General features: G+C 72.3%; 35 protein-coding genes (1 of these 35 running past the window's edge). 23 read left to right on the plus strand and 12 right to left on the minus strand.

Annotated features, from left to right (window positions below):
• The first annotated feature begins 249 nt into the window (after positions 1 to 249).
• The 8 genes from ACFVYR_RS00470 (at position 250) to ACFVYR_RS00505 (ending at position 8785) form a co-directional block, all read left to right on the plus strand.
• Positions 250 to 684 (plus strand): universal stress protein, encoded by a 435-nt coding sequence (locus tag ACFVYR_RS00470; protein ID WP_384247009.1) that lies wholly within the window; start codon positions 250 to 252, stop codon positions 682 to 684.
• Positions 685 to 927: 243 nt separating this feature from the next.
• Positions 928 to 3321: a phosphoketolase gene (locus ACFVYR_RS00475; protein WP_384247011.1), complete on the plus strand. Its 2394-nt coding sequence runs from the start codon at positions 928 to 930 to the stop codon at positions 3319 to 3321.
• Positions 3322 to 3420: 99 nt separating this feature from the next.
• Positions 3421 to 4122 (plus strand): HAD family hydrolase, encoded by a 702-nt coding sequence (locus tag ACFVYR_RS00480; RefSeq protein ID WP_384247014.1) that lies wholly within the window; start codon positions 3421 to 3423, stop codon positions 4120 to 4122.
• A gap of 2 nt (positions 4123 to 4124) precedes the next feature.
• Positions 4125 to 6545: a glycoside hydrolase family 65 protein gene (locus ACFVYR_RS00485; RefSeq protein ID WP_384247015.1), complete on the plus strand. Its 2421-nt coding sequence runs from the start codon at positions 4125 to 4127 to the stop codon at positions 6543 to 6545.
• A gap of 43 nt (positions 6546 to 6588) precedes the next feature.
• Positions 6589 to 7197, plus strand: a complete 609-nt coding sequence (locus ACFVYR_RS00490) for a hypothetical protein (protein WP_384247017.1) — start codon at positions 6589 to 6591, stop codon at positions 7195 to 7197.
• Positions 7198 to 7472: 275 nt separating this feature from the next.
• Entirely contained in the window at positions 7473 to 7955 is a 483-nt protein-coding gene (locus ACFVYR_RS00495) for a DUF5994 family protein (RefSeq protein ID WP_384247020.1), read from the plus strand.
• Positions 7952 to 8179: a hypothetical protein gene (locus tag ACFVYR_RS00500; RefSeq protein WP_384247022.1), complete on the plus strand. Its 228-nt coding sequence runs from the start codon at positions 7952 to 7954 to the stop codon at positions 8177 to 8179. Before ACFVYR_RS00495 ends, ACFVYR_RS00500 begins: the two co-directional genes overlap by 4 nt.
• A gap of 222 nt (positions 8180 to 8401) precedes the next feature.
• Positions 8402 to 8785, plus strand: coding sequence for a nuclear transport factor 2 family protein (locus tag ACFVYR_RS00505; protein ID WP_384247024.1), 384 nt, complete (start codon positions 8402 to 8404; stop codon positions 8783 to 8785).
• A gap of 313 nt (positions 8786 to 9098) precedes the next feature.
• Here ACFVYR_RS00505 and ACFVYR_RS00510 read toward each other — a convergent pair whose 3' ends face one another.
• The 4 genes from ACFVYR_RS00510 to ACFVYR_RS00525 form a co-directional block, all read right to left on the minus strand.
• Entirely contained in the window at positions 9099 to 9626 is a 528-nt protein-coding gene (locus ACFVYR_RS00510) for an SMI1/KNR4 family protein (RefSeq protein ID WP_384247026.1), read from the minus strand.
• A 292-nt stretch (positions 9627 to 9918) separates the two neighbouring features.
• Positions 9919 to 10812, minus strand: a complete 894-nt coding sequence (locus ACFVYR_RS00515) for an NAD(P)/FAD-dependent oxidoreductase (RefSeq protein ID WP_384247028.1) — start codon at positions 10810 to 10812, stop codon at positions 9919 to 9921.
• A gap of 104 nt (positions 10813 to 10916) precedes the next feature.
• Positions 10917 to 11567 (minus strand): fasciclin domain-containing protein, encoded by a 651-nt coding sequence (locus ACFVYR_RS00520; RefSeq protein ID WP_384247030.1) that lies wholly within the window; start codon positions 11565 to 11567, stop codon positions 10917 to 10919.
• A 100-nt stretch (positions 11568 to 11667) separates the two neighbouring features.
• Positions 11668 to 13374 (minus strand): sulfite oxidase, encoded by a 1707-nt coding sequence (locus tag ACFVYR_RS00525; protein ID WP_384247032.1) that lies wholly within the window; start codon positions 13372 to 13374, stop codon positions 11668 to 11670.
• A 151-nt stretch (positions 13375 to 13525) separates the two neighbouring features.
• Here ACFVYR_RS00525 and ACFVYR_RS00530 point away from each other — a divergent pair, with 151 nt between their 5' ends.
• Entirely contained in the window at positions 13526 to 14110 is a 585-nt protein-coding gene (locus tag ACFVYR_RS00530; protein ID WP_384247035.1) for a sigma-70 family RNA polymerase sigma factor, read from the plus strand.
• Positions 14107 to 14898 carry an anti-sigma factor domain-containing protein gene (locus tag ACFVYR_RS00535; protein ID WP_384247037.1) on the plus strand — a complete coding sequence of 264 codons (792 nt, stop codon included), beginning with the start codon at positions 14107 to 14109 and terminating at the stop codon, positions 14896 to 14898. The genes ACFVYR_RS00530 and ACFVYR_RS00535 overlap by 4 nt, the downstream gene beginning before the upstream one ends.
• 39 nt (positions 14899 to 14937) lie before the next feature.
• Here ACFVYR_RS00535 and ACFVYR_RS00540 read toward each other — a convergent pair whose 3' ends face one another.
• Positions 14938 to 16116 carry a cytochrome P450 gene (locus ACFVYR_RS00540; protein ID WP_384247040.1) on the minus strand — a complete coding sequence of 393 codons (1179 nt, stop codon included), beginning with the start codon at positions 16114 to 16116 and terminating at the stop codon, positions 14938 to 14940.
• 135 nt (positions 16117 to 16251) lie between these two features.
• Complete coding sequence (locus ACFVYR_RS00545; RefSeq protein WP_384247042.1) at positions 16252 to 17805, minus strand: amidohydrolase family protein; 1554 nt, start codon at positions 17803 to 17805, stop codon at positions 16252 to 16254.
• 391 nt (positions 17806 to 18196) lie between these two features.
• Between ACFVYR_RS00545 and ACFVYR_RS00550 the strand changes: the two genes are divergently transcribed.
• Genes ACFVYR_RS00550 through ACFVYR_RS00565 form a run of 4 tightly spaced genes read left to right on the plus strand, consistent with a single transcriptional unit; the run spans position 18197 to position 20863 of the window.
• A complete protein-coding gene (locus ACFVYR_RS00550; protein WP_384247045.1) occupies positions 18197 to 18622 on the plus strand; it encodes an STAS domain-containing protein in 426 nt (141 codons plus the stop codon).
• 32 nt (positions 18623 to 18654) lie between these two features.
• Positions 18655 to 19347, plus strand: coding sequence for a response regulator (locus ACFVYR_RS00555; protein WP_384247048.1), 693 nt, complete (start codon positions 18655 to 18657; stop codon positions 19345 to 19347).
• 23 nt (positions 19348 to 19370) lie between these two features.
• Entirely contained in the window at positions 19371 to 20453 is a 1083-nt protein-coding gene (locus ACFVYR_RS00560; RefSeq protein WP_384247049.1) for a PAS domain-containing protein, read from the plus strand.
• Entirely contained in the window at positions 20450 to 20863 is a 414-nt protein-coding gene (locus tag ACFVYR_RS00565) for a response regulator transcription factor (RefSeq protein WP_384247051.1), read from the plus strand. Before ACFVYR_RS00560 ends, ACFVYR_RS00565 begins: the two co-directional genes overlap by 4 nt.
• Before the next feature lie 13 nt (positions 20864 to 20876).
• On the opposite strand, the gene ACFVYR_RS00570 is transcribed toward ACFVYR_RS00565, so the two are convergent.
• The 3 genes from ACFVYR_RS00570 to ACFVYR_RS00580 are packed head-to-tail and all read right to left on the minus strand — an operon-like array spanning position 20877 to position 35139.
• Positions 20877 to 27368 carry an SDR family NAD(P)-dependent oxidoreductase gene (locus tag ACFVYR_RS00570; protein ID WP_384247054.1) on the minus strand — a complete coding sequence of 2164 codons (6492 nt, stop codon included), beginning with the start codon at positions 27366 to 27368 and terminating at the stop codon, positions 20877 to 20879.
• On the minus strand, positions 27365 to 31723 hold the full coding sequence (locus ACFVYR_RS00575) for a type I polyketide synthase (protein ID WP_384247056.1): 4359 nt from the start codon (positions 31721 to 31723) through the stop codon (positions 27365 to 27367). Before ACFVYR_RS00575 ends, ACFVYR_RS00570 begins: the two co-directional genes overlap by 4 nt.
• An 8-nt stretch (positions 31724 to 31731) precedes the next feature.
• Positions 31732 to 35139, minus strand: a complete 3408-nt coding sequence (locus ACFVYR_RS00580) for an amino acid adenylation domain-containing protein (protein WP_384247058.1) — start codon at positions 35137 to 35139, stop codon at positions 31732 to 31734.
• A 346-nt stretch (positions 35140 to 35485) separates the two neighbouring features.
• Between ACFVYR_RS00580 and ACFVYR_RS00585 the strand changes: the two genes are divergently transcribed.
• Complete coding sequence (locus ACFVYR_RS00585; RefSeq protein ID WP_384247061.1) at positions 35486 to 36262, plus strand: thioesterase II family protein; 777 nt, start codon at positions 35486 to 35488, stop codon at positions 36260 to 36262.
• Between the two features lie 42 nt (positions 36263 to 36304).
• Here ACFVYR_RS00585 and ACFVYR_RS00590 read toward each other — a convergent pair whose 3' ends face one another.
• Together ACFVYR_RS00590 and ACFVYR_RS00595 are read right to left on the minus strand one after the other, a co-directional pair.
• Complete coding sequence (locus ACFVYR_RS00590) at positions 36305 to 36979, minus strand: LuxR C-terminal-related transcriptional regulator (protein ID WP_384247063.1); 675 nt, start codon at positions 36977 to 36979, stop codon at positions 36305 to 36307.
• Positions 36980 to 37498: 519 nt separating this feature from the next.
• Complete coding sequence (locus tag ACFVYR_RS00595) at positions 37499 to 39058, minus strand: methyltransferase (protein ID WP_384247065.1); 1560 nt, start codon at positions 39056 to 39058, stop codon at positions 37499 to 37501.
• A 328-nt stretch (positions 39059 to 39386) separates the two neighbouring features.
• On the opposite strand from ACFVYR_RS00595, the gene ACFVYR_RS00600 reads away from it, so the two are divergent.
• Complete coding sequence (locus tag ACFVYR_RS00600) at positions 39387 to 40181, plus strand: YqcI/YcgG family protein (protein ID WP_384247067.1); 795 nt, start codon at positions 39387 to 39389, stop codon at positions 40179 to 40181.
• Here the strand turns inward: ACFVYR_RS00600 and ACFVYR_RS00605 are convergent.
• Positions 40121 to 41356, minus strand: coding sequence for a cytochrome P450 (locus ACFVYR_RS00605; protein WP_384247069.1), 1236 nt, complete (start codon positions 41354 to 41356; stop codon positions 40121 to 40123). The genes ACFVYR_RS00600 and ACFVYR_RS00605 overlap by 61 nt on opposite strands.
• A 227-nt stretch (positions 41357 to 41583) precedes the next feature.
• Between ACFVYR_RS00605 and ACFVYR_RS00610 the strand changes: the two genes are divergently transcribed.
• The 7 genes from ACFVYR_RS00610 to ACFVYR_RS00640 form a co-directional block, all read left to right on the plus strand.
• Entirely contained in the window at positions 41584 to 42987 is a 1404-nt protein-coding gene (locus ACFVYR_RS00610; protein ID WP_384247072.1) for a hypothetical protein, read from the plus strand.
• A gap of 73 nt (positions 42988 to 43060) precedes the next feature.
• Entirely contained in the window at positions 43061 to 43291 is a 231-nt protein-coding gene (locus ACFVYR_RS00615) for an MbtH family protein (protein ID WP_384247074.1), read from the plus strand.
• The gene (locus ACFVYR_RS00620) at positions 43288 to 46419 is read left to right on the plus strand and encodes a type I polyketide synthase (RefSeq protein ID WP_384247077.1); all 3132 of its coding nucleotides are present in this window, start codon (positions 43288 to 43290) and stop codon (positions 46417 to 46419) included. Before ACFVYR_RS00615 ends, ACFVYR_RS00620 begins: the two co-directional genes overlap by 4 nt.
• A 73-nt stretch (positions 46420 to 46492) precedes the next feature.
• Positions 46493 to 49552 (plus strand): thioester reductase domain-containing protein, encoded by a 3060-nt coding sequence (locus ACFVYR_RS00625; protein WP_384247079.1) that lies wholly within the window; start codon positions 46493 to 46495, stop codon positions 49550 to 49552.
• On the plus strand, positions 49549 to 55344 hold the full coding sequence (locus ACFVYR_RS00630; RefSeq protein WP_384247082.1) for an amino acid adenylation domain-containing protein: 5796 nt from the start codon (positions 49549 to 49551) through the stop codon (positions 55342 to 55344). Before ACFVYR_RS00625 ends, ACFVYR_RS00630 begins: the two co-directional genes overlap by 4 nt.
• Positions 55341 to 56843, plus strand: a complete 1503-nt coding sequence (locus ACFVYR_RS00635; RefSeq protein ID WP_384247084.1) for an amino acid adenylation domain-containing protein — start codon at positions 55341 to 55343, stop codon at positions 56841 to 56843. The genes ACFVYR_RS00630 and ACFVYR_RS00635 overlap by 4 nt, the downstream gene beginning before the upstream one ends.
• Before the next feature lie 242 nt (positions 56844 to 57085).
• Positions 57086 to 57671: the 5' portion of an MFS transporter gene (locus ACFVYR_RS00640; RefSeq protein ID WP_384247087.1), read on the plus strand. Its footprint extends 989 nt past the window's final position; 586 of the gene's 1575 nt are visible here — the first part of the coding sequence; it begins with the start codon at positions 57086 to 57088; its stop codon lies beyond the right edge, outside the window.

Below are 57671 nucleotides of genomic sequence, written 5' to 3' on the forward strand. Positions count from 1 at the left end.
CTGTCCGCGCCTCCTTTCGGGCCGTCCATTGCGCTGTGGCTGCCACACGGGCCTGAGCTGCGGGAGGTATCGGCATTCCTTGCCTCATGTGGACGGTGCCCAGCGAGTCGGCTCTGGACCGCTGCGAACAAGTACTCAAGGGCAGAAACGCCCACATCAGCACGGAGAAGGCCGGTGGCCTGATTCTCCGTCCGCCGGCCCTTCAGTCGTCGCGGCAAGGCTCGTCATCACTCTGGAAGGCAGGTCGGAATGGGTACTCAAGACAGTGGACGGCGAAGGATCGTGGTTGGGGTTGACGGCTCGCCTCCCTCCCAAGCGGCGTTGCGGTGGGCGGTGCGTCAGGCGCGGATGACGTCCAGCGTCGTTGAGGCTCTGATCGCCTGGGACTACCCGACGACTGCCGGGTGGCCGGCGCTGCCGCTCCCCGATGACTTCGAGAGTACCTTCGGCAAAACCTTGTCGGAGGCGGTGGCGCGGGCCACGAAGGATGAGCCAGGTGTCGAGATCCGTCAGGCCGTGATCGACGGAAATGCGGCCAAGGCTCTGATTGCGGCAGCGCAGGGAGCTGACCTGCTCGTGGTGGGCAACCGCGGCCACGGGGCCTTCACGCAGGCGTTGCTCGGTTCGGTGAGCCAGCACTGCGTGCATCTGGCCACCTGCCCCGTGGTCGTCGTCCGAGTCTGATCCAGGCCAGCCACGTCCCGCCGGGCGTTCCCACACGCCGCAGAACTCAGCGTGTATCCACGCGAAGCAGGGCCGAAGGGGGATTCGCCCTCTGAGCCACGATTTGAGCGTCTGTCCAAGGGGTGCCGTTCCAACCGGTAGCCGCTTTGTCCGGGTCCTCTTCCCGGCCATGGCGCCCCATGTAGTCCCTCGCCTCGCTCCACAGCCCTTCGCCCCATCCGACGACGTTCACGAGGTTCTTTCATGTCTCACGCCGAGCAGGAACACCGAACCAGCACCATGTCGTTGTCCGATGACGAACTGTGCGCGCTGGACGCTCACTGGCGGGCCGCCAACTACCTGGCTGTCGGCCAGATCTACCTGTTGGCCAATCCTCTGCTCACGCAGCCACTGCGGCCCGAACACATCAAGCCGCGCCAGCTCGGGCACTGGGGGACCTCTCCGGGGCTCAACCTGGTCCACACCCACCTCAACCGCCTGATCAAGAAGCGCGGTCAGGAAGCCTTGTGTATCTGGGGGCCGGGCCACGGCGGGCCCGCGGTCCTCGCCAACTCCTGGCTCGAGGGCAGCTACAGCCAGACCTATCCCGACGTGAGCCGGGACGCGACGGGCATGGAGCGGCTGTTCCGTCAGTTCTCCTTCCCCGGCGGAGTGCCGAGCCACGTGGCCCCGGAAACCCCGGGCTCCATCCATGAGGGCGGCGAACTCGGCTACGCACTGTCCCACGCCTATGGCGCCGCGCTCGACAACCCCGACCTCCTGGTCGCCTGTGTGATCGGCGACGGTGAAGCCGAGACCGGCCCGCTCGCCGCCTCCTGGCACTCCAACAAATTCCTCGATCCCGCCCACGACGGTGCGGTCCTTCCGATTCTGCACCTCAATGGCTACAAGATCGCCAATCCCACGGTCCTGTCCCGGATTCCGGAGGCGGAACTCGACGATCTGCTGCGGGGGTACGGTCACGCCCCTCTTCACGTCACGGGGCACGATCCGGTCCAGGTGCACCGGGACATGGCCCGGGCGATGGACACCGCCCTGGACCGCATCACCGAGATCTGGAGTGCGGCGCGTCAGGAGGGCGCGACCGGGCGGCCCGCGTGGCCCGTGATCGTGTTGCGCACACCCAAGGGCTGGACCGGGCCGGCGGAAGTCGACGGGCTGCCGGTGGAAGGCACCTGGCGCTCCCACCAGGTCCCGCTGACCGGGGTCCGCGACAGCGCGGAACATCTGGGACAACTGGAGGAGTGGATGCGCTCCTACCGGCCCGAAGAACTCTTCGACCAGCGGGGACGCCCCCGCGAGCAGGTTCTCGCCTGTGTTCCCGAGGGCGCGCGGCGTCTCGGCGCGACCCCGCACGCCAACGGTGGTCTGCTGTTGCGCGACCTTCCCGCAGTGCCCCTGGAGAGGTTCGCCGTCGCCGTCGACAAGCCCGGCGCGACCCTGCACGAGCCCACTCGGATCCTCGGTGACCTTCTCGAATCCGTCATGGCGGCCACGAGCGAGCGGCGGGACTTCCGCGTCGTCGGCCCTGACGAGACCGCCTCCAACCGCCTCCAGGCCGTGTACGCCGCCAGCGGCAAGGCCTGGCAGGCCGAAACGCTGGACAGCGACGAGGACCTCGACCGGCACGGCCGCGTCATGGAGATCCTGTCCGAACACACCTGCCAAGGCTGGCTGGAAGGCTATCTGCTCACCGGCCGGCACGGCTTGTTCTCCTGCTACGAGGCGTTCGTCCACATCGTCGACTCCATGGTCAACCAGCACATCAAGTGGCTGCGCACCTCCCGCCGCCTGCCCTGGCGCGCGCCCATCGCCTCCCTGAACTACCTCCTCACCTCGCACGTGTGGCGCCAGGACAGCAACGGCTTCTCCCACCAGGACCCCGGCTTCATCGACCACGTCCTCAACAAGTCGCCGGAGGTCGTACGGGTCTACTTGCCCCCGGACGCCAACACCCTCCTCGCGGTGGCCGACCACGTGTTGCACTCCCGTGACTACGTCAACGTCGTCGTGGCCGGGAAGCAGCCCTCCTTCGACTGGTTGACCTTGAGCCAGGCGCGTGCCCACTGCGCCCGCGGGGCGGGGATCTGGACCTGGGCCGGCACGGAGGACAACTCACGGGAGCCGGACGTGGTGCTCGCCGCGGCGGGCGACGTTCCCACCCAGGAGGTACTGGCCGCCGCGCAACTGCTCCGCCACCACCTTCCGGACCTGGCCGTGCGAGTCGTCAACGTCGTCGACCTCGCCCGCCTGCTGCCCGCCGAGGAGCACCCGCACGGCATGCCCGCCGCCCAGTACGACGCCCTGTTCACCCAGGACAAGCCGGTCATCTTCGCCTACCACGGCTACCCCTGGCTGATCCACCGCCTCACCTACCGCAGCGCCGGCCACGCCAACCTGCACGTCCGCGGTTACAAGGAAATCGGCACCACCACGACCCCCTTCGACATGGTGGTCCGCAACGACCTCGACCGCTACCGGCTGGTGATGGACGTCATCGACCGCGTGCCGGGCCTGGCCGTCCGCGCCGCCGGCGTGCGGCAGCAGATGGAGGACGTCCGGCTGCTGCACCACGCCTGGATCCGCGAACACGGCACCGACCTCCCCGAGGTCACCGACTGGACCTGGAGCGCCTGACGTGCCCCGGCCCACCCAGGGGCACACCACCATGACCACAAGCTCCGGCGGCTCCCGATGAGCGGCGGGCCGACCCGGTCGGCCATACCGTGCTCACTGATGAGCATGGAGGCCGTGGTACTCGACACCGACGGCGTCATCACCGACTCGGCGCGGGTGCACGCCACGGCGTGGAAGACGGCCTTCGACGTCTACCTGAACGAGCGACAGGCCGGTCAGCGCCCCTTCGACGCCCATGACGACTACCTGCGGTACGTCGACGGCAAGTCACGTCACGACGGCGCCCTTGCCTTCCTCGACTCCCGCGGGCTCGACCCCGCCGAGGACGACGTACTGGCCGTCACCGCCGACAAAGAGGCGCTGTTCACCAACCAGCTGCGCGAGCACGGCATCGACGCCTACCCCGGCACGATCCGGCTGCTGCACGTCCTGCGATCAGCCGGAATCCCCCGGGCCGCCGCGTCCGCGTCCCGGCACGCTCCAGAACTCCTCGATCACGCGGGTGTGCGGGACCTCTTCGACACCCTGGTCGACGGTGCCGAGGCCGCCCGCCTGAACCTGCCCGGCAAGCCCGACCCCGCCCTGTTTCTGGAGGCCGCCCGCCGCCTCGGTGTCCCCGCCGCCCGCACCGCCGTCGTCGAGGACGCCCTCGCGGGCGTCGAGGCCGGGCGGCGCGGCGGCTTCGGCCTGGTCATCGGCGTGGACCGGGCCCGCACCCCGGCCACCCGCGCCGCGCTCCTGGACCACGGCGCGGACATCGTGGTCGACGACCTCGCCGACCTGCTCGTATCGGAGGACTGAGCATGCTCGACGAGACCGGCTCGACCGGATTTCCCGACCTCACCGACTGGATCTGGGAGTACGAGGGCTACGACCCCGCCCAGGAACGGCTCCGTGAGTCGCTGTGCACCCTGGGCAACGGATATCTCGCCACGCGCGGCGCCGCCCCTGAATGCGCCGCCGACTCCGTCCACTACCCGGGCACGTACGCGGCCGGCTGCTACAACCGGCTGACGTCCGAGGTCGCCGGGCGGCAGACCGAGAACGAAGAGATGGTCAATCTGCCCAACTGGCTGCCACTGCGCTTCCGCACCAGCCCGGGCGAGTGGCTGTCCCCGGACACCCACAAACTGCTCGACCACCGCCAGAGCCTCGATCTGCGCTCCGGCACGCTCACCCGCACCCTGCGCTACGAAGACGGCACCGGCCGCCGCCTCGCCGTACGCCAGCTACGCCTCGTACACATGGCCGATCCTCATCTGGGGCTCCTGCGCACCGAGTTCACCGCGGAAGGCTGGTCCGGGCCGTTCGACGTGGAGGCGGCGCTCGACGGGACCGTCACCAACTCCGGCGTCGAACGCTACCGACTGCTGGCCGCCCACCACCTCACCCACACCCACACCGGAACCTCAGGCGACAACGACACCATGTGGCTGCGCTGCCGCACCGCCACCTCCGACATCCGGATCGGGCTTGCCGCCCGCACCACGGCCGACGTCCCGGCGGACACGGCCGTCGAACACGACACCGGGCGAGCGGTGCAACGACTGAGGTTCTCGCTCACCGACGGTCAGACCGTGACCGTCGACAAGACCGTCGCACTGCACACCTCCCGCGACCCCGCGATCAGCGACCCGCTGCACGCCGCTGTCGACCGGGTGCACCGAGCGCCCGACGCCACCGCCCTGCTGACCTCCCACCGAACGGCCTGGCGGCAGCTGTGGCGCAACGCCGAACTGGACGTCCCCCAAAGCGCGGGGCCGGTACTGCGGCTGCACCTCTTCCACGTACTGCAGACCCTCTCCCCGCACACAGCCGACCTGGACGTGGGCGTACCGGCCCGGGGACTGCACGGCGAGGCCTACCGGGGCCATGTCTTCTGGGACGAACTGTTCGTCCTGCCCTACCTCAACCTGCACTTCCCCGAGGTTTCCCGCGCCCTGCTCACCTACCGCCACCGCCGCCTGGAGCAGGCCTGCCTCGCCGCTCGCGATGCCGGCCACAACGGCGCCATGTACCCGTGGCAGAGCGGCAGCGACGGCCGCGAGGAGACCCAGCACCTGCACCTCAATCCGCGTTCGGGCCGCTGGCTGCCCGACCACTCCGGCCTCCAGCACCACGTCGGCTCGGCCATCGCCTACAACGTGTGGCAGTACTGCGAGGCCAGCGGCGACACCGGGTTCCTGCACACCAAAGGCGCCGAGATGCTGGCACAGATCGCCCGGTTCTGGGCCGGGCTCGCCACATACGACCAGACAGTCGGCCGCTATCGGATCCGCGGGGTGGTCGGCCCCGACGAATACCACGAGGCCTACCCGGGAGCCGCACACCCGGGCCTCGACGACAACGCGTATACGAACGTCACCGCGGCCTGGGTCCTGTCCCGCACCCTCGACCTGCTCCGCGGCCTGCCCGAACCACGTCGGCGCGACCTCTACGAGCGCATCGCCCTCTCCCCCGGTGAACTCGACGCCTGGGAGGAGATCTCGAAGAAGCTGCACGTGCCGTTCCATGACGGAGTGATCAGCCAGTTCGAGGGGTACGGCGAGCTGGCCGAGCTCGACTGGGCGGCATACCGGGCCCGTTATGGTGACATCCGCCGCCTGGACCGGATCCTTGAGGCCGAGAACGACAGCGTCAATCACTACCAGGCGTCCAAACAGGCTGACGTCCTGATGCTCGGCTACCTTTTCGCCCCGACCGAACTCCGCGGCCTGTTCACGCAGTTGGGGTACATGCTCGACGACGCCACATGGCAGCGCACCGTCGACTACTACCTGGCCCGGACCAGCCACGGATCCACCCTCAGCAGCCTCGTCCACGGCTGGATTCTGGCCCGCGCCCGCCGCTCCGACGCCTGGACCTACGTGCAGGAGGCGCTGGCCGGGGACATCGCCGATGTACAGGGCGGTACCACGGGCGAGGGCATCCACCTCGGCGCCATGGCGGGCACGCTGGACCTGATCCAGCGAGGCCTGACCGGCCTCGATACCCGCGACGGGACGCTGCACCTCGACCCCGCACCGCTGCCCGAACTGTCCGAATACAGCTTCGCGATCCGCTACCGGGGGCACTGGGGCGTCCGGTTGCGACTCGGCGCCGGACAACTGCGGGTCACCGTCCCGAAGTCGGACCGAGACCCGATCGACATCGCGCTCCCCCATCGCACTGTGTCAGTCGAGCCCGGGGACTCCTGCACCCTCCTCCTCGCCGACCAGCCATGAGCATGTGCATCTCTCCGCATGACCAATCGAAGGAAGTCACACCATGCGCACCATGCGCGCAACCACTGCAAGGACCTTCCTGATCGCCACGATCGCCGTAGCCGGCCTTACCCTGACGCCCGCTCTCGCCTCCGCCCAGCCGGGTACGGGCAGCGCCCGGGCTCACAGCGTCACCGGGGCTCCCGGCAGTAACGGGGCCAACGGCGTTGGGGTCCTCGGTGGTATCGGTGGGCTCGGCGGCACCGGTGGCACCGCGGGCGCCAATGGCAATGGAGGCAACGGAGGGACCGGAGGCAATGCCAGCGGCGTCGCGAGCGTCGGCGGCCTGGGCGGCACGGGCGGGGCGGGCGGAGCCAACGGCAACGGCGGCAACGGCGGCTCCGGCGGCGAGGCCCAGCTCGGCGGTACCGGCGGCAAGGGCGGCGTGGGCGGCGTCGGCAATGCCGGGGCCGGAATCAACGGCGGCAAGGGCGGCAACGGCGGTGCCGCCATCCTCAGCGGCGGCCACACAGGCGGCACGGGCGGCGCAGGCGGCGCGGCCAGCCCGGTGTGCCCGGGTAAGCCCGGCGGCAACGGAACCGCTGCCACGATGTTCGCGAACGGCACCACCGGCGCGACAGGCGCCGCAGGCAAGACCACTCTGCCCTGTTGAACATCCCGGTGAGCCCGGTGAGCGGGTCGCAGCGGGAAGAGGAGAACCCTCAGAACTTGCCGATCACCTGGGAGTTGCCGGGGGCGGAACTCGTTGATGCCATATGCGCATCCTGGACGAGACTGGCGGCGCCGGAGCGGCCATCGGGCTCCAGCGCAGGAGTACGGTGGCTGCACCAGGGGCACTTCGTACTCCTGCATCCACGCGGGTCTCGTCCTCGGTGAACAACGGCAACGGGGACGACCACCGTGTCGCTCCGAAGACGGGTTCGCATCATGACTGCGACCACCACCCTCAGCCGCACCACCCGCACCACCCGCACCACCCGCCCTGTGCCTCCCGCCGCCCGGGTGGCCCTGCGGTCCCCGACGGGCCGCGGGCTGCTCGACGGCGCCTGGTGGCCCCGTTCTCGCGACCTGACCGCTGAACTTCCCGCTCTGGCGGACGTACTCGACCCACTGTGGGGCCGCATCACCCGCATCGCCGTCAACCCCATGCTCTGGCCCGTCGTCCCGCGCAAGGTGACCCTCCACGGCCACGTACTCAGGATCGGTTGGTTCACCCCCGAACTGGATCCGCACAAAGTGCTGTTGCTGTCCTATGGGACCGGCCGTTGGGACCTCTTGGTGATCCCGCCCGAAACGGATCCCGCGAGCGCCACCCGGCTCATGGCCGCCGCCGGCGACCCGGGCGGACCTCCGCTGACCGCCACCGCTCTCGTCGCCGCCGACATCGGTCCCACGGCCGTGGGGCGGTGACCATCGTCGACACCGCACTCACCGCAATCGCCTTCCTGTTCCTGATCGCCACCCACGCATACGCGATCCACCGCCTCAACGCACAGCACGCCGAAAGGATCGCCTTGCGCACCTACAGCCGCACGGTCTCCCCGGCGGATCGGCACGACCATCGCAACGGGGGCCGCGGCCGGTTCCCCGCGCGCCGCCGCCGCGACCGCACCTCGCACAAGCGACCCCGCTGACCCAGGCCTCGCCAAAGACGACCGTTTGACGGGAACGGGGTCGGTCAGTCGTGGGTCGCCCTGGCCTCGGCGGCTTCTTCAGGCAGCGGTTCCTCCCGGCCGGGTACCACCACGGGCCGGCCTCTCATTACCCCGGACGTAATCGACCACCGCGCGACCGAGCGGCAGGCTTGAGTCATCGCCCCGCAAGAAGAGACTCACCTCACAGGAGGCTGACCCGCCATGACCGCACACGACACCATCGCGTACGAGACCGCCGTCGCCCGCTACTTCGAGGCCTGGAACGCGGAGGGCACCGAGAACGTCATCAAGGCCGTGGCCGCCGCCTGGACGGAGGACGGCAGCTACACGGACCCGCTGGCCGACGTCTCCGGACACGAGGGTGTCGCCGCCGTGATCAACGGAGCCCACGAGCAGTTCCCCGGCTTCGAGTTCCGCAGGACCGGCACGGTCGACGGGCACCACGACATCGCGCGCTTCACCTGGGAACTCGTGTCGCCCGTGGACGGGTCCGCGCCCGTAGCCGGGTTCGACGTGATCGCCCTGGCCGACGACGGCCGGATCCGTACCGTGCACGGGTTCCTGGACCGCGTGCCTACGGCCTGAACGAAGTTCGCCCTACGAACCGACACGGTTCGTAGGGCGAACCCGGAACGAGGCCGATGTCACCGTGGTACCGCGGGCACGGCAGCTCTGCGATGGGCCCTGGGCTCCTCTGCAACATCTCTGCGATGGTCGATATGAAGCGGGGCAGGCCATCGGATTCTACGGGCGGCCGCCCCTCCCGGTGCTGCAAGTCGCGTGGCCCGACGCCGAGGGCCGATTGAGGCCGGGAAGCGGCGAGCTGGCACGTCTCCGCCGTTGTGGTCCGCGTCTCACGTGCTCCGGTCGGATTCGCCTCTGGCCTCAGTGATCGAGTTCAGCGACAGAGTTCCATGATGGAGTCGTCGAAGTCTGGGAATTCTTGTGTGGCCTGCTGGAGCACGGCAGATGCCCGCGCGCGGTGGTCCGGAGCGCATTCTTCCGCGATCGTCGTCAGTTCACGATTGCAGTGTGGAACCCAGTTGGGCTCGTACGAGGTGACTGCCTCACAGGGGCCGAAGCCGTCGGCCAACAGCCACAGGAAAGCGCCCAGGTTGCGCGCGACGACGCCGGTCTCTCCTTCGGAGCCGAAGAAGACGACAGGCTGCTCGACCAGTTCCCGGCCTGGGCGGACCAGCCAGAGGGCGGCGTAGCCGCCGGTGCCATCCTGGCCGAACACACGGAAGTCGTCGCCATTCAGTTCGCCGTTGCCGGTCCACGCTCGGAGCCAGTCGGTTGTCTCATCGGCGGGCAGGAAGGCCGCGAAGGGTTCGAAGTCGACACCGTCACCGTCGGCGTAGTCGTACTGGACCGCCATGGCGGCGGCGAGCGCGGCAGGAAATTGGCGGTCTTGGTTCGGTGTCACGCGAACAGGGTGGCATGGCCGGAATCTTGAGGAGCCACCAGGTCGTGACATAAGGCCCGCCCTCCAGTGGCTGGAAGGAGCGACGACAACCCATCCGCGAACCCGTAAGTTCCGCCCCACGCGGCGATACCGGCGACTCCGGCGATATGCCTCTCTGTCCGAACCCCACACGGTCCGCCCTCGGCGAGCCGCAGCGGCCGATGTCACGTGTTCGTGCGTCGTATCCCCAGCCGCGGAGTGAGCGTGAGGCACAGGCCCGCGACGGCCCGGTCGGGTGTCGTGGGCCAGGGGGTCATGGCGCTGGTGCCGTGGCCGCCGAGGCCCACCGGTGTCGGTGGCCGGGCAACGGTTCGCGGAGCTTGTCGAACAGGTGGGTCGAGCCGTCGTCACGGGCGTCGCGGAGATCCTCGATGCCGCTGACGATGTGCAGGAACGACTCGTGCAGGCGCAGGCCCCGCTGATCGCGGTGGCTGAGTGTCTGGGCGCGCCGGAAGTGGGCGTCGCGGCCCTCGTGGATGTCGTAGAACGCGCCGACCAGGATGAGCAGTCGTTCGTACGCGTGCCGGTAGGCGCCCTGGTAGAAGGTGCGCGCCTCGTCCTCACCCACTTCCACCCGCTGGATTGCGGCGAGGGTCGCGGCGGCGAGCATGCCGCTGTACATCGCCAGGTGGACCCCTGTGGAGAGCAGCGGGTCCAGGAAGCAGGCCGCGTCTCCGGCCAAGAGGTATCCCGGCCCGGAGAACCGGTCGGCAACGTAGGAGTAGTCGCTCTCCACCTTCAGCGGCGGGGCGAACTCGGCGTCCGCCAGCATGCGTTGCAGCGCCGGGCAGCGGCGTATCCGGTCCGCGTACAGCGCTTCGACGCTCCCGAGTGCGGCCCGGCCGGTGCCGAAGGAGACCTTGTCGGTCACCAGGCCCACGCTCAGTGTTCCGTCGTGCAGCGGGATCGCCCAGAACCAGCCGTCCTCCGGCAGGGACAGTACACAAATGGCGCCTTCGGGAGCCTCCTCGACCGGCGTCGCGCCCCGCCAGTACCCCCAGGTGGCGACGTTACGGAAGGCGTCGTGGAACCGTCTGTCGCGCAGCTGGCGGGCGGCGAGCACCCCTGCCCGGCCGGAAGCGTCCACCACATGCTGGAAGCGGGTCTCTCCTCGCGCTCCGTCCGCGGCCTCCCAGAGGGCTGACACCGTCCGTCCCGCGTCCATCGTGCCCCGGCCCTTCCGCCCCGGGCGACGCATACGGGACGGGACGGGGCGGGACAGGACGGGACGGCCGGGTCGCTGAGCGTCGGTCAGCTCTTGGGCATGAGGACGCTGTCGATGATGTAGACGTTGGCGTTGGCGGTCCTGACGTTGCCGCAGACGACGTTCGCGCTGTCGTTGACCTTGTAGGACTCGCCCGAGCCGGACGTGGTCAGCTCCGACTTCTCCAGTGTCTGCTGGGAGCCGTTCTCCAGGTCCTCGGGCGCCAGCTTCTTGCCGACCACGTGGTAGGTGAGGATCTTCGTGAGTTGCGCCTTGTCGTTGAGGACCTTGTCGAGGTCCGCCTTGGGGATCTTGTCGAACGCGTCGTTGGTCGGCGCGAAGACGGTGATGTCCTGGGCGTTGTTCAGGGTGTCGACGAGGCCGGCCTTCTTCACGGCCGTCACGAGGGTGGACAGGGCCGGGTTGTTGGAGGCGGCGGTGGCGACGGGGTCGTCGGCCATGCCGGCGAAGCTGCCCTTGCCGCCCTTGGGCACGGTCGAACAGGCGGGGCCGAACGGCTCGCTCATGCTTGCCGTGTCCTTCGACGGGTCGGCCTTGTCCGATCCCTTGGAGGCGCTGTTCGACCCGCTGTCGGACGCCTTGTCCTTGGAGTCGTTGTCGGAGCAGGCGGTCAGCCCGAGCGGCAGCAGGGCCGCGGTGGCGATGACGACGGCTGCGCGGCGGATACGAGTCTGCATGGCGATCCCTCGGCGATCAGATGTCGTGAAGGCCCTCTGCCCTCATCACCCGGAATCCGGAACCGACCGGCCCGCGGATTGGTCCACCACCGCGCGGAGGTCAGTCGACGGTGACGGCGACCGAGTGGTGGCCGGACGCGCCGTCGGGGATGGTCCGGGTGCGCTCGTCCGTCTGGGTCGTGCCGGTGCGGTCCGTGGCACGGACGGTCAGTGTGTGGCTGCCCTTGGCCGCCTGCCAGGCGTACGACCACTGGCGCCAGGTGTCACGGGTGTCCTCGGCGGCCAGCTCGGCCCGCTGCCAGGCCCCGTCGTCGACGCGCACCTCGACCTTGTCGATGCCCCGGTGCTGGGCCCAGGCGACGCCCGCGACCATGACGGTGCCCGCCTGTGGGCGCCCGAAGGGTTTGGGGGTGTCGATGCGCGACTGGGTCTTGACGGGCGCGCGCGGGGCCCAGGCGCGCTTGACCCAGTAGGAGTCGTAGGCGTCGAACGTGGTGAGTTCGATGTCCCGGATCCATTTGCAGGCCGAGACGTACCCGTAGAGGCCGGGGACGACCATCCGTACGGGGAAGCCGTGCTCGAAGGAGAGCGGCCGGCCGTTCATGCCGATGGCGAGCATCGCGTCGCGGCCGTCCATGACGTCCTCCACCGGCGTACCGATGGTCATGCCGTCCACGGAACGCGCCACCAGCTGATCAGCGGGCCCTCCCTTGGAAGGGGGCTTCACCCCGCACCGCGCCAGGAGGTCGGCAAGCCGTACGCCGATCCAGCGGGCGTTGCCCGCGTACGGTCCGCCGACCTCGTTGGACACGCAGGTCAGAGTGATGTCCCGTTCGATGAGCGGCATGCGGAGCAAGTCGTCGAAGGAGAGCGACAGTTGACGCTCGACACCTTGCCCGTGGATGCGCATCCGCCACCGTGCGGCGTCGACCTTGGGTACGAGCAGGGCGGTGTCGACGCGGTAGAAGTCGCCGTTGGGCGTCATGAACGGGCTGATGCCGTTGATCCGCAGGGCGGCTCCGCGCGGGACGGGGGCGGCCGGTGAGGAGGGGGCCGGCAGTCTGACACCGTTGCGTGAGGCGACCGCCTGCTTGTCCTGCGAGCCGTTCAGGACCCGGCCCGCGAGGCCCGCGCCGGTCGAGGCGGCGGCCGCGGCGGTGGCCGCGATGATGAACCCCCGCCGGTCCCAGTCGGGCGGGAACGCCAGGGTCCGCACCGCCTCGCGCGGCTCTTGTGCCGCGGCCGGTTCCCTCGGGTGCTCTTGTGCCGCAGCCTGTTCCCTCGGGTGCTCTTCCACTGTGGCCGGTTCGACGGAGCGCCCGGTCGGCGCCGTCGGGTCCGTCGTGTCGACGAGTCGCCCGACGAGCCGGTACAGCAGGGCGGCTCCGGCGACGGCACCGACGACGGAGGGCAGCGCGTCCGAGAGGCCGGTGGAGTCGGGGCGGTTGACCGCGGCCAGCGCTCCGACGGCGCCGAAGGCCAGGACGCCGGCCGCACCGGTCGTCCGCCATCGCGTGGCGACCATGCCGAGGACCAGGGCGAGCACGCCGAGTACGACGACGATGCCCAGTTGCAGGACGAGTTTGTCGTTGGTGCCGAAGTGGCGGATGGCCCAGTCCTTGACGGGGGCCGGGGTACGGTCGATCGCCGCTCCGCCGATCGCGATGACGGGGCTCGCTTCGGGCCGCACCGCGGCGGAGACCAGTTCCGCGACCGCGATCGCGGCGTAACCTGCGAGCAGGCCGCTCAAGGCGCCCAGCGACAGGCGTTTGACGCCGCCGAGGGGCCGATGTGTCACGTTGTCCATGCTCAGGATCCGTCCTCGCGCCGCGCCCGGATTGGTCGCTCGCACGCCGCGTCCCGGGCGCGGCCGGGGCCGGACCAATCCGCCACCGCCGTCGGCTCCGAATCATAGGAGCAACCAGCGCAGTGCACCCGTTTCCGTGGAGGACCGCTGCATGAAGGAAGTCGTGCACATCGGGATCGGGAGAGCTCCGGGACCCGATCTCCAAGAACTCGTCGCCCGGGTCGCCCAGGGCGACCAGAAGGCCTTCGCCGACGTCTATGACGCCGTGGCGGGACCCGTCCTCGGCGTGATCCGTGCCGTGCTGCGCGATCACGCCCAGTCCGAGGAGGTGGCCCAGGAGGTCCTCCTGGAGGTGTGGCGTACTGCTCCCCGCTACCGGCCGGAGATCGGAACGGCGCGGAACTGGATCCTCACGCTCGCCCACCGGCGGGCCGTGGACCGGGTGCGTTCCGCCGAGGCGTCCGCGGCCCGCGACCACAAGTCGGCGATGCTGGCGCGCGAGCGGGACTTCGACGAGGTGAGTGAGCAGGTGGAGACCCGCCTGGAGCACGAGCAGGTACGCCGGTGCCTGCGCACCCTGACCGAATTCCAACGACAGTCCGTCACCCTCGCGTACTACCGCGGCCTGACCTACCGGCAGGTGGCCGAGCTGCTCTCGCTCCCGCTGGGAACGGTCAAGACCCGCCTCAGGGACGGACTCATCCGCCTTCGTGACTGCCTGGGGGTCGGCGCATGACCAACATGGACGACCCGCACACGTTCACCGGCGCGTACGCGCTGCACGCGTTGGGCGACGAGGAGCGCGCGGCGGCGGAGGAACATCTCGCGCGGTGCGAGGCCTGCGCGCAGGAGGTGCGCGAGTTCACCGAGACCGCCGCTCGTCTGGGGCAGGCCACCGCGGTCGCGCCCCGCCGGGGCATGAGGGACGACGTGCTGCGCCGCATCACCACCATCCGGCAGGAAGTCCCGCGCACAGGGCCGGACACCGGGCCGGACGCAGGACCGGACGCCGAGCGGGGCCCCGGCCCGGGCAACGTACGACAGCGGGCACACCGGCTGTCCCGCTGGGCGCTGGCCGCCTGCCTGGCGGCGGCCGCGAGCCTGGGCGGCACCGCCGTGTGGCAGCACCAGCAGGCGCAGGACGCCCGCGAGCAGGCGCGGCAGACGCAGCGTCAGGCCGAGGACATCGCGGCGGTGCTCGCCGCCCCCGACGCCAGGACCCGCACCGGGAAGCTGTCGGGCGGGGGCAGCGGGACGGTCGTCGTGTCCGCGAGCCGCGACCGGGCCGCGTTCCTGGTGGCCGGGCTCCCCGCTCCCCCGCGGGGCAAGGTCTACCAACTGTGGTTCGACGACGGCGGCGGCATGCGGCCCGCCGGTCTCCTGGACCCCGGCGCGGACACGGAATCCCTGCTCCTCGACGGGCGGGTCGACCGGGCCCGCGGCATGGGTATCACCGTGGAACCCGCTGGGGGGTCCCCCCGGCCCACCAGCGCGCCGGTGGCGTTGATGGACTTCCCTGCCTGACGAGGATCGCGTGCCGGGCGCATTCTGGGCGCCCGGCGGTCACGCCAGTACGGGAAGCGACGCGAGACCGCGTACGAGGCGGGTGCGCCGCCAGCTCAGTCGGTCGGCCGGTACGGCGAGCCGGAGGCCCGGGAACCGGGTCAGGACCGCTCGCAGGGCGATCTCCGCCTCGGCCTTCGCGAGGGGGGCGCCGACGCAGCGGTGGATGCCGTGGCCGAAGCCCAGGTGTGCGGCGGCGTCCCGGTCCGGGTCGAGCAGGTCCGGCGAGGGGAACCGCGCCGGGTCGCGGTTGGCGGCCCCGAGAGCGACCAGTACGGGGACACCGGCCGGGATCTCGGTGCCGCCGAGCGTGACGGATTCCGTGGTGAAACGGAACGTGGCCGTGCTTACGGGGGAATCGAACCGGAGCAGTTCGTCCAGCACGTAGGGGATGTCGTCCGGGTTCTCCCTGAGGCGGTCCAGCTCGGCCGGGCGCTGGAGCAGTGCGAGGACGGCGTTGCCGAGGAAGTTGGTGGTGGTCTCGTGCCCGGCCACCAGCAGCAGTACGGCCAGGGAGACGAGTTCCTCCTCGCTCAGGTGGTCGTCCCCGTCGCGGGCCCGGATGAGCCGGTCGAGGAGGCGGTCGCCGGGGGCTCGGCGCTTGGCGGTGATGAGGTCCGTCATGTAGTCGGCCAGTGCGTGCGAGGCCGCGTCGATGAGGTCCGGTTCTCCCGCCGCGAACAGCTCGGCGGACCAGCGCCGGACGTCGGGCCGGTCGGCCCGTGGGACGCCGAGCAGTTCGCAGATCACGATGACCGGCAGCGGCACCGCGAGTCCGGCCACGAAGTCGAACCGCTCCCCTACGGGCCACTGGTCCAGCAGTTCGTCGGTGACGCGCGCGATGAACGGACGCAGCTGCTTGACGGCCCCCGTCGTGAACGCCTTGGTCACCAGTCTGCGCAGCCGGGTGTGCCGGGGCGGGTCACTGGCGAGCATCGTGCGGGCGACCGCGGGGTGCAGGCGACGCCGCGAATCCTTGCCCGCGAAGAAGGCGGCCGTGTCCTTCGAGAGCCGCGGGTCGGCCAGGGCTTCTCTGGCTTCCGCGTAGCCGGTGACCAGGTAGCCGGGACGCCCGGTGGAGCCGCCGGGTGCGGGCTGTACCGGGCAGGTGGACCGCATGGCCGCGTAGGCCGGATACGGGTTCCGCAGGAAGCTGGGGTCCTGGGTCGGGTCGGTCATGCGTCTGGGCTCCCACGGGTTTCGGCTTCTGGTGCACGCTATCCGGGGAGCGCGCCAGGGTCGACGCCGGTCAGGTCGCGGCGCGCGTCCCACAGGCCTGCAGCGACGGGGTGAGGGAGCCCAGCGGCCCGCACGTCAGGGATGAGCGCCGCAGCCGCAGCCCCTGATGGCCGCGCCCTCCTCGGGAGGCGGGGTGCTCGCGGCGGCCCGTTCCACCGCCGCGAGGAGCCGGCGGCGTTCCTCCGGCGGGATCCATCGGCCGTCGACGACCACGCCGTGGATGCGACGGGTGTTGCGGATGTCCCGCAGCGGGTCGGCGTCGAGGACCAGCAGATCGGCGGCGTGTCCGCGGGCCACGGTGCCGACGGCGGGCAGGCCGAGGACGCGGGCGGCGTCCCGTGTGGCCGAGCGCAGGGCATCGGCCGGGGTGAGCCCGGCCGATACGAGCAGCGCCAGTTCGTCGTGGAGGGCGAAGCCCGGGACGAGGTATCCGGTGCCGGTGTCGGTGCCCGCCGCGAGGCGCACGCCCGCGCCGTGCAGCTCGCTGACGAGGCGGAGCCGGTGCGCGAAGATCTGGCGTATCCGCCGGGCCTGTTCGGGGGTACGGCCGCCGGTCAGGGCCGTCAGCTGGTCCGGCCAGCTCTCCACCTGCCAGGCGGGCAGGTACTTCCACTCCTCGGCCCGGGACGGGACGTCGTCGGGCAGCTCCAGGTTGCGGTGCACGCTGAGCGTGGGGACGACCGCGGTCCCGTCGGCCGCGAGCCCGCGAAAGAGGGCGTCGGCCCGCTCCCGGTCGTAGCCGCGCACCGCCCGCCATTCGAGAGGATGCACCTGCTGGAACCAGCTCTGATAGCGGGACAGGCTGCTGGGGTCGTGCGGATCGGTCCGTACGGCGGCCAGGCGGCGGCGTATCTCCTTCTCGTGCCGTGAGGTCGCGAGGAGCAGCGCGTGCAGGTGCTCGATGGTGCGGTGGCCGGTGGCGCTCGCCTCCGTGATCCGTACGGTGTCGGGGCAGTGCCCGAGGTGGGGGATGCCCTGGCGCCTGGCCTCGTCCGCGAGGGCGAAGTACGCCTCGCGGGACAGGCGGGAGTACACCTTGACGAAGTCCGCGCCCTCCCGCTTGACCCGCCGTACGGCACGCCGGGCCTCTGCCGCGTCGCGCACCTCGACGGTCGGGCCCACGTCCGCCGCCCACAGGGAGGGCGCGCCGTCGACGATGGGGCTGCCGACGACCCAGCGGGGGCCGAGCAGCGCTCCCGAGCGGATCTTCGCGCGCCACTCGTGGTGGACCGCCTGGCCCCGCATCTCCCGGACCGTCGTGACACCGGTGAGGGCGTACAGCGCGGGGATCACCGTCTCCGGGCCGTCGCTGTGGGTGTGGGCCTCGATCAGTCCCGGGATCAGGTACTTGCCGGTCAGATCGACGGTGCGGGTGCCCGGGCGGAGCCGGGTCCGTGCGGTCGGGCCGAGTCCCGTGATGCGGCCACCCTCGACGACGACCGTCATGTCGGGGGCCGGGGGTGCGCCCGATCCGTCGATGACGGTGACGTGGGTGAACGCCAACTGGCCGCGGCCCGCGCCGCCTTCGGACTTCGTACCGGCCGCGTGTGCGGTCCATGTCGGCGCCGTCCCTGTCAGCGCCGTGCCCGTCACGGCGACGGTCCCGGCCAGGAAGCCCCGTCGGGCCATGCCGCGACGTGGCCCGCGACGTACCCCGAGACGTGCCCCGGCTGTCACTTCGTACATGCTGCTCCCCCTCCGCCTTGTGATGCCGTCGGCCGTGTCCGCCGGCCCCCACGACTCTGGCGCACACGGGGCGTTCGGACAGTGCGGCCAGGCGGCGTGTGCGGGGTGTTGCCGGGACCACCCGGGGGCATGCTGACACTCTGCCGTCACGCTCCGTGGGCCTACGTTGACTTCGTCGCCTAGTGCGGATTCACTAGACCGAGGCTGAGCTCCTCGCACTATGAGGCAGCGAAGCCGCAGTTGACATCAGGTGGCCTCTTCGCAGGGAGGGGCCTGGGGAGCGCGCTGCGTGCCGGTACGCGCCGCACGTGAGCACGGAGAGGTGCGGGACACGGTGACCGTTTACCCGTTCACGTCACATGCTGTTGTTCATTCGGGCGAGGCCCGGGTGACTCTCGCCGGCGAACTCGACCTGGACACCGCTCCATACGTCCACGACGCGGTCGCGACGTGTCTGGCGAAGCGGCCGACGAGGCTCTGCCTCGACCTGAGCGGTGTCTCGTTCTGCGACTGCGCCGGAGTGAACGCCTTGTTCACGGCCCGGATCCTGATCCTCCGGTCCGGTGCGGACCTGCTCGTGGAAGGGATCGGTACGCAGTTGGGGCGGCTGCTCTCGCTGCTCGGGGCCGACGCCCTCCTCACCACGCACGGCACACCCGCGCACGCGGCGTCGGCCCGCGCCGCTTCGGGTGCGGCGGGAAGGCGCCCCGCCCCGGCGGTGGCCGCCGCCGAGTCGGCCTTCGGGGACCTTCTGGCATGATCGTGCGGTCCGCCACCTGCAAGGATGCGTCGATGCCTTCTCCTTCCCCGCACAGTCGTCCGGGCCAATCGGGCGGTCCGGATCGTCCGGGCCGTCCCGTCAGGGTTCTGTTGGTCGAGGACCACGACATGGTGGCCGAGGCGATCTGCCTCGCCCTGGAGCGGTCGCCCGATCTGCGGATCGTGGGGCGCGCGGCGTCGGTGGAGTCGGCGCTGGCGGACGCGAGGCGGTGCGATCCGGACGTCGTCCTGATGGACCGGCGCCTGCCGGACGGTGACGGGGTCGCCGCCATCGCCGATCTGCTGGCCGTCGTGCCGGACGCGCGCGTACTGGTGCTGGCGGGCGAGGCGAGCGGGTCGGTGGCCGCGCGCGTCGTGGAGACGGGCGGGGCAGGGCTGATCCTGAAGGCCCGCGGACTGAGCGAACTGGAGGACGCCGTACGCCGGGTGGCGGCGGGCGAGGTCGTGTTCGGCCAGGATCTGCTGGGCGACGTGCTGGGGCAGCTGACCGGCAGGACGGCGAGTGTCGGCGGGAACCTGACGCCGCGGGAGCGGGAGGTCCTGCATCTGCTCGCGGAAGGCCGCAGCACCGCCGAGATCAGCGACCGGCTGGGCTTCGCCCTCAACACCGGGCGCAATCACGTCCAGCGCGTACTGGAGAAGCTGGGTGCGCGCTCCCAGCTGGAAGCCGTGGTGATCGCGCGCCGGGAAGGGCTCGTCACATGACGCGGGACTCGCGAGTGCCGAAGATGGCACGGAAGCAGGCGGCTCCGCTGTCGGAAGCGGCCTTCACCCTGCTGGTCCAGGGCGTTCTGGACTACGGCATCTTCATGCTCGACCCGCAGGGCTACATCATCAGCTGGAACGCGGGGGCGGAGCGGATCAAGGGGTACCAGGCCACGGACATCGTCGGGCAGCACTTCTCGGTCTTCTACCCGCCCGAGGACCAGGCGTCGGGCAAGCCGCAGTGGGAGCTGGAGACCGCCGTGGCCGACGGCCGCCTCGAGGACGAGGGGTGGCGGGTGCGCAAGGACGGCTCCCGGTTCTGGGCGAACGTGGTCATCACCGCCTTGTGGGACGAGAAGGGCGTGTTGCAGGGATTCGGCAAGGTCACCCGCGACATGTCCGAACAGCGGGCGGCGCAGCACGCCCTCAGCGAGCGGCGGCGGTTGTTCGACCACCTGGTCCAGGCGCAGGAGACGGAACGGCGCCGCATCGCGTGGGACGTCCACGACGACTCCATCCAGGCCATGGTCGCCGTCGGCATGCGGCTGGAACTGCTCGCGGAGCAGGTGCCGGAGGCGCACGCGGCCGAACTGCGGCGTCTGGACACGTCGGTGCGCGAAGCGATCGGCCGCCTGCGCAGCCTGACCTTCCGGCTGCATCCGCCGGGGATCGACCGGCACGGCCTGGTCGAGGGGCTCTCCAGCCACCTGGAGGACGTCGTGGGCTCCTCCTGGGGCATGGCCTTCTCCTTCGAGCACCGGCTGGACCGCCAGCCCACGCCCGAGACCGCCATCACCATCTTCCGCATCGTCCAGGAAGCACTGCTGAACGTGCACAAGCACGCGCGGGCGAGCAAGGTCGACGTCCATGTCGCGTCCGCCGACGGGGGAATCGTGACGCGCGTCGCGGACGACGGGACCGGCATACCGATGTCCCAGGACGGCACCCAGAACCATTTCGGGGTCATCGAGATGCGGGAGAGGGCCGAGACGGCGGGAGGCTGGTGGTCCATGCGCAGTCGGCCCGGCACGGGAACGACCGTCGAGTTCTGGGTGCCCAACCCCCTTCCCATGCCGGAGCCCGCGCCGAAGGACGGTGCGCCGTGACCGGGACGCCGCCGCCCGGCTCCCCCGGCGCGCCGTGGACCGTGCTCCTGTGCGATGACAACGCCCTGCTCCTGGAGACCCTCATGGAGGTCGTGCGGGCCCAGCCCGATCTGGAGGTCGTGGGCACCGCGTGCGACAGCGAGCAGGCGCTTCGGCTCGCGAGCCGCCACCGGCCGGACCTCGTCGTCCTGGACGTCCGCTTCCCCGGTGGCGGCCACACCGTGGCCAGGGGCATCTCACGGTGTTCACCGGCCAGCAGGATCGTGGCGTTCTCCGCGTACGACGACAAGGGCTCCGTCGAGCAGATGACGAGCGCCGGCGCCGTCGCGTACGTACTCAAAGGTGAGAGCAACCGGAAACTCCTCACCGCGCTGCGCCGGGCGGCGGCCGGGCCGGACGGGGCGCGCTAGTCACGGCCGGGTCTCATCGGGGCCGTCGTCGGTTTCGGGCCGACTGGCGGCGGTCGGCCCGTGCCTGGGCCGCGGCTCGGGTGGGAGGCGGCGCGGCCGGGGTGTCGAGGAACGCGGCGAGGCTCGCGACGGTGGAGTGGCGGAAGAGGTCGACCATCGAGAAGGGCCGTTCGAGGGCCGCTTCGAGGAGGTTGTGTACGCGGGCGAGGTGCAGGGAGTGTCCGCCGAGGTCGAAGAAGTTGTCGTGCGGGCCCACCCGGTCGAGGTGGAGGACGTCGCACCAGGTGCGGGCGACGAGTTCCTGGGTGGGTCCGGCCGGCGCGGCGGCTGTGCCGGACGAGGAGTCGCCGCAGGCGTCGGCCGGCGCGCAGGTGGTGGCGAGGCCGTACCGGTCGGGAAGCGTCACCGCCCCCGGCTCCGGGGGCGCGGAGGTGTGTGCGCTCAGGCGGTGCACCGGGCGCGTGGGAGCGTCGAGACGGCTGCGGATGAACGGCTTGGAGGCGTCGAGTCCGACCAGCACGTGGGGGCGGTCGTGGCGCAGGGCGTGGAGGAAGGCCCGCAGCCCCTCGCCCTTGCCGATGGGATGGTACCCGCGGGCCCGGCTGGGTTCGGTGAGGTGGTGGCCGCGGCTCATGCCGGTCTCCTCCCACAGGCTCCAGGCGAGGCTGCGGACGCGCGGGCTCCCCGTTTGGTGCGCCCTGGCGTCCAGGTGGGCGTTGGCGGCCGCGTACGCGCTCGCCAGGGCCGCGCCGAGCGTGCCGTTGACGGAGGAGAAGCCGATGAGGACCGTTTCCGGGCTGTCGGCGAGGCAGTCGAGGAGGACCTGGGTGCCGGTGGTCTTGGGCGCGAGGATTCCGGCGAGGTCGTCGACGCTCTGGGTGAGGAACGGCTGTTGGCGGAAGGTCCCCGCGAGGTGGAGCACCGCACAGGGCTCCTGTGACCAGCGGGCGCGGGCGAGGTCCAGGGCGGCGCGCGTCTGCTCCGGATCGCAGACGTCGGCCGTGGCGTACAGGACGTCGTCGCTGCGGGATCGCAGCGAACGCAGGGTCTCCAGGCGGGACCGGGCGGCAGGGTCGTCCGGTGCCGCGGAGTCCGGCGGCAGCTCGGTGCGGCCGAGAATGAGCAGCCGGGCGTCGTAGGCGTCGAGCAGGTGGGCGCAGATTTCGGCGCCGAGGCCGCCGAGACCACCGGTGACGACGTACAGGCCGCCGCGGCGCAGCGGTGAGCCGGTCTTCGCGGGGGTGCTCGGCAGTTGGGCGAGGCGCGGGGTGAGGCGGCGGCCCTCTCGTACGGCGGCTTCCGGTTCGCCGGGGCGGGCGTCCAGTTCGGCGAGCAGATGCGTCAGGTCGGTTGCGGGTGTGCCGTCGCCGGGCAGGTCGAGGTGGGAGGCGTTGAGCCAGGAGAGCTCTTGGCCGAGGCTGACGAGCAGCGCGAGGCGGGCGGCCCGGTCGCAGTCGGGGCGGTCGCCGGGCAGGGCGTGCTGGGTGTGGCGTCCGGCGACCCGCAGGGTGACGTCGGCGTCGTCGGCGGCGCGGTGGGCGGCGAGGGCCTGCACGAGGTGGATCAAGCAGGCGGTGGCGGCGGGCACGGTCCTGTCGGGGTCGGCGGGGGCCGGCGGCGCGTAGGTGGTGAGGTCGACGATCTCGCCGGGGGTGAGTCCGTCGGCGGCGAGGGCGCCGAACAGCCAGTCGTGGTCGTCGCGGTGGTCGGGGCGGATGCGGTAGTGGCCGGGGACGATCCGGGCGTGGTCCGCGCCGAGGTCGACGCGGGCGGCGGTGCGCCCGTCCGCGGCGAGCCGGGTCAAGAGGGCGTCGGCGAGGCCGAGTCGGTCGGTCAGGACCAGGGCCGTGGCGTGGGAGCGGGGTGCCCGCTGCGGGCGGGCGGGGCGCCAGCGCCGCTCGTAGAACCAGTTGGGCAGGGTCCGCTCGTTGCCCAGGGCGAGGTCGGTGGCGCGGATCAGGTCGGCGAAGTCGCCCGCGTGGAAGCGGTCCCGCAGCTTGGAGCGCTGGATCTTGCCGATCTCGGTCTTGGGGATCTCCTCGCGGTCCACGGGCAGGACGTGGCGCGGGTTGAGGCCGCTGCGCCGCACGAGGTGGGCGCGGATCTCCCGGATGGCGTCCGCGGGATCGGCGGGGCCGACCCGCAGGTGGACGAAGAGGACGAGGTCGTCGGTGGTGGCTCCGGGGTCGCGGACCGCGCACGCGGCGGTGAAGGAGTTCTCGACGCCGTCGAGTTCCTCCACCACGGACTCGATCTCGTGGCAGTAGTGGTTCACGCCGTTGATGATGAGTACGTCCTTGGCGCGCCCGGTGATGGTGAGGGCCCCGTCGCGGAGAACCCCCAGGTCGCCGGTGTCGAACCAGCCGTCGTCGGTGAACGCGGCCCGGTTGGCCTCCGGGTTGTCGTGGTAGCCGGAGGTGACCGTGGGGCCCTTGACCAGCAGGCGGCCCGGTGTGCCCTCGGGCAGCGTCGTGTCGTGCTCGTCGACGATGCGCAGGGTGGTGCCCGGCAGCGGGCGGCCGACCTCGGTGAAGGAGGCGTCGTCGCTGGTGGTGGCGAGGGTGAAGGCGTCGGAGTACGTGACGGCCGACGAGGTCTCGGACATGCCCCAGGAGGGGCGCATGGCGGTGGCGGGCAGGCCGAACGGCGCCAGGGCGGCCAGGAACCGCCGGGCGACGCGCGGCATGATCGCTTCCCCGGCGTTCTGGATGAAGCGCAGGCACGACAGGTCCCAGTCCGCCCCGGCCGCTTCCGCGACGCGGTCGTTGACCAGGCCGAACGCGAAGTTGGGCGCCCATGTCAGCGTCGCGCGGCAGGCGTTGACCGTCTCCAGCCAGCGCAGCGGCTCCTGGAGGATCCACGCGGTGGGTGCGTGCACCTGGCGGCAGCCGAGGTAGACGTCCCGGACGTGGAACATCACGACGCCCCCGACGTGGTCCAGGGGCATCCAGTTGAAGGACACCTCCCCTGGGCCGAAGCCGTTGGCGGCGCTGGTGGCGGCGGACCGGGCGAGTACGTTGCGGTGGCGCAGCGCGACCGCCTTGGGGGCGCCGGTGCTGCCCGAGGTCAGCAGGAGCAGCGCCACGTCGTCGGGGCCGGCGGGGTGCGGTGCGCCGGGGGCCGCGGCGCGCAGCTCGTCCAGGATGCCGAGGCGCGGCACCGTGGTCCAGGCGCGGCGGGCGGCGGTCTCGGCCAGGGCGGTGGCGGTCGCGCCATCGGTGAGGACGAGTGGCGCGCCCAGCAGTTCGAGGGCCCCGGCGAGCCGGTCGGCGGCGGGTCCGTCCTGGCCCGGCGTGATGGGCGCCAGGGGGACGGGCACGATGCCGCCGAGCACACAGGCCCAGAACGCGACGAGGAAGTCACGGTGGTCGGGGCACTGCAGGAGGGCGCGGTCGCCCGCGGTCAGGCCCGCCGCCCGCAGCCCACCGAGCACGCGCCCGGCTTCGGCGGCGAGCGTGGCGTAGTCCAGTTCGCGCGCCTCCCCCTGGTGGTCGAGGAGCAGGATGCCGCCCCCACCGCGGGCGGCGGCGCGGTGCAGCGCCTCGGGGAGGGTCGCCACGTCCGGCACCGCGTCGCCGGGTCCGGTGGACAGGGCCGGTCGGGCGGTCGCGTCGGTGGTGGTGCGGGAACCGGCCGAGTCCACGAGGGGGCCCGAACTGCCCTCCGCCTTACCGTCGTTGGCGTGCGGGCCGGGAATGTCGGTGTGTACGCGGCCCTCGGAGGTCGCGGTGGTGTCCTCGGTCAGGGTGACCTTCGCGGAGGGCAGCGCCCGCTCCCACTGCCGTATCAACTCCTCGTCGAGGACCGGAAGAGCCCGCAGCGCGGCTTCGTCGAGGTGGCCGTCGCGGGTGCGGGGCAGGGAGGTGACCGCGACGTAGGCGCTCGGCACCAGGGGGGCGGGCAGGAGCGAGCGGGCGTGGTCGCGCAGCCGGGCGGGGTGGAAGGCTCCGGTGGGCACCACGTAGGCGACCAGTTCCTCGACGCCGTCGGTGGTGGTGCGGGCCAGGACCGCGCAGGCGCCGAGCGACTCCTCGCGCAGCAGGGCGTTCTCGATGTCGGCGGGGTCGGCGCCGAGGCCGTCGCGGCGTACGCGGCCTGCGGTGTCGTCGAGGGCGATGCGGCCGTCGGGCAGGCGACGGCAACGCCAGGAGAAGGGCCGCTCGGGGGCGGCAACGTGCAGCAGGCCGGGGATGCCGGGCGCGAGGGGCCGGGAGCGGGAGTCGACGACGGCGGCGGGGCGGTTGCCCGGCTCACCGGTGCTCAGCTCGTGGCCGGCCAGGCCCGGTGCGCAGTGCAGGGCCGCGACGTAGCCGCCTGCTTCGGGGAGCGGCCACAGGCGGTGCAGCGCGGCGCCGGTGGCGGCGTGGAACCGGTCGGCGAGGCGGGCCGTCAGCAGGCCGCCCGAGGTGTGGACCAGGCGCAGCCGGGCGACGGCCCCGGTGGCCAGTGCGGTGGGCGGCAGGAACGCGACGGTCGCCGGGGTGTCGTCGGCCGACGGCGCCGGGTGGACGGCCGCGCCGTGCAGCAGGGGCCACAGGATGGCGTGGACGGCGCAGAGCAGCGCGTCCGGCCGGTGGTGCAGGACGATGTCGTCGGCGGTGAGCGGGGTGCGGCGCTGGAGCCAGTCCACGGTGTCGCACAGCTGGGCGTGGGTGACCGGTACGGGCCCGTGGTCGCCGTGGACGACTACGGCGGGGTCGGTGGGGCGCACGGGCGGACCGGCCGGGTCGTCGGCGCCGTCGGGCCGGGTGACCGGCAGGCCGGTGAGGTCCAGGACGGGCGGGGTGTGCGTCCAGGAGGGCGGCCCCGCGGTGAGCAGGACACTCGCCCCGCTGTCGGCGATGAAGGCGCGGGCGGCCGGTTCGGGTGTCGCGGGGTCGAGCGGTACGCAGACCACGCCGAGCCGCAGCAGGGCGAGCGCCGTCGTCACGGAGAGAGCTCCCGGCGGCAGGCACAGGGCGGCGCGGTCGCCGTGGCGCAGCCCCTGGGCGTGCAGCCAGTGGGCGGCGGCCCGTACACGCTCGGCGAGATCCGTGTACGTGTGCCGGCCCGTGCCTGTCGTGAGGGCCGTCGCCCGCGGGGTGCGCAGCGTCTGTGCGGCGAGGCGTGCCGGGACGGTGTCGGGTGCGAGGGCGGGCGGGGCCGGGAGGGCCTCGGCGTCGTGCAGGGGCAGGTCCGACACGGGGCGTTCGGGGGTGCGTACGGCCTCGGCGAGGAGGCGGTGCAGATGGTCCGCCAGGCCGCGCACCGTGGCCTCGGCGAAGAGGTCGGTGCTGTACACGATGGTGCCGCGCAGCTGCCCGCCGTCCTGCCAGAGGTGGAACTCCAGGTCGAAGCGGGTGGACGCGCGGGGCAGCGCCTCCGCCCGCAACTGGGCGCCGGGCAGGGCGCGTTCGGTGTCCGGGCCGCTCTGGAGCGCGAAGAGGGTCTGGAACAGCGGGGTGCGGCTCGCGTCGCGGTCCGGCTGGAGCTCCTCCACCAGCCTGTCGAGCGGTACGTCCTGGTGGGCGAAGGCATCGGTACACATCTGCCGTACGCGGCCGAGCAGTTGGGCGAACGTCGGTTCGCCGGACAGGTCGCCGCGGAGTACGAGGGTGTTGACGAACAGGCCGAGCAGCGCTTCGGTCTCGACCTGGTCGCGGCCTGCCACCGGAGAGCCCATCAGCACGGCGTCCTGCCCGGTGTACCGGTGCAGCAGTGCGCTGACGCCAGCGAACAGGGTCATGAACAGGGTGGCGCGGTGGGCGCGGCCGAGTGCGGTGAGGGCCTCGGTGAGCTCGGCGGGCAGGGCGAGATCGACGCGGGCACCGCGGAAGGTCTGCTCCGCGGGGCGCGGCCGGTCCACGGGCAGCTCCAGGGTCGGCAGATCGCCGCTCAACTGTGCGCGCCAATACCCGAGTTGGCGCTCCAGTTCATCTCCGGCGAGCCGGTCGCGCTGCCAGTCGGCGAAGTCCGCGTACTGGATCTCCAGCGCCGGGAGGCCGTTGGGCTCGCCGGTGAGGCGCTCGCGGTAGAAGGCGGTCAGCTCCTTCGTGAGGAGGTTGAGCGACCAGCCGTCGGTGATGATGTGGTGCTGGCAGAGGATCAGCAGGTGCCGGTCGGGTCCCGTGGTGATGAGCGCGGCGCGCAGCAGCGGTCCGCGGGTCAGATCGAAGGGCCGGTCCACCCAGTCCAGGGCCCACTGCCGCTCCTGCTCGGGCGCCAGTTCCACGGTGTCGAGAGCCGCCGTACCGGAGGGGGCCACGACCTGGTGCGGTTCGCCGTTCTGCGTGGTGAAGGTGGTGCGCAGGATCTCGTGGCGCGCCACGACCTGCTCAAGGGCGAGGCGCAGCGCGGCCACGTCGACCCGGCCCGACCAGCGCAGCGCGAGCGGGATGTTGTAGTACGGGTTGTCCCGCTGCAGGTGGTGGAAGAACCACATGCGCTGCTGGGCGTAGGAGGCGGGGAAGCGCAGCGGCCCGGCGTCGGCGGGGGTGTTGGACTCGGGGTGCTCGGCCAGGGTCACGGCTGCTGCGTCCTCTCGGTCTTGTCGTGCTGCTCGGAGGTGTCGCCCCGGACGTTTGCGGCCGTTGCGGCCGTCGCGGCCTGCGGCGTGCCGCGGCGGGCGCTGCGGCGGATACGGCCGGCGGCGGCCGGTGCGGCCTGTTCGAGGAGGGGGACGAGGTCGGCGACGGTGGGGGCGTCGAAGATGCGGCGCAGTGACAGTTCGGCGCCGCACCGGTCGCGCAGGCGCGCCATCAGCTGCATGGCCAGGAGGGATTCGCCGCCCAGATCGAAGAAGTTGTCGTGGACGCCGATGCCGTCGATGCCGAGCACCTCCTCCCAGACCGTGACGACCTCCTTCTCGCGCGGGGTCGCCGGGGCGGTGTAGGCCACGGACAGGTCGGGGCGCCGGTTGAAGGAGCGGCCGACGGCGGCGGACGAGGGGCCGGTGGCGGCGCGGGGCGCCGCGCCGCGCCGGGCGACGACCAGGGTGTGGTCGCTCTCGTCGTCGGCGGCGGAACCGGGGAAGGTGGTGACGTCGGCGAGGCCCTCGGCGCGCAGCAGGTCCCGCCAGACCTCTGGCCCGACCAGCGGGGACCCTTCGCGCAGGTCGTCGTCGAAGTACCACCAGCCCTCGTACAGGCCGGTCGTCATCAGTGACCAGCGCTGCTGCCGGGACGCTTCGAGGAGCATCGCCACTCCGTCGGGGACGAGGAGTCCGGCGGCGTGGCGCACGGCCTGGCGCAGGTCGGGGGTGGCGTGCAGCACGTTGAAGGCGAGGACGAGGTCGAAGGAGGCGGCCGGATAGCCCTGGGGCGCCGGGTCGCGGGTGATGTCGAGAACCCCGAACTGAAGAGCCGTCAGACCTTGTTCGCGCGCCTGGCGTTGGCCGTCCAGGACGAAGGAGCGGCCCAGGTCGGTGAAGTGGTACTCGACGCCGGGCAGCGAACGCAGCTCTTCGGCCACGTCCCAGGTGAGGTAGCCGCGGCCGGCACCGATCTCCAGGACGCGCACGGGGCGCCCGCCCGCCTCGGCGGCGAGCCTGGCGACCGTCCGGGCGATGAGCCCGCGGTAGAGCGGGATGTCGCTGAAGGCGAGGCGGCGGTCGATCAGGGCCCGCTGGCGTTCGTCGCTGCCTTCGGGGAGCAGCACTTCGGTGCCCGCCAGGGCTCCGGAGAGCACCTGCGGGTAGTGGCGTACGCAGTGGTCGAGGTAGTCGAGGTCGTCGGCCTGGTCGGGGTGGTCCCGGACGATGCCCGCGGTGAGCACGGCCGGGTCGCCGACGTCGGCGGCGGCCGGGGTGAAGCGCAGCCGGTCGGCGTCGGCGGTGAGGATGCCGTCGTCGGCCAGCAGGCCCAACAGGGCGTCCACGAAGGGACGATAGGCCGGGACGGTGCGGAACGCCTCATGGACGGTGGCGCGTTCGACGACGGCGCCCGGGGCTGTGGGGACGCCTGCCCGGCGCAGCAGCGCGCAGACATGGGCCGTGGCCAGGGCGTCGAGGTTCCGGGTCAGTTCGGCGGGGAGCCTGCGGGCGGCGTGCTCGGTGCGCAGGTGCCGCTCGGCGGTGGTCATCCACTCCAGGTGTGCGGAGAGTTCGACCGGGAACCGTTCCGCCTGCGCGGGAGCCGGGGGCCCGGCCGGTGCGGCGGGCGCGGTGCGCGCCTGGACGTCGATCCAGTGCCGCGTGCGGGCGAAGGGGTAGCCGGGCAGTGGGACACGGCGGGGGGCGGGGCCGGTGGTCAGGGCGTTCCAGTCGATGTCCGCGCCATGGCTCCAGGCGTCTCCCACGGCCTGGAGCAGCGTGCGCCGGTCCGGCTCCTGGGCCTGGGGGTGGCGCATCAACGGCAGCACCGGCGTGCCGGGAGCGGCCAGGCCCCGGGTCAGTGTGGAGAGGGCGCGTCCGGGGCCGACTTCGAGGACGAGCGGGTCGCCCTCGGCCAGCAGGGTGCGCAGGCCGTCGGAGAACCGCACCGGTTCGCGGGTGTGGCGCACCCAGGCGGCGGGGTCCGCGGCCTGTTCGGCGGTGGCCCAGGTGCCGGTGAGGTTGGAGACGTACGGGATGCGGGGGGCGCCGAGCCGGACGGTGCTCAGCGCCTGCGCGTAGGTGTCGAGGACCGGGTCGAGCAGGGCGGAGTGGGCCGCCGCGCCGAAGCGGATGCGCCGGTGGTCGACGCCCTGTTCCGTCAGCCGCCGTTCGGCGCGGGCGAGCGCGGCTTCCGGTCCCGCGAGGACGCAGGCGCGGGGGCCATTGACGGCGGCGAGCGAGAGTTCCGCGTCAAGGCGGGCCGCCCCTCTCTCGTCGAGGGCCACGCCCAGCATGCCGCCGCCTCCGGCAGCGCGTGCGAACAGTTCCTCGCGCCGTACGACCAGCGGCAGGGCCTCCTCCAGGCGCAGCACGTCGGCCACGCAGGCCGCGGTGTACTCGCCGAGGCTGTGGCCGAGCAGCGCCGCGGGGCGCAGGCCCCAGGACATGACGAGCCGGGCGAGCGCGTACTCGGTGGACAGGAGGGCCGGGAAGACCCCGCCGGCCGCTGGCTCGTCCTCGTACAGCATCGTGCGCAGGTCGGTGGGCAGGTGCGGGCGCAGGATGTCGGCGCACCGGTCGATCTGCTCGCGGAAGACGGGTTCGCGGTCGTACAGGTCGCGGCCCATGCCGGGGTGCTGCGATCCCGCGCCAGGGAAGAGGAAGACGACCGGGCGGCCGGGGACCGCCTGGTGGGCCGGGCCGCCGGGGGCGACCGCGCGGGCCGCCTCCGCGGTGTCGCGGGCGACGACGGCGCGCCGGTGGGGGTGGGCGCGGCGGCCCGCGCGGAGCGTGTGGGCCACGTCGGCCAGGGCGAGGCCCGGCTCGTCCTTGAGGCGTCGGCCGAGCCGGTGGCCGAGGTCGTCGAGCGCTTCGGGTGTGCGGGCGGAGAGGACGAGGATGTGTTCGGCCGGGGTTTCGGCGATCGGGGCGGAGGCAGGCGGGGGCGTGAGTGTGGGTGCCTCCTCCAGGATGACGTGCGCGTTGGTGCCGCCGATCCCCAGGGAGCTGACCCCGGCGCGGCGCGGGTGGGACTGTTCCGCCCAGGGACGGGTCGTCGTGGGTACGTAGAAGGGGGTCGTGTCGAGCGACAGGTGGGGGTTGGGCGTGCGGAAGTTCAGGGACGCCGGCACGGTGCGGTGCTCCAGGGCGAGGACGGCCTTGATCAGCCCCGCGATGCCCGCCGCGGCGTCCAGGTGCCCGATGTTGCTCTTGACCGAACCGAGCGCGCAGTAGCCGGTACGGTCCGTGTCGAGGGCGAACGCCCGTGCCAGCGCCGCGACTTCGATGGGGTCGCCGACCGGTGTGCCCGTGCCGTGCGCCTCGATGAGGCCGATGGTGTCGGCGTCCACTCCCGCCAGGGTCCGGGCGGTGACGATCACTTCGGCCTGGCCGACGACGCTGGGGGCGGCGAAACCCACCTTGCGGTCGCCGTCGTTGTTGACCGCGGTGCCCTTGATGACGGCGTGGATGTGGTCGCCGTCGGCGAGGGCGTCGGCCAGCCGCTTGAGCAGCACGGCGCCCACGCCCTCGCCCCCGGTCATGCCGGTGGCGTCGGCGTCGAAGGGGCGGCACCGGCCGTCCCGGGAGAACGGGCCGTCCTGCACGTAGCGGTACCCCTGGCGCAGGGCCGGGTTGAGGGACACACCGCCGGCGAGCGCCACGTCGCAGCGCTCGTCGAGCAGGTCCTGGCAGGCGAGGTGCACCGCGACGAGCGAGGTCGAGCAGGCGGTCTGCACGGACAGGCTGGGGCCGTTCAGGCCGAGTTCGTAGCTGACCCGGGTGGCCAGGGTGCTGTTGACGTTGCCGAGCTGGGCGTGGTGCAGGGCCAGGCCGTCCCCGGCCCGCAGCCGGGGGTAGACGTGGTCGAGGAAGTAGCGGCTCTGCTGGGCTCCCGCGTACACGCCCACCAGGCCTTCGGTGGTGCCCGGGCCGTAGCCGGCGTGTTCCAGGGTGTGGTGGGCGCATTCGAGGAAGAGCCGCTGCTGCGGGTCGAGGAGTTCCGCCTCCGCGGGCGGGTAGCCGAAGTACGCGGCGTCGAACTCCTCGATGCCGTCGACGACGGAGGCCATCCTGACCAGGTAGGGATCGTCGAGCAGCTCGGGGTCGCCGCCCGCCGCGAGGTAGTCGGCGTCGTCGATCGGTGCGACCGACTCACGTCCCGCCGTCAGGTTCTCCCAGAAGGCGGTCAGGTCGCGCGCGCCCGGGAAGCGTCCGGCCATGCCGATGACGGCGATGTCGGTGCCGTTCTCGATGTCGGTGCCGTTCTCCCTGCCGGTGCCGTTCTCGATGTCGTTGTCCGGGTGTGCCTCCCGGGGCGCCTCGGCGCCGGATGCCAGTGCGTTGTCCACGGTCCTCATCACGTCCTCTCACCGGGGACCTCGGGGGTCCCGGCCGTGCCCGCCGCTCCTCCGGTCCCGCGCTGCCTGCGGCGCCGGGCGCGGGCCCGTACGCGTTCCAGCTCCGGGTCACCGCCCTTGCCCGGGTCCCGGGAGAGGTGGGCCGCGAGCGCGGCCACGGTGGGGTGGTCGTAGAGCTCCACCAGGGGGATGTCGCGGCCCAGGCGGCGCTTGTACAGGTTCTGCGCGCGGACGAGCAGCAGCGAATGGCCGCCCACGTCGAAGAAGTTGTGCCGGGTGCCGAGGTCGGTCCGGCCGAGCAGTTCGGTCCACACGGCGGCGACCGCGCGTTCGAGGTCGTTCTCAGGGTCCACGACGGCGACGGCGGCGGCAGGGGCCGGCTCCAGGGCGAGCAGCGCGGCGCGGTCCGTCTTTCCTGCGGCGGTCAGCGGCAACGCGGGCAGTAGGCGCAGTTCACCGGGGACCGCGTAGTGCGGAAGGCGGGCCGCGAGCCACGCACGCAACTCGGCCTCCGCCACCGGCTGTTCGGCCACGCACCACGCCGCGAGCCGGTCTCCGCCCGGTTCCCCGGAACGCACCAGGGCGACGGCCTGGCGTACGGCCGGGTGGGCGGCGAGGGCCGCCTCCACCTCGCCCAGTTCGATGCGGAAGCCCCTCACCTTGACCTGGTGGTCGGCGCGGCCGATGAACTCGACGCGCCCGTCCTCGCGGTAGCGGGCCAGGTCACCGGTCCGGTAGAGGCGCCCGCCGGGCTCGACGCCGAACGGGTCGGGCACGAACGACTCGGCGGTGCGCGCCGGGTCGTTCAGGTAGCCGCGGGCCAGCGGCATGCCGCCGATGTGGATCTCTCCCACGACGCCCACGGGCACGGGCCGCATGGACAGGTCGAGCACGTACAGGCGGGCGTTGGGGTTGGGCCTGCCGAGGGTGACGACCGCGCCGTCCTCCTCCTCGTCGAAGACCTGGCAGCTGATCCCGATGGTCGTCTCGGCGGGGCCGTAGCCGTGGTACATGGTGGCGTCGAGGCGTTCGCGGAAACGCCGGTAGAGCGCGGGGGTGAGCGCCTCGCCGCCGCACCACAGGTGCCGGATCGAGCGGGCCGCACGGCTGATGTCGTCGCGTTCGAGGAGGACCTCCAGCATCGAGGCGACGATGTAGAGGAACGTGACGCGTTCCCGCTCGATCAGCTCGGCCAGATATCCGACGTCACCGTGCGCGCCGGGGTCCGCGAGGACGAGGCGGGCACCGTTGACCAGGGGCAGGAAGATCTCGTTCACGGAGATGTCGAAGCCCATGGGCGCCTTGTGCAGGACACGGTCGTCGCTGGTCATGCCGAGGAGCGCGGACTGCCACACCAGGCGGCTCGAAATGGCCTGGTGACGGATCATCACCCCCTTGGGGGTGCCCGTGGAGCCGGAGGTGTGGATGACGTAGGCCACGTTCTCCATCGCAGGGTCGCAGCCGGGGATGTCCGGTCCTTCGACCGGGGCCGGGGGCTGTGCCAGGTCCAGCACGGGCACGTCGAGCGGTGGTGGCGCCGCGGTGTGCCGGCTGTCCGTGAGGACCAGCAGCGGGCGGCTCCGCTCCACCACGGAGCGCAGGCGCAGGGCGGGCCAGTCCGGTTCGAGCGGCATGAAGGCTCCGCCCGCCTTCAGTACGGCGAGCAGCGCGACCACCAGGGCCGGCGTACGGGCCAGGTGCACGCCCACGATGCGTTCGGGCCCCACCCCTTCGGCCCTGAGCCGGGCGGCCAGCTCATCGGCCCGCTGGTCCAGTTCTCGGTACGTGAGGGTGGTGCCGTCCGCCGCGACGGCGACCAGGTCGGGGGTGCGGGCCGCCTGCTCGGCCACCAGCCGGTGCAGCGGCCGTGCCTCGGGAGGCTCCTCGCGGGAGCGGCTCCACTCGGTCAGGGCCCTGTGCTCCTCGGCTTCCGTGAGCAGCCGCAGGTCGTCCAGCGGAGCGTCCGGGCGGGCGACCGCGTCCCGCAGGAACGTCAGGAGGTGGCCCAGCATCCGGTCCAGCGCGGTCGCCGAGAAGAGGTCGCCCCGGCCGGTGAGTCCAAAGGCGAGCCCGTCGGCGGCCTCGCGCACTTCGAGGACGAGCGGGAAGCGCGCGGTGCCGTTGTGGTGCGGGTGCTCCGCGAAGGTCAGGGAGGGGGTCTCCACCCGGCGGGGCCGCGCGGCGACGAAGGAGAACACGGCGTCGAACAGCGGGGCCTGGCCGACCGCGCCTGCGGGCCGCAGGGCCTCGACGACCCGGTCGAAGGGGACGTCCTGGTGGGCGAAGGCGTCGGCGCAGGTGTCGCGGGTACGGGCGAGGAGCGCGCGGAAGGAGGCGGCGCCTGAGAGGTCGGTGCGCAGGACGACGGTGTTGCCGAAGTTGCCGACCACGTCCTCGAACTCGGTCCGGCCCCGGTTGACGACGGGCGAGCCGACCGCGATGTCGCTCTCGCCGCTCCAGCGGTGCAGGACGGCCTGGTACCCGGCGAGCAGCGCGGTGTGCAGCGTCGCCCCGCTCCGGCGGGCCAGTTCCCGCAGGGCGCGGCTGTCGTCGGAGCCGAGAAGCGCGTCGCGCCGGACGCCGTCCGTGTCGGTGCCGCCGGTGCGGGGATGGTCGGCGGGGAGGGCGAGGGGGGCGGCCGGCTGGCCCAAGCGCCCCTTCCAGTACGCCAGTTGGCGTTCCCAGGCGCCGTCGTCGAGCTGCACCCTCTCCCACCGGGCGAAGTCGGCGTACTGCACGTGGGGGCGGGCGGGTACGGAACCTCCTGCGCCGCTCGCCACGGCGTAGCGGGCGGCAAGCTCGTCGAGGACGCGGCCCCAGGAGGTGTCGTCGAAGGCGATGTGGTGGACCGTCAGGGTGAGTACGTGGTCGGCCGGCGTGAAGCGGAACACGCGCAGGCGCATCGGCGTCTCGTCATCGAGCCGGAAGGCCCTGCGCCCCTCCTGCTCGATGGCGCGTTCCGCCGCGGACACGCGCTCGTCGTCGGGCAGGTCGCCCAGCTCGGTCACCTCCAGCGGGACCGTGTCCGGCGCGGGCAGCACCTCGCGGACCGGTGCTCCGTCGTCGCCGGACGGATAGCGGGTGCGCAGGATGTCGTGCGCCGCCACCAGGCCGGTGACGGCGGCGGCCAGCGCGTCCAGGTCGAGTCGGCCGGTGAGCCGGATGCCCCCGCACAGGTTGTAGGCGATGTCGTCCGGCCGCAGCTGCCTCAGGAACCACATGCGTTCCTCGGCGGCGGTCAGCGGGGCGGGCGCCGCATCGGCGGTGCCGTTCCCCGGCTCCCGGACGGCGACGGTGGCGTGGGCCGTATCCGGCCGCCGCACTCCCGCCTCGGCCAGCAGCAGCCGGGTGAGTTCGCGCCTTTGCTCATCGGGGGATATCTCGGTCCGGTCCTCGGTACTCGTCACTGCGCGGGTCCCCTGTTTTCTCTCTTCGGGACAGCGGGCCGGGCGCCCTGAGAGGGATTCCCGCAATTCCCGCATTCAAAGTCGTCCGACGGAGCCGGTAACCGACATCATCGGCCCCGGCCGAACGTAACAGCGGGGTACGCGGGCGTCGTCCAACTCCGGTAGCCATCGGTGTCTCCAACCGTGGTTCCGCCTCGCGCCCCGCGCTATCCCGGCCCTTGTCCAATGCCCGGCCCATATGTACGATCGCGGCTCCTCAAGCGGCCGCGAATTTCCCGGGAAGAGCCGGGCGAAAGACGATGCCCCTTTGCGGCGCCACGGGCAACGGACATGCGGGAGAAGGAGCATGACGGCCGAAATGGCAGGTTCCGAGCGATGGGTGCGCCGCCACGGGGCGAAGCCGGGCGCGCCGCGCCTGGTGTGCTTTCCGCACGCCGGTGGCGGCGCCAGTTCCTACCAGGGGTGGGCCCGGGAACTCGCACCCGAGGTGGAAATTCTTGCGGTGCGCTGCCCCGGACGCGAGGACCGGTTCGACGAGCCGCCCGCGCCGAGCATCGAGGCACTCGCGGACGAGATCGCCGCCGCGCTGCCGGTGACGCGGGAACGGCCGCTGGTGCTGTTCGGGCACAGCATGGGCGCCGCCGTCGCCTTCGAGGTGGCGCGGCGGATCGAGCGGGACTGCCCTGGCGGGCTGCTGCGGCTGTGCGTGTCGGGGCGGCCCGCACCGCACGCGGCCCTCGCCTCCGCGGTGCACCTCTTGTCGGACGACGCCCTGGTCGAGGACTTGCGCGCGCTGGAGGGCACGTCGAGCGACATCCTCGACAGCGCCGACTTCCGGTCCCTGTTCCTGCCCGCCATCCGGGACGACTACCGCCTCATCGAGACGTACCGGCCGGACCCGCGGGCGCGGATCTCCGCCCCGGTCTCGGCGTACTGCGGCACGGACGACCCGCATGTCAGCCCTGCGGAGATGCTCCGCTGGAGCGAGATCACCGCCGGGGAATTCGCCTCACATGTCTTCCCCGGCGGCCACTTCTACCTGCACGAACGGCTTGCTGAAGTGGCCGCGGAGGTGGCCCGGACGCTGGCCGCTGCGCACGGCTGCCAAGTCCCGACGGCATAGCCAGGGGCCGCGGGGCGCCGGGCCGGCCGGCGCCCCGCTCCCTCAAGCGGTGGAACGGGGTTCCGTGACGGCTCCCGCGACGCCCATCTCGTAGGCAAGGATCACCGCGTCGACCCGGTTGCGCAGGGCCAGTTTGCGGCAGATGCGGTTGAAGTGGGACTTGACCGTCGCCTCGGAGAGGACGAGGACGTCCGCGATCTGCTGATTGGTCAGTCCCTGGGCGACGAGCTGGAAGATCTGCATCTCGCGCGGGGTGAGCAGGGCGAGTTCACCGGACGGGCGCAGCGCCTGTGGCCGGTGGGTGCGGCGCAGCGCCTTGAGCACCTGGCCCACGATGCCGGGACTCATGGCGGCGCCGCCCCGGGCGACGTCCAGTACGCCGGAGACGATCTCCGAGGACTCCCGCTTGAAGAGGAAGCCGCGCACCCCCGCGCGGGCGGCACCGAGCACGCATCCGTCGGCCAGGCCGCCTTCGGAGGCAAGCAGGACCACGCCGGTACTGCCGTCGTGACGGTCTCCGACGAGCCGGCGGACGACGTCGAGGACATCGGGTCCTGGGAGGTCCGCGTCCATCAGCACCATGTCCGGCCGGTGGGTGTTCGCCAGTTCGAGCAAGGAGGCGCCGTTGGCCGCCTCGCCCTGGACCCGGAACGCCGGATCGCTTTCGAAGAGTGCGCGCAGTCCGCGGCGCACCAATGGCTGTTCGTCGCCGAGCAACAGTTTTATCCGGCTGTTACGCGCCCCTGGTCTGGGCCGCGCCGACAGCATTTCCTCCCGACCATCCACGGCTCGTATCGCACTTACGCACCGCATTGCCAGCTCCCCCATCAGACGAGTCATCACATCCGCCGGTGCGCCTGCAACGCACAGAACAGCGTGGGCCGTTATGAGCCATAGCCTATGTGAACGTTACATAAATTTGACGGAATCTAGTCTTCCGCTTTTAGGTTGGCGCGATTCCCCCTCCTTTCGGGGCGGCGGGACGCAGCGCTGGAGCCGCCGCTTCCGCCCCAGCGCCGCACTTGCACACCTTTTGCAATATGAAAACTGTTATCACTGCGCTTTACGGCTACCCTTATTCAGCCACGGGGTCTCGACCTCTTATGGTCACCATATGCCGGACCAATCCATGCATATGGCAAGGAAATTGCCCGAGCGGCCCTTACCCCGCTACTCCACCTGAACGGGCCCATAGCCTGTTTCACACGTGACAACAGTCACTGTGCCGTGGCCGGATCACGCCCACTGGATCGAGCGCAACGCCTCCTTGTCGAACGCGGCGCCATGCTCGCCGTGCTCGCCGGGCAGCGACTCCAGGAGCACGAACCGGCCCGGCATCACGGACTCGGCTCCCCGCTCCCGTACATGGGCACGCAGTTTGACCGGGCTCAGGTTCTCCACCCGCCCGTACCACGGCCGGTTGACGGGCCTGCGCGGCGGGGCGGGCTCCTCGGGGAAGCGGACCTCCGGTGCCGGGGCCGCCGCGTCCTCGACCCGGACCAGGCTCACGTCGAAGGCCCCGTCGGGCAGGGAACGGGCCCAGCTGAGGCGGACCGCGTAGGGCAGGTCGTCGCCGAGCGCCCAGATCTCCTCGGGGTCGACCCCGTCGGTGGCCGCGGCGCGGGCCTTGGCGAGCACCTCGCCCGCCACGGCGGGGCGGTCGGGCCGCGCAAGGAGCTCGGCGGCCACATGGTCGGCCAGAACGCGCGCGTTGGGCACGCCGAGCAGCCCGAGCGCCGCAGGGCGCTCGTCCCGAAGATGGCGGCGCAGTTCGGCCGCGCCCCAGCGGTCCCGCTCCCAGGGCCGCCACTCGGGCACAGCGGTGACGCCCGCGGGCAACCGGTCGAGGCGGATCACCACGTCGTAGCGGAAGCGGTTCATCTCGGTGCGACGCGCCCCCCGCCGCAGCAGCACGGCCACATGGACGACGCGCGGCAGCCGGTCGGCGAGCGAGGTGAAGTAGCTCGGGTCGATGATGAGTTCGGTGCCCGTGCAGCAGCGGCGCTCGACGAGTGCCTGCACCTTCTCGCTCGGGGCCCGCTCCGGGGCGCGGGCCAGTTCGAGGCCCGCGCCGAACGCCCGGTTCAGAGCCGCGGAGCGTACGTCCCCGATGAAGAGGAAGCCGCCCTCGTCCACCGCGTCGACGGCCTGGCGCATGACGCGGTCCAGATACTCCTCGTCCGGGAAGTACTGCGACACCGAGTTCACGACGAAGCCGTCGACGGAGCGGGGGGCCACCGCCGACATGTCGTCCGCGGGCGCCTGGAAGATGTCCACGCCGTCCGGCAGCCGGCCTCCGAACGCACCGCGGATGCGGTCCACCGCGCCCGCCGAGATGTCGCTGGCCAGATAGCGTTCGGTGCCGGGCGCCAGGCGGTGCAGCAACAGGCCCGTGCCGCAGCCGACTTCGAGGATGCGCCGGGCGCCCAGGCTCTTGATCCGGGTCACCGTGCCGTCCAGCCAGGCCCGCATGTCGTCCTCGCTCAGCTCGCCGCCGGTGTAGCTGCTCAGCCAGCCCCTGATGTCGAACGTGGGGTCGTCGGAGGCGGGCTGGGCGTACACGTGGTCGTACACGCCCTGCCATTCGGCCACGTACTGCCGGCCGAGCGTGGCCCCGTCGTCCATGACGGCGTCGTTGCGGCGGGGGACCACATAGGCCGTGCGCACCGGTATGCCGTCAGGACCGGTCCCGGTCAGCACGGCGCACTGCTCGACACCGGGGTGTGCCTCAAGGACACGCTCCAGTTCCGCGGCGGCCGCCGTGCCTTCGGAAGTCCGCGCATCGAGAGCGGGCATGTGATTCTCCTTCTCTGGGGGCAAAGTTCGGATTCGGGTGGCCGGCCACGGGAATGCGGAAAGGCGGTTCGGATTCGCCCGTATCACCACCGCAAGGTGGCCCACATGCTATCGATCTGCGATGCCGACCGGAAGACGGTTTGTTGCCGGGCAACGCAGTACATCCCACGGTTTACACCACACCCGCTTCTTGCACTCTCGGTTGCAGGGCGGAATGCCTACTCGAGTTGGAAGACCCGCGCCGGTGAACGCTGGTAGCGTCCTCGCCGATCGGTGCCCGGCCGCCAGGGCAGCGCGAATGAAGAGCTACCGTCGGGGTGATATTCACATGGCAGAGAACGTCATCGGCGAAATACCCGAGTGGGGGCCTGAATGCGTTCGGGAATTGCAGGAGACGCTCCTGTCGAATAATTCGCCCTTTCCCTGCACTTTCGCGGTGTCGGGGACCAAGCGGGACAGTCTGCGCTTCGGCTTCGTGGACTCCCTCGACGACCGGAGCACCTGGGACTCGCTCGGCGCCACGCTCACCGAGTACCTGGCCGGATATCAGGAGCTCGGCCGTGAGACGTCGTTGATCGTCTTCTTCCGGCCGGACGGCCGCACCCGCACGATGGACGAGTACCGGGGGACGTTCTGGTCGGTGCTCCAGCATCTGCACGACACGGACGAGAGCCCGTGGCCCGCACAGGTGCCGCGGGACACGGACGACCCGTGGTGGGAGTTCAGCTTCGGCGGCACTCCGATCTTCGTGGTCTGCAACACCCCCGCGCACGTGCTGCGCCGCAGCCGGCACAGCCCCGTCTTCTTCATCACCTTCCAGCCGCGCTGGGTGTTCGAGGAGCTGGGCGCCGACACGCCGCCCGGGGCCGCGGCACGGCGCATCATCCGCAAGCGGCTCAGCCGCTACGACGCCGTCGAGGCCTCCCCGGAACTGGGCTCGTACGGCGACCCGGACAACCGGGAGTGGCGGCAGTACTTCCTGGCCGACACACCCGAGGGACCGGAGACCGGCGAGGACCGCTGCCCCTTCCGGTCCCAGGACGTCGAACGCGTACCCGCGGGTCAGGCCACAGGGCTCGACAGCACCATGCGCTTGCAGCCGAGGACGGTCGGCGACGTGTAGGGCACCGGTGGCTCGGCGAAGCGCAGTTCACCGCAGCGTTCGAGGAGCATGCCGAGCGCGATCCGGGCCTCCATCCGCCCCAGCGGTGCGCCGATGCAGAAGTGGATGCCGTGGCCGAAGGACAGGTGCGGGTTGGGGCTGCGGGTGATGTCGAAGGTCTCGGGGTCGGTGAACTGCCGCTCGTCGTGGTTGGCCGAGAGCACCCAGGACGCCACCATCACGTCGGCGGGGATCTCCACACCGCCGAGTGTGGTGTCGCGCGTGGTCAGCCGGTACGCGAGCGGGGCGGGCGGGCTGTGGCGCAGCACCTCCTCCAGGGCGCCGGGGACTGCCGCGGGGTTCGCGCGCAGTGCGGCGAGGGCCTCCGGGTTGTCGTCGAGGCAGAGCAGGCTGTTGCCCAGGAGCAGGGTGGTGCTGATGTGTCCGGCGAGCAGCAGCATGAGGGTGGTGGTGAAGACCTCGGTGTCGCTGAGCCGTTCGCCGTCCACCTCGGCGGCCACCAGCCGGCTGAGCACGTCGTCGGACGGCTCGCGGCGCCGGTGCGCGGCGTGATCGAGGAGGTAGTCCTGCATCTCCAGGAGCAACGCGTCCATGTTCCCCGGCAGTTGCAGCCGCTCCGCGTCGACCGCGCCCGCGTCGTGGTTGGCGGTGACCAGGGCGTCGGCCCAGCCGCGGAACATCGCGTGATCGGCCGCCGGCACGCCGAGCAGCTCCGCGATGACCGTCACGGGCAGCGGGTTGAAGAACGCGGTCACCATGTCGACCTCGTCCCGGCCCGCCATGGCGTCGAGGAGTCCCGCGGTGATCTCGGTGATCTTTCCTTCGAGTTGCTGGACGGCGCGGGGTGTCAGGGCCTGAGCGACCAGCTTGCGCAGCTTGCTGTGGCGCGGCGGGTCGGTGACGCTCAGGTGCCCCTCCAGCAGGTTCGGGACCGGACGGCCCTCGGGCGTGGTCTTGGCCGCTCCCCTGGCCGGAACCAGTCTGGCGAAGTCGGAGGAGAAGGTCTCCGGGTCCTTCAGCATGTGCTGGGTCTCGGCGAAGCCGAATACCTGGCAGGAGCGAGTGGCCTCGTCCCAGAGCACCCGGTTCTCCCGGCGGTTTCGGGCCAGCCACTCACGCAATAGCCGCCCGCCGTCCTCACTTGAGGGCGGTGGGCTGGTCACGGTCTCGGTCATCGGTCCACTCCCCATTCGCGGCCGTGTCGGGTTCACAGGTCGGTCCGCCCGGCCACCATAACCACGAGGTGGGCGGCTTGCCCAGGAACCTCAACTGCGGGTCGTAGAGGGGATTTCCACCCCTGGTTGGACGACTCCGTTCGCGTCCCGTTGTTAGCTTCTTATCCGCTCCAGGCCGCGTGCGAACAGTGCGCCTCCAGCGGCGCCAAAGAAAGGGAAAGAAACTCATGTCCCCTGTTTCGCGTATCAAGAGCGCGCCGGACGATCCCAATGGAATTGTCCGGCGATACGCAGCGAATACGCCTTTCCGCAGTGCGACGGCAGATGAGCTGGTCAACGAGGACAATCCCTTCCGGCGGCCGGTCCGCCCGCACGACCTGGGGTTCCTGGACTACGGCACGCCGCTGACCGCCGACCGGGCGCTGCGCCTGAGCGCGCTCCTCGGCCACCGGATGCTGCGCACCGTCCACGACGCCGACCTGCTGTTCGTGCCGGCCGCCGGCGAGGGCCACCCGAGCGCCGCCGACGCCGAGGCGTTCCGCTCGCTGGACAACCGCGTCCTGGCGCTGCGGGCGGGTCAGGTCCTGGAGAACCACCTGTTCCACTGGCTGGACGAGGAGCGCACGCCGCTGGAAGGCGGACCCGACGCTGTCACCCGCCACGTGCAGGGCGTCCTCGAGGAGCGGCGGGCCCGCCCCGGCCGCGCGCTCGAGGTGGCGCGGTCCTGCCGCCACCGCACGGACGCGGCGACGTTCGCCCTGGTGCAGCTGACGGCCGCGCGCCCCGCGGTGCAGAGCGCCGTGAGCCGCGGCCTGCTCGGCGACCACGACCCCGCCCACCCCGCGCTGCGTGGCCTTCTCCTTGACGACCTCCGCGACCGCGCGGACCGCGCGCCGCACTACCGGGCGCTGCTGGCCGGTGCGGAGCTTTCCGCCGAACCGTACGCCTACTGGCAGTTCCTGCTCGGCTCCTCGCTCGCGGGCGCCAACCACCTGCACTCGGTGGCCCGCGACCACGCGCGCCTCGGTGAGTTCCTGGGCGCCTGGGTCCACCACCGCCTGGACGAGGCCGTCACGGCGGCCGCGTACGGCGAGGTGTTCCAGGAGGCGTTCGGGGACGAGGGCGCCGCGTACTTCACCGACGCGCCGCAGCTGACCGGCGAGGGCCTCGCGGCACTGGCCGGGGCGCTCCTCGACCCGCTCGTCGACCGGTTCGGGGCCGGCGCAGCGCACTCCTTCCACCGCGGTTTCGAGGACGCGCGACGGCTCGCCTCGGTGTCCGACGAGGACCTCGCCGTGCAGCTGGACTGGGCGGACCGGCTCGACGAGTACAAGGTCAAGGCGGAGAAGCTCTCCGCGCTGATCGCGGAGAACGGCATCGAGGTCGACCTGGAGACGTTCGTGGAGTCCCACGAGGAGACCTCCACCACCCATGTGCACGACGACCACCGCCTCGTCGTGGTGGAGATCGGGCAGATGCACTTCTGGAACAACGTCGGCCAGATGATCCCCATGGAGGAGGGCGACAAGCTGCTCATCCCCGCCGAGCGGCTGCACGGCTCGATGGTGCGGTCGGGGACCTGCACCTACCACCAGCCCGTGATCTCCGAGGAGTTGCTCGGCCAGGTCTGAGCCGGGCCGTTCCCGCTCCACCCCGCAACACCGCTCCCAGGGCTGCCGCCCGGTACTTCGCGAAGGACTTCCGGTGACACTTCCGGCAACAGACGAGCAGGACGGCAGCGCGTACCGCGTCGTCGTCAACGACGAGGGGCAGTACGCGCTGTGGCCGGCCGGCCGGGCCGACCCGCCCGGCTGGCGGCACGAGGGCACCACGGGGTCCCGCGTGCGGTGCCTGCACCGCATCGAGGAGGTCTGGGCGGACATGCGCCCGGCGTCGCTGCGGCGCCTGATGGACGGGCAGGCGGGGGTGCGGTGAACGAGGCGACGTACGACCACGGGCTCCCGGAGCGGGGAGAGCAGGGGCCGCGGGGAGACGACGACCGGATCGCGGTCGTGGGCTTCTCCGGCCGCTATCCGGGGGCGGCCTCGCCCGAGGAGTTCTGGCGGCTGCTCCACGACGGCGCGGAGGCGCACACCGAGTTCACCGAGGAGCAGCTGCGCGCGTCCGGGGTGCCGGACGCGCTCCTGGACGACCCCCGCCTGGTGCGCCGCCGTCCGGTCCTTGACGGGGTGGAGTTCTTCGACGCCGCGTTCTTCGGCTGCACCCCGCGCGAGGCCGAGCTGATGGATCCGCAGCAGCGGCTGTTCCTGGAGTGCTCCTTCGAGGCGCTCCAGTCGGCCGGGTACGATCCGGCGGCCTTCGCCGGGTCCGTCGGGGTGTTCGGCGGCGGCGGGCCGACCTCGTACTGGCAGCGCCATCTGTCGGCGGACCCTGCCTACCTGCATGAAGTCGGCGATTTCCAGGCACTGTTGGGCAACGAGAAGGACTTCCTCGCCCCGCGGGTCTCCTACCGCCTCGACCTGCGCGGGCCGAGCATGAGCGTGCTCACGGGCTGTTCGTCGTCCCTGGTGGCGGTGCACCTGGCGGTGCAGAGCCTGCTCGGCGGCGAGAGCGACCTGGCCCTGGCGGGCGGTGTGACCGTGTACTTCCCGCAGCGTGCGGGCTACGTGCACAACGAGGGAGGGGTCAATTCGCCCGACGGCCGCTGCCGGGCCTTCGCCGCCGACGCGAACGGCACCGTGCCGGGGGACGGAGCGGGCGTGGTGGCCCTCAAGCGCCTCGCGGACGCGCTGGCCGACGGCGACCAGGTGCTCGGCGTGCTCCTCGGCACGGCCGTGAACAACGACGGCGCGCACAAGGTGGGCTTCACCGCGCCGAGCGTCGGCGGCCAGGCCGAGGTCATCGCGGAGGCGCTGGCGGTCGCCGGTGCCGAGGCCGAGTCGATCTCGTACGTCGAGACACACGGCACCGGGACCCCGCTGGGCGACCGGGTCGAGGTCGCCGCGCTGACCGAGGCGTTCGGCACGGAGAAGCTCGGCTACTGCACGCTCGGCTCCCTCAAGCCGAACATCGGCCACACGGACACGGCGGCCGGCGTACTCGGTCTCATCAAGGTGCTGCTCGCGCTGCGCCACGAGGAGATCCCCCCGGTCGCCAACTGCGCGGTGCCGCACCCCGACATCGACTTCCCCAGCACCCCGTTCCGCGTGAGCTCCCTGCCCACGCCGTGGCCCCGGGGCACCGAGGCGCGCCGCGCGGGTATCAGCTCCTTCAGCGTGGGCGGCACCAACGCCCACATCGTCGTGGAGGAACCGCCGCTCCCGCTCCCCTCCCCCGCCGACGATGGCCCCCAGCTCCTGGTGCTCTCGGCCCTCGGTGACGCCGCACTGCAGCGCTCAGGGGCCGCGCTCGCGGACGCCCTGCGCGCCGACACGGCCCCGGATCTGGCCGATGCCGCGCACACCCTGCGGGTCGGGCGGCGGGCCTTCACCCACCGCATGGCGCTGGTGTGCCGGGACCGCGCGGAGGCGGTGGCCGCCCTGGACGGCACGGGCATCACACCCGTCACCGTGGGCCGCAGCGACCCGACCGGGCCCGCCCCCGACGTGGCGTTCCTCTTCCCCGGTCAGGGCAGCCAGCGCCTCCACATGGGGCGCGGGCTCTACGAGACGCAGCCGGCGTACCGCGCCGTGGTCGACGAGTGCGCCGAGCTGCTCGCCCCCGAGCTCGGCGAGGACCTGCGCGCGGCGCTGTTCCCCGACCCCGGCGACGCCGACGCCGTCGACCGGGCGACACGGCGCCTCACCGAGACACGGCTCGCCCAGCCCGCCCTCTTCACCACGCAGTACGCCCTGGCCCGGCTGCTCGGCACCTGGGGCGTGTCCCCAACGGCCCTGCTCGGGCACAGCATCGGCGAGTTCACCGCCGCGTGCCTGTCGGGGGTCGTCGCGCTGCCGGACGCGTTGCGCGTGGTCGCCCTGCGGGGCCGGCTGCTCCAGGAGTGCCCGCCCGGCGCGATGGCCTCCGTGCCGCTGGCCGCCGACCGGGTGCGTGAACTGGCCGACTCCGTGGGCGATGTGTCGGTGGCGGCGGTCAACGGCCCGGAGCAGACGGTGGTCTCGGGGCCCGTCGCGGCCGTCGACGAGCTGACCCGGCGGCTCACGGCCGAAGGGCACCGCGTCACCGGGCTGCGGACCTCGCACGCCTTCCACTCGGCGCTGACGGCGTCCGCCGTGGAACCGTTCACCGCCGCACTGGCCGGGGTGCCGCTCCACGCGCCGGAGGTGCCGTACGTGTCGAACGTGACCGGCACGTGGATCACGGCGGAGCAGGCCACCGACCCGGCCTACTGGGGACGGCAGTTGCGTGATCCCGTGCTCTTCGCGGACGGCCTGCGGACCCTGCGCGAGGTACCCGGGCGCACGCTGCTCGAGGTCGGCGCGGGCAACACGCTGCGGGCCCTCGCCGGGCGCGGCACCGGCCCGGGCGGTGCTCCGGTCGTCGCCACGCTGGGCACCGACCAGGACGCGGCCGACGCGGGGCCGCTGCTGGACGCCGTCGCCCAACTGTGGGTGCGCGGTGTGCCGGTGGACCTCGGTGCGCTCGGCGGGGAGGGGCCGCGGCGCCGCGTCGCGCTGCCGACCTACCCCTTCGAGCGGCAGCGCTACTTCGTCGACGTCCCCACCGGCCCGTCGGCCGCGCCTGCCCTGTCACCCTCCCCCTCCGCCCGCACGACCTCCCCCGCCCCCGCCGAGGCACCGCACGAGCCGCGCCTCACCCGGTACGAGCGGCCCGAGCTGCCCACCGCGTACACCGCGCCCCGTACGGCGCTCGAGGAGACGGTGGCGGAGGTCTGGCAGGACGTCATGGGCGTCACACCGGTCGGGGCGCACGACAACTTCTTCGACCTGGGCGGCCATTCGCTGCTCGCGGCCCAAGTAGTCACCCGGCTCCAGGACCTGCTGCCGGTGACCCTCACCGTCACCGACCTGCTCTCGCAGGCACAGACCGTCGCCCAGACGGCCGAGGCCGTGGAGCGGCGGCTGCACGAGAAGCTGCTCGCCATGTCGGACGACGACGCCGCGCGGCTGCTCGGCGACTGACCCGCGCACCGCCCAGCGGCACCCGAGAACATCCCAGCGCCCGCCACCGGGCACGAGCGAAGGTTGACGCCCCATGGTTCCACCTGGTCCCCTCGCGGGCGGCACAGAGCTGTCCGCGACGAAACAGCGGCTGATGGAGAAGTGGCTGACCGGCGGCGCGGGACCGCAAGCGCCCCGCATCCCCCGCCGGGGCCTCGACACGGCCGACCTCTCCTTCGCGCAGGAGCGCCTGTGGTTCCTCTCCCAGCTGCACCCGGAGAGCTCGTACCACCACATGGTGGAGGCGATCCGCGTCCGCGGCCCCCTCGACAGGGACGCCCTGACGTACGCCCTGGAACAGGTCGTACGACGCCATGAGGCGCTCCGCACCGTCTTCCACGTGATCGCGGGCGAACCGCGTCAGGTCGTCCTCGCGGAGCAGCCGCTCGCCTTCGACGTCGACCCGCGGGTGCGGGGCGAGGACGAGGCGGTCGAGCGGCTGCGGCGGGACTCCGACCGGCCGTTCGACCTCGAACGGGGTCCGCTCGTACGGTTCCTCCTGACGCCGCTGGGCGCCGACGACCACGTCCTGATGGTGACCATGCACCACCTGGTCGGCGACGGCATGTCCATGGGCATCCTCTTCCGGGAGCTGTTCGCCTGGTACGCGGCCCGCACCGGCGGGCAGGAGGCGCCCGCGCTCCCCGCCCTCCCGCTCAGCTACCCGGACTTCGCCCAGTGGCAGCGCGACCTGCTGCGCGGCCCGGAGCTGGAGCGGCGCCTCGCCCACTGGGGCCGCATCCTGCGCGAACCCCTGCCCACCCTGAACCGGCTGACCGACCGCCCCCGCCGCGGCCGTACCAGTCTGCGCGCCGTCAGCCGGGCCTTCACGCTCACCGAGCCGGTGGCCACGCGGCTGCGGGCGCTGGCCCGCGAGCATCAGGCGACCCTGTTCATGGCGCTGCTCGCCGGCTTCAACACGCTGGTGCACCTGCGCTCGGGCGACGAGGACATCGTCACCGGATCGGTGGTGCACGGCCGCGACCAGCCCGAGGTGGAGCACCTCATCGGCTTCTTCGCCAACACCCTGGCCCTGCGCTTCGACCTGTCGGGCGGGCTCACCTTCACCGAGATCCTGGAACGTACGAGGGGGACCTGTCTGGAGGCGTACGCCCATCGGGACACCCCGATCGAGGTGGTGGCCGCCGAGCTGCGCCCGGGACGCAACGGCGGCGACAACCCGCTGTTCCAGGCGGCCGTGGTGGGAGAGAACCCGGCGGGGGCCGCGCGCATGGGCGACCTGGAGGTGGCGGCCTTCGACTTCGGCCTCGACACCTCCGAGTTCGACCTGGTGCTGCACTACTGGGAGACCGAGGGGCGGATCGAGGGCGGGGTGCGCGGCAGCGTCGACCTGTTCGACCCGGAGTCCGTCGACCGGTTCACCGCGGATCTGGAGCGGCTGTTCACCGCCGTGCTCGACGCGCCCGGCGTTCCCGTGACCGAACTAGGCCTCCTGGGCGACTCGTTGGGGCAGCCGTCCACGCCGGTTTCGCTCACCGCGGCGGTGCCGGTTCCACACGAGTCCGCCGCCGCGGCCCCGGACGACGATGCGTCGCTCACCGCCACCGAGCGGGAGGTCGCGGCCGTCTGGCGCGAGGTGCTCGGACTGCGCGAAGTCGACCCCGACGAGGACTTCTTCGACGCGGGCGGGCATTCGCTGCGGGCCGTGCGGGTGCTGCTGCGGCTGCGCGAGCGGCTCGGCGTGGACCTGCCCGTCCAGGTGTTCTTCGAGGCGCCCACGGTGACCGCGCTGGCCGCCGTGTTCGACCGGGCGCGCGCCGAGGGGGGCACCGGGGCCGGACAGGAGGCCACAGCCGACGCGGAGGCGGCGGTGCTGCGGGCCGATGCCGTGCTCGACGAGGACATCGTCTGTGCCGGGGCTCCGGTCGACCCGGCACGCGTCGCCGCGCCGGAGCACCTGTTCCTCACCGGCGCCACGAGCTTCCTCGGCGCCCATCTGCTGGCCCGGCTGCTCGACGTGACGGGGGCGCGGCTGCACGTCCTGGTGGACGCCGAGGGGCCCGGCGAGGCCGAGCGGGCCCTTGCCCGCGCGCTCGCCCGCTTCCGCCTCGACGTGCCGATGGACCGGGTGACCGTCCTCGCGGGCAGCCTGCGCGAGCCGCTGCTCGGCCTGTCGCCGATGACGTTCGCGCGCCTCGCGGGCACCCTCGACGCCATCCACCACGTCGGCTGCGAGGCCAACCTGGCCCAGCCCTACGCCCGGTTGAGGGCCGCCAACGCGGGCGGCACCGCGGAGGTGCTCAGGCTCGCGGCCCGGAGCCGTACCAAGCCGGTGCACTACGTCTCGTCGCCCGGCGTGCTCTTCGCCCGCGACACCGAGCCGGGCGTCCTGCGCACGGACGGCAGGGTGGACGCCGACGCGGTACTGCCCTCCGGCTATGTGCGCAGCCGTTGGGTGGCCGAGGAACTGGTCGACGAGGGCAGGCGGCGCGGCGTGCCGGTCTCCGTGTACCGGCCGGGGCGGCTCGGCGGTGACTCGGTGACCGGCGGCGGGGACCCCGATTCGGCGTTCTGGCGGTTCATCGGCGCCTGCGCCGGTCTCGGCGCGGTGCCCGACTTCGGCCCTGACGCCGACTTCGATCTGGTGCCCGTCGACTTCGCGGTCGCCGCCCTCGTCGAACTGTCCCTGAGCGGTACGGCGTCGGGCGGCACGTACCACCTCGCCAACCCGGTGCGGACCCGGCTCGACGCGGTCGTGGCCCGGTTGCGCGCGGCCGGCTACCGGCTGGTGGAGACCGACCCTGAGCGCTGGGCGCGGCTCGTGTCCAAGGACGTCCTGGACGCGGGCGGTGACGAGGGTTCGGTGCCGGTGGCCGCGCTCGCCGGTGCCTCGCACGGCATGCCCGGCTTCGGCAGTCTGCGTCTGGACGTCACCGGCACGCTCGACGCGCTCGCCGGGACCGGGGTGAGCTGCCCGGTCGTCGACGGTCCGCTCCTCGACCGTTACGTGGACCACCTCATCGGCGCGGGGCTGCTGCCACCACCGCGGCCGGACCGGGCCGATGACGGCCCCACCCGCATCCCCCACGCCCCGAGAGACGTCCGAGACTCCCGATCGGAGAACCCCGTATGAGCACCGGCCTCGCCCGTGACCCCGGCGGTGCGGTGCCGCGCGGCCCCCGCCTGCCCCTGCTGCCGCCGTCGTCCGGCGGCCCCCGCGCCGTCCACCGGGCTGCCCTCGGAGCCGGCCTGTGGCGCGGCCTCACCGAAGGCGCGCGGGCCGCGGGCCTGGACCCGACCGCCGTGCTGCGCACCGCCTTCACCGAGGTCATCGGCCTGTGGTCGCGCGATCCCCGGTTCGCGCTGCGGGAGCGTACGGCGTCCGGCTGCCGCGTCCTGGTGGCGGACGCACTCGGCGACGGCGGGTTCGCCGGCCGTGCCGCCGCGCAGTCCCCCGCGGCGCCCGGCACGACGGCCGTGGACCCGGTGGCCGGGGTCACCGACGCGGATCTCGATCCACTGGTCGAGTTCACGGACGCCGTGACGGGCGAACCGGTGGCGGCACCTCCGGGCCCGGCCCCGGTCCTCGCGCTTGGTGTGGCGGCGGCGGGCGGCCGGATCGAAGCCGTCTGGGAGCACGCCCCCGGCGTACTGCCCGACGGCATGCTGGCCGACATGGCCGAGTCCTGGCTCGCGCTGCTGACCTCGCTGGGCGGGGGCCCTTCGGCGTGGACCGCGCCGGCCTCACCGGTGCGGTTGCCCGCCGCGCAGGAGAAGCAGCGCGCGGAGGTCAACGCGACGGCGGCGCCGGTGCCCGAGGGGCTGTTGCAGGAGGCCGTGGCCCGGGCCGCCGAGCCCCGCCCCGGGCACACCGCGATCGTCTCGGGCGAACGCCGGGTCTCCTACGGGGAGTTGATGAGCCGGGCCCGCCGTATCGGGCGGCGGCTCCGGGAGCTGGGTGCGCGGCCCGGTGATCCGGTGGCCGTGTGCATGGAGCGGGGCTGGGAGCAACCGGTGGGCCTGCTCGGCGCGTTGGAGTCCGGCGCCGCCTGGCTGCCGCTCGATCCCGGGCTGCCCGCGGACCGCCGGGAGCGGCTGCTCGACATGACCGGCGTACGCCTCGTCCTCACGCAGCGGAAGGTGGCCGGGCGGTGGGAGTGGCCGCGCGGCGTCACCGAACTCGTGGTGGACGACGACGCGCAGTGGGCGGACGTCGACGACGGCCCGCTGACGCCCGCCCAGAACCCCGAGGACCCCGCCTACCTGCTGTTCACCTCGGGCTCCACGGGCACCCCCAAGGGTGTGGTGGTGCCGCACCGGGGCGCGCTCAACACGCTGGTCCATGTGATCGAGCGGTATGGAGTCACGGACCGCGACCGGGCCATCGGCCTGTCGGCGATGAGCTTCGACCTGTCGATCTGGGACATGCTCGGCACGCTGTGCGCCGGGGCCACGCTGGTCCTGCCGGACGCGGGCACCGACCGGGACCCCGGGCACTGGCTCGACCTCGTCCGCCGGGAGGGCGTTACCACCTGGCTGGGTGCCCCGGCGCTGTTCGAGCTGTTCTGCGAGCAGGTGGAGCGCGATCCCGAGCCGTGGGTCGCCTCGCTGCGGCTGCTCATCCTGGGCGGTGACTGGATTCCGCTGTCCCTGCCCGAGCGCGCCAGGGACATCGCGCCGGACGTCCGGTTCGTCGGACTCGGCGGCAACACCGAGGCGTCGATCCTCTCCAGTACGTACGACGTGGACGAGGTCGATCCGGCGTGGCCGAGCATCCCGTACGGCAAACCGCTGCCCAACCAGACGCTGCACGTGCTCGACGCGGCGCTGCGGCCCAGGCCCGTGGGCGTGCCCGGTGACCTGTACATCGGCGGGGCGGGGCTCGCGCTCGGCTACTGGCGCGACCCCAAGCGCACGGCCCAGGCGTTCATCAGCCACCCGGTGACCGGCGAGCGGCTGTACCGCACCGGCGACGTGGCGCGGTTCCTGCCGGACGGCAACGTGGAGTTCGTCGGCCGCGAGGACTTCCAAGTGAAACTGGACGGCCACCGCATCGAGCTGGGCGAGATCGAGGCGGCGCTGCGGTCCCACCCCTCGGTCGGCACGGCGGCGGTCGTCGCCCTGCCGCGCCAGGACGGCGAACTGGGCAACCAGGCGCTCGCCGGATACGTGTCCCCGGCCACCGGGACCCGGCCTCGCGTGGCGGAGCTGCGCGAGCACATCGCCGCACGTCTTCCGCACTACATGGTGCCCGCGCACCTCCTCGTCATGGAGGCGCTGCCGCTGACCGCGCACGGGAAGGTCGACCGCGGCGCGCTGCCCCGGCCGGGCACCGTGTCCGGCGAGGACACCGCGGGCGGGCCGCGCACCGGTCTTGAGGAGCTGGTGGCCGGCCTGTGGTCGGAACTCCTCGGCGTGGACCGGGTGAGCGTGCACGACACGTTCTTCGAACTGGGCGGCAATTCGCTGCTCGGGATCCGCGTGATGAACCGGCTGCGCGAGCGGCTCGGCATGGAACTCGACCCGCACAGCGTGTTCCGGCACCGCACGGTGGCCGAGCTGTGCCGGGCGATCGAGAGCGAGCGTGACCGGTCGGGCGACGGGCCGGACGCCGCCGCGCTGCCCGCCGTGCGGCCCGACCCGGCGTCGGCGTACGAACCGTTCCGGCTCACCGACCAGCAGCAGGCGTACTGCGTGGGCCGCACAGGATCGCTCTCCTCCGGGAACGTCTCCGCCCACATGTACCTGGAGTTCGAGGGCGAGCACCTGGATGTGCCGCGGTTCAGGGCCGCCTGGCAGCGCGTGGTGGACCGGCATCCGATGCTGCGCGCGGTGGCGATGCCGGAGACGATGACCCAGCGGGTCCTCGAAACGGTGCCGCCGTACGAGATGCCGGTCGTCGACCTGCGGGCGGCGGACGAGGACAAGGTGCGCCGCGGCCTCACGGAGATCCGCGAGCGCTACTCGCACGAGGTGCGCCCCGTCGACGTCTGGCCGCTCTTCGACGTGGTGGTGGCCGAGCTGCCCGAGGACCGGTTCCGGGTGCACTTCAGCATCGACGCGCTCTGCGCCGACTTCGCCAGCATCCGCATTCTCTGGGACGACCTGACGCTGTTCTACACGGACCCGGACGCGGCTGCGGCGCCGCCCGCCATGGCCTACCGGGACTACGTCCTCACGACGGCGGACCTCTCCGGCACGGAGGCGCACCGGCGCTCGGCCCAGTACTGGGAACGGCGGCTGGCAGACCTCGCGCCCGCGCCGGGGCTGCCCATGGTGCGCACCCCGGAATCGGTGGAACATCCGCGGTTCGTCCGGCGCTCGGTGCGGCTCGCGGCCGACCGCTGGCGGCGGGTGACGGACCGGGCCGCGGAGGCGGGTCTGACGCCTGCGGGGCTGCTGCTCGCGGTGTACGCGGAGGCGCTGGCGCCGTGGGCCCAGGCGTCCCGGTTCACGCTCAATGTCACCAACCTCAACCGGCTCGGCGCGCACCCCGACGTCAACGACACCGTCGGCGAGTTCGCCTCGTTCGCCCTGGTCGAGGTGGACGCCGCCGCGCCCGGCGACTTCACCGGCCGGGCGCGCCGGGTGCAGGAGCAGCTGTGGAGCGACCTGAGCCATTCCTATGTCAGCGGAGTCCATCTGCTGCGTGAACTGATGCGTATGCGCGGCGGGTTCGACGGTGCGCTGATGCCGGTGGTGTTCACCAGCGCGGTGCCGCTGAGCGGCGGCAGGAGCACGCTCCTGGACGGCTCGCTGCGCCAGACGGGCGGCATCACCCAGACCCCGCAGGTCTGGATGGACCTCCTGACCGAGGTGCAGGACGGCGCTCTGGTCGTCAACTGGGACGTGAACGCGGCCCTGTTCGACCCGGGAATGGTGGACGACGTGTTCGCCGGGCTGAGCTCGCTCCTGGAGCGGCTGGCCGACGACCCCGCCGCGTGGTCGGCGCAGGAGCCCCTCGACGCGCCGCCGCGCCGGGGCCCCGACGGCAGGGAGCCGGGCGACGGCGGCCGTCGTCCGCTGCCGGAGCGGCTCGTGCAGGACGCCTTCCTCGATCAGGTGGCCGCGCGCCCCGACGAGGTGGCGGTCGTCGCCGACGGCCGGACGCTGACGTACGGGGAGCTGCACCACGAGGCCTGCCGGGTCGCCGCGTGGCTCCGGGCGAACGGCGCCGCGCAGGACCGGCCCGTCGGTGTCGTACTCGACAAGGGCTGGGAGCAAGTCGCGGCCGTGTACGGGGTGTTGTACGCGGGAGCGCCCTACCTCCCCCTGGACGCGGAGGCTTCCCCCGGGCGTGTGACGGGGCTGCTCGACCAGTGCGGGGTGGACCTCGTCGTCACCCGGCGGGATCTCGCTCCCCTGGCGGCCGGGCGGCGAGCGCTGTGCCTGGACGCGCTGCCGGACGAGGTGCGGTCGGTGGCCCCGGCGCCTCCGGATGCCGGGGCCCAACCGTCCGATCTGGCCTACGTGCTGTTCACCTCGGGCTCGTCCGGGCGGCCCAAGGGCGTGATGGTCGAGCACCAGGGCGTCGTCAACGCCCTGCGCGAGACCGCGGAGACCTTCGCGATAGGTCCGGACGACCGGGTCCTTGCGCTGACCGCGCTGCACCACGACATGTCGGTGTTCGACCTGTTCGGGGTGCTCGGCGCGGGCGGCACGCTGGTGCTGCCGCGCGCCTCGGAGCGGCGCGAGGCGGCGCACTGGGCGCGACTCATGAGCGAGCACGGCGTGACCCTCTGGAACTCGGTGCCCGCGATGATGGAGATGCTGGTGGAGCACCTGGGCGCGCACAGCGGCCCGTTGGAGGGGCTGCGGCTCGCCTTCCTGGGCGGTGACTGGCTCAACGTCGCCACGGTGCGCCGGCTCTCCGAGGAGGCAGGTGTGCGGGTGGTGAGTGTGGGCGGACCCACCGAGACCACGCTGTGGAACATCTGGCACCCCGTGGACGACGCGCACAGGCTGGCTCCGGAGCAACGGAGCGTCCCGTACGGCACCCCCATCGCCAACACCCGCTACCGCATCCTCGACGAGCGCATGCGGGACCGTCCGGTGTGGGCGACCGGTGAGATGTACTGCTCCGGAGTGGGCGTGGCGCGCGGCTACTGGGACGACCCGGAGCGGACGGCGGCCTCGTTCCTGACGCATCCGCGGACCGGCGAGCGCCTGTACCGGACCGGTGACCTGGGCCGCTTCCTGCCGGACGGGAGCATCGAGTTCGTCGGGCGTGCCGACTTCCAGGTCAAGGTGAACGGGCACCGGATCGAGCCGGGCGAGGTGGAGGCGGCGCTCCTCGCGCACCCGGGCGTCACCGCGGCCGTGGTGACCGGGCAGCGGCGCACCGACCGGGCGGGCCACCGGGGCCTGACCGGGTACGTCGTGCCGGCCGCCGGGAGCACGGACGTCACCGACGCCGCGCTGCGGGCGCACCTGCGGACGACACTGCCTGAGCACATGATCCCTTCGGTGTTCGTGACACTGGACGCGTTGCCGCTCAACGCCAACGGCAAGGTGGACCGCTCGGCGCTGCCCGAGCCGCGCCCGGAACTCTCCGGCACTGCGGGGGATGCGCCGCGGTCGGCCGTCGCCGAGGTGTGCGCGCGGGTGTGGGCCGAGGTGCTCCAGGTGGAGGCGGTCGGCGAACAGGACAACTTCTTCGCGCTCGGCGGGGATTCCGTCCTGGCCACCCGGATCGTGACGCGGTTGCGCCAGGTGTTCGCCTCGGACGCGGTGACGCTGCGCACCGTGTTCCTGTCGCCGACGGTGGCCGGACTCGCGGCGGGCGTGGTCGCCGCCGAGGAGGCGCCGGGGCAGGCCGAGGCCATGGCCGGCGTACACCTGCGGGTCGCGCGGATGTCGCCCGAGGAGGTCGAGCGCGAGCTGTCGGCCCGGCGCGCCGCGGCCGGGAGCGGGGCGGGAGCGTGAGCGCGGACCCGGCGCGTGAGCGGCGCCCGCTCCTGCACGAACTGGTGGCCCGCCAGGCCGCGTTGACGCCGGACGCGGAGGCCGTCGTGAGCGGCCGGGAGCGGCTGAGCTACGGAGAGCTCGAAGAGGCGGCGCAGCTCCTCGCCGGGCATCTGCGCGGCCTGGGCGCGGGCCCGGAGACCCTGGTCGGCATCTGCCTGGGGCGTTCGCCGTGGATGGTGGTGGCGATGCTCGCGGTCCTGAAGGCGGAAGCGGCGTACGTACCGATCGATCCCGCGTTCCCGTTGGAGCGCAGGCAGTTCATCCTGCGCGACAGCGGCGCCGGGCTGATCGTGACCGAGGAGTCGCTGCGGGAGAAGTGGCCGGACCGGCCGTGCACGGTGGTCTCGCTGGACCGCGACTGGGACCGCATCGCCCGGGCGCGGCCGTGGACCGGCGAAGGCACGGGCCAGGAGACCCAACTGGCGTACGCCCTCTACACATCGGGCTCCACCGGGCGGCCCAAGGGCGTAGCGGTGGAGCATCGCAGCGCGGCGGCCTTCCTGGCCTGGGCACTTGAGCGTTTCACGCCGGACGAGCTGCGGTACACCCTGGCCTCGACGTCCATGTGCTTCGATCTGTCGGTCTTCGAGCTGTTCGCGCCGCTGGCGGCGGGCGGCACGGTGGTCCTGGCGGAGACGGTGTTCCATCTGCCGGTGGCCGCCGCGGACCGGCCGGTGACGCTGGTGAACACCGTGCCCAGCCTCCTGCTCGACCTGCTGCCCTGCGGGCCGCTGCCCCCGTCGGTGGTGACGGTCAACCTCGCGGGTGAGGCGCTGCCCGCCGCACTCGCCCGCCAGTTGTACGCGACCGGCACGGTGGAGCGGGTCCACAACCTGTACGGGCCGTCCGAGGACACCACGTACTCGACCTGGAGCCTGGTCGGGCGGGACGTCGACAAGCCGTTGATCGGCCGCCCCATCACGGGCACCACCGCCCACGTCCTCGACGCCAAGGGGCATCCGGTGGCCGACGGTGAGGCCGGGGAGCTGTACCTGGGCGGCGACGGCCTCGCGCGCGGCTACCTGGGGCGTCCCGCCCTGACGGCGGAGCGATTCATCCCCGACCCGTTCTCGGAGCGCCCGGGTGCGCGCCTCTACCGCACCGGCGACCTCGCGCGGCGGCTGCCGGACGGCGATCTCGACTACCTGGGGCGGGCCGATCAGCAGGTGAAGGTGCGAGGCCTGCGCATCGAACCGGGTGAGATCGAGGGCGTGTTGATGGAGCATCCCGGCATCCGGCGCGCCGCGGTGCTCGCCCGGGGCGGGAGCGCGGACGAGGTCGGGCTCGTGGCGTACGTGGTGAGCGAGGGGGACGCCGACTTCGCCGCGGTGCGGCGGTTCCTGCGGGAGCGGCTGCCGTCCTACATGGTGCCGGGGGTGTTCGTGCCGGTGGAGTCCATCCCGCTGACGGTGACGGGGAAGGTCGACGTCGGGGCGCTGCCCGCGACCGCTCCGTGACCGGGCAGCACCGGCACCGACACCGACACCGACACAATTCCGTCGCAAGAGGGCGGCCATTTCCTTTCGGAGGCGCCCTTCAAAGCCGCGGAAATCGAGTGCTACACTCACGCAACCATGCGCGGTAAGGTAAGCCTTACTCTGAATGGCGGCGCCGCTCCGGAATTGAATCGGAAACGATTTTCAATGCACCGCGCACGGCCGGACGAGGCCGCCGTACCACGTCAGCGGAAGAGGAATTCGTGAGCGCCACGGATACCACGACGAGCCGCGAGGCTCGAATCGTCCTGATTATCACCGTCGTAGCGTCGGCGCTATTGGTTATCGATATCACCATCGTTTCCGTAGCGTTACCCGAGATCCAGTCGGACCTCGGGGGCTCGCTCGCCGCCCTGCAGTGGATCATCATCGGCTACACGGTCACCTTCGGCGCCTTCCAGCAGGCGGCGGGCTCCCTGTCGGACCGGCTCGGCCGGCGGTCCATGTTCATGGGCGGCATCGCCCTGTTCACCCTCTCCTCACTGGCCTGCGGCATCGCGCCGAACGCCGTCGCGCTCGACGTCGCCCGCTGTGTGCAGGGCATCGGCGCCGCCTTCGTGCTCGCCAACGCGATGCCGCTGATCGCGCAGGTCTACGAGGGGCAGAGCCGCAACATGGCCATCGCCGTCTGGGGCACCACGCTGGGCGCCTGCGGCGCCGTCGCCCCGGTCATCGGCGGTCTCCTCGTCGACCTCACCGAGTGGCGCTACCTCTTCCTCATCAACGTGCCGATCGGCGTGGTCGCGCTCTTCCTGTGCCGCACCAAACTCCCCCTCGACGCGCCGCGCA

This window comes from Streptomyces sp. NPDC058284 (assembly GCF_042881135.1).
Classification (GTDB): domain Bacteria; phylum Actinomycetota; class Actinomycetes; order Streptomycetales; family Streptomycetaceae; genus Streptomyces.

Coding starts and splice junctions, on each gene's coding strand:
- ACFVYR_RS00605 (WP_384247069.1), bottom strand. CDS start 41,356: ATGACCGAGACCGTGACCAGCCCACCGCCCTCAAGTGAGGACGGCGGG.
- ACFVYR_RS00625 (WP_384247079.1), top strand. CDS start 46,493: ATGGTTCCACCTGGTCCCCTCGCGGGCGGCACAGAGCTGTCCGCGACG.
- ACFVYR_RS00600 (WP_384247067.1), top strand. CDS start 39,387: ATGGCAGAGAACGTCATCGGCGAAATACCCGAGTGGGGGCCTGAATGC.
- ACFVYR_RS00560 (WP_384247049.1), top strand. CDS start 19,371: ATGGCACGGAAGCAGGCGGCTCCGCTGTCGGAAGCGGCCTTCACCCTG.
- ACFVYR_RS00530 (WP_384247035.1), top strand. CDS start 13,526: ATGAAGGAAGTCGTGCACATCGGGATCGGGAGAGCTCCGGGACCCGAT.
- ACFVYR_RS00540 (WP_384247040.1), bottom strand. CDS start 16,116: ATGACCGACCCGACCCAGGACCCCAGCTTCCTGCGGAACCCGTATCCG.
- ACFVYR_RS00495 (WP_384247020.1), top strand. CDS start 7,473: ATGACTGCGACCACCACCCTCAGCCGCACCACCCGCACCACCCGCACC.
- ACFVYR_RS00535 (WP_384247037.1), top strand. CDS start 14,107: ATGACCAACATGGACGACCCGCACACGTTCACCGGCGCGTACGCGCTG.
- ACFVYR_RS00630 (WP_384247082.1), top strand. CDS start 49,549: ATGAGCACCGGCCTCGCCCGTGACCCCGGCGGTGCGGTGCCGCGCGGC.
- ACFVYR_RS00610 (WP_384247072.1), top strand. CDS start 41,584: ATGTCCCCTGTTTCGCGTATCAAGAGCGCGCCGGACGATCCCAATGGA.
- ACFVYR_RS00470 (WP_384247009.1), top strand. CDS start 250: ATGGGTACTCAAGACAGTGGACGGCGAAGGATCGTGGTTGGGGTTGAC.
- ACFVYR_RS00475 (WP_384247011.1), top strand. CDS start 928: ATGTCTCACGCCGAGCAGGAACACCGAACCAGCACCATGTCGTTGTCC.
- ACFVYR_RS00505 (WP_384247024.1), top strand. CDS start 8,402: ATGACCGCACACGACACCATCGCGTACGAGACCGCCGTCGCCCGCTAC.
- ACFVYR_RS00525 (WP_384247032.1), bottom strand. CDS start 13,374: ATGGACAACGTGACACATCGGCCCCTCGGCGGCGTCAAACGCCTGTCG.
- ACFVYR_RS00485 (WP_384247015.1), top strand. CDS start 4,125: ATGCTCGACGAGACCGGCTCGACCGGATTTCCCGACCTCACCGACTGG.
- ACFVYR_RS00490 (WP_384247017.1), top strand. CDS start 6,589: ATGCGCACCATGCGCGCAACCACTGCAAGGACCTTCCTGATCGCCACG.
- ACFVYR_RS00555 (WP_384247048.1), top strand. CDS start 18,655: ATGCCTTCTCCTTCCCCGCACAGTCGTCCGGGCCAATCGGGCGGTCCG.
- ACFVYR_RS00520 (WP_384247030.1), bottom strand. CDS start 11,567: ATGCAGACTCGTATCCGCCGCGCAGCCGTCGTCATCGCCACCGCGGCC.
- ACFVYR_RS00585 (WP_384247061.1), top strand. CDS start 35,486: ATGACGGCCGAAATGGCAGGTTCCGAGCGATGGGTGCGCCGCCACGGG.
- ACFVYR_RS00480 (WP_384247014.1), top strand. CDS start 3,421: ATGAGCATGGAGGCCGTGGTACTCGACACCGACGGCGTCATCACCGAC.
- ACFVYR_RS00595 (WP_384247065.1), bottom strand. CDS start 39,058: ATGCCCGCTCTCGATGCGCGGACTTCCGAAGGCACGGCGGCCGCCGCG.
- ACFVYR_RS00545 (WP_384247042.1), bottom strand. CDS start 17,805: ATGGCCCGACGGGGCTTCCTGGCCGGGACCGTCGCCGTGACGGGCACG.